53 protein-coding genes, 1 pseudogene and 1 other annotated feature (1 of these 55 running past the window's edge) are annotated in these 57,671 nt (G+C 31.3%); of the genes and pseudogenes, 9 read left to right on the forward strand and 45 right to left on the reverse strand.

The window, feature by feature from the left end; genetic code table 11:
* Positions 1 to 407: 407 nt before the first annotated feature.
* Positions 408 to 812 carry a hypothetical protein gene (locus BSD9I1_RS00015; RefSeq protein WP_186428589.1) on the reverse strand — a complete coding sequence of 135 codons (405 nt, stop codon included), beginning with the start codon at positions 810 to 812 and terminating at the stop codon, positions 408 to 410.
* Between the two features lie 85 nt (positions 813 to 897).
* Positions 898 to 1,623, reverse strand: a complete 726-nt coding sequence (locus BSD9I1_RS00020; RefSeq protein WP_035311811.1) for a hypothetical protein — start codon at positions 1,621 to 1,623, stop codon at positions 898 to 900.
* A 183-nt stretch (positions 1,624 to 1,806) separates the two neighbouring features.
* Between BSD9I1_RS00020 and BSD9I1_RS00025 the strand changes: the two genes are divergently transcribed.
* A complete protein-coding gene (locus BSD9I1_RS00025; RefSeq protein ID WP_186428590.1) occupies positions 1,807 to 2,217 on the forward strand; it encodes a hypothetical protein in 411 nt (136 codons plus the stop codon).
* Between the two features lie 174 nt (positions 2,218 to 2,391).
* On the opposite strand, the gene BSD9I1_RS00030 is transcribed toward BSD9I1_RS00025, so the two are convergent.
* The 5 genes from BSD9I1_RS00030 to BSD9I1_RS00050 all read right to left on the reverse strand — a co-directional run bounded on the left by BSD9I1_RS00030 (position 2,392) and on the right by BSD9I1_RS00050 (position 8,615).
* On the reverse strand, positions 2,392 to 3,693 hold the full coding sequence (locus BSD9I1_RS00030) for a YeeE/YedE family protein (RefSeq protein ID WP_186428591.1): 1,302 nt from the start codon (positions 3,691 to 3,693) through the stop codon (positions 2,392 to 2,394).
* A 97-nt stretch (positions 3,694 to 3,790) separates the two neighbouring features.
* Positions 3,791 to 5,491, reverse strand: a complete 1,701-nt coding sequence (locus BSD9I1_RS00035; RefSeq protein WP_186428592.1) for an FAD-dependent oxidoreductase — start codon at positions 5,489 to 5,491, stop codon at positions 3,791 to 3,793.
* A 397-nt stretch (positions 5,492 to 5,888) separates the two neighbouring features.
* On the reverse strand, positions 5,889 to 6,704 hold the full coding sequence (locus BSD9I1_RS00040; protein WP_186428593.1) for an ABC transporter ATP-binding protein: 816 nt from the start codon (positions 6,702 to 6,704) through the stop codon (positions 5,889 to 5,891).
* A 39-nt stretch (positions 6,705 to 6,743) separates the two neighbouring features.
* Positions 6,744 to 7,784, reverse strand: coding sequence for an aliphatic sulfonate ABC transporter substrate-binding protein (locus tag BSD9I1_RS00045; RefSeq protein ID WP_186428594.1), 1,041 nt, complete (start codon positions 7,782 to 7,784; stop codon positions 6,744 to 6,746).
* A gap of 54 nt (positions 7,785 to 7,838) precedes the next feature.
* Complete coding sequence (locus BSD9I1_RS00050) at positions 7,839 to 8,615, reverse strand: ABC transporter permease (RefSeq protein WP_242966371.1); 777 nt, start codon at positions 8,613 to 8,615, stop codon at positions 7,839 to 7,841.
* A 406-nt stretch (positions 8,616 to 9,021) separates the two neighbouring features.
* Here BSD9I1_RS00050 and BSD9I1_RS00055 point away from each other — a divergent pair, with 406 nt between their 5' ends.
* On the forward strand, positions 9,022 to 9,912 hold the full coding sequence (locus BSD9I1_RS00055) for a LysR family transcriptional regulator (RefSeq protein WP_186428596.1): 891 nt from the start codon (positions 9,022 to 9,024) through the stop codon (positions 9,910 to 9,912).
* Between the two features lie 23 nt (positions 9,913 to 9,935).
* Here the strand turns inward: BSD9I1_RS00055 and BSD9I1_RS00060 are convergent, their stop codons facing one another.
* The 9 genes from BSD9I1_RS00060 to BSD9I1_RS00100 form a co-directional block, all read right to left on the reverse strand.
* Entirely contained in the window at positions 9,936 to 10,463 is a 528-nt protein-coding gene (locus tag BSD9I1_RS00060; RefSeq protein ID WP_186428597.1) for a YeeE/YedE thiosulfate transporter family protein, read from the reverse strand.
* A gap of 18 nt (positions 10,464 to 10,481) precedes the next feature.
* Positions 10,482 to 10,706, reverse strand: a complete 225-nt coding sequence (locus BSD9I1_RS00065) for a sulfurtransferase TusA family protein (RefSeq protein WP_186428598.1) — start codon at positions 10,704 to 10,706, stop codon at positions 10,482 to 10,484.
* 27 nt (positions 10,707 to 10,733) lie between these two features.
* Positions 10,734 to 11,405: a YeeE/YedE thiosulfate transporter family protein gene (locus BSD9I1_RS00070; RefSeq protein ID WP_186428599.1), complete on the reverse strand. Its 672-nt coding sequence runs from the start codon at positions 11,403 to 11,405 to the stop codon at positions 10,734 to 10,736.
* 142 nt (positions 11,406 to 11,547) lie between these two features.
* On the reverse strand, positions 11,548 to 11,874 hold the full coding sequence (locus BSD9I1_RS00075; RefSeq protein ID WP_035311832.1) for a hypothetical protein: 327 nt from the start codon (positions 11,872 to 11,874) through the stop codon (positions 11,548 to 11,550).
* Positions 11,875 to 12,011: 137 nt separating this feature from the next.
* Positions 12,012 to 12,209, reverse strand: coding sequence for a cold-shock protein (locus BSD9I1_RS00080; protein WP_035311833.1), 198 nt, complete (start codon positions 12,207 to 12,209; stop codon positions 12,012 to 12,014).
* A 209-nt stretch (positions 12,210 to 12,418) separates the two neighbouring features.
* A complete protein-coding gene (locus tag BSD9I1_RS00085) occupies positions 12,419 to 14,083 on the reverse strand; it encodes a ribonuclease J (RefSeq protein WP_186428600.1) in 1,665 nt (554 codons plus the stop codon).
* A gap of 35 nt (positions 14,084 to 14,118) precedes the next feature.
* Entirely contained in the window at positions 14,119 to 14,481 is a 363-nt protein-coding gene (locus BSD9I1_RS00090) for a NifB/NifX family molybdenum-iron cluster-binding protein (protein ID WP_186428601.1), read from the reverse strand.
* Between the two features lie 124 nt (positions 14,482 to 14,605).
* Positions 14,606 to 16,114 (reverse strand): DUF1846 domain-containing protein, encoded by a 1,509-nt coding sequence (locus BSD9I1_RS00095; protein ID WP_035311837.1) that lies wholly within the window; start codon positions 16,112 to 16,114, stop codon positions 14,606 to 14,608.
* Positions 16,115 to 16,402: 288 nt separating this feature from the next.
* Positions 16,403 to 17,545 (reverse strand): acyl-CoA dehydrogenase family protein, encoded by a 1,143-nt coding sequence (locus tag BSD9I1_RS00100; RefSeq protein ID WP_186428602.1) that lies wholly within the window; start codon positions 17,543 to 17,545, stop codon positions 16,403 to 16,405.
* 237 nt (positions 17,546 to 17,782) lie between these two features.
* Between BSD9I1_RS00100 and BSD9I1_RS00105 the strand changes: the two genes are divergently transcribed.
* A complete protein-coding gene (locus BSD9I1_RS00105; RefSeq protein ID WP_186428603.1) occupies positions 17,783 to 19,039 on the forward strand; it encodes an MFS transporter in 1,257 nt (418 codons plus the stop codon).
* A 92-nt stretch (positions 19,040 to 19,131) separates the two neighbouring features.
* Positions 19,132 to 19,797, forward strand: coding sequence for an HD domain-containing protein (locus tag BSD9I1_RS00110; RefSeq protein WP_035311840.1), 666 nt, complete (start codon positions 19,132 to 19,134; stop codon positions 19,795 to 19,797).
* A gap of 80 nt (positions 19,798 to 19,877) precedes the next feature.
* On the opposite strand, the gene BSD9I1_RS00115 is transcribed toward BSD9I1_RS00110, so the two are convergent.
* On the reverse strand, positions 19,878 to 20,906 hold the full coding sequence (locus BSD9I1_RS00115) for a hypothetical protein (RefSeq protein ID WP_186428604.1): 1,029 nt from the start codon (positions 20,904 to 20,906) through the stop codon (positions 19,878 to 19,880).
* A gap of 11 nt (positions 20,907 to 20,917) precedes the next feature.
* On the reverse strand, positions 20,918 to 22,405 hold the full coding sequence (locus BSD9I1_RS00120) for an MBOAT family protein (protein WP_186428605.1): 1,488 nt from the start codon (positions 22,403 to 22,405) through the stop codon (positions 20,918 to 20,920).
* Positions 22,406 to 22,695: 290 nt separating this feature from the next.
* On the opposite strand from BSD9I1_RS00120, the gene BSD9I1_RS00125 reads away from it, so the two are divergent.
* Positions 22,696 to 23,736, forward strand: coding sequence for a M42 family metallopeptidase (locus BSD9I1_RS00125; RefSeq protein WP_186428606.1), 1,041 nt, complete (start codon positions 22,696 to 22,698; stop codon positions 23,734 to 23,736).
* 108 nt (positions 23,737 to 23,844) lie between these two features.
* On the opposite strand, the gene BSD9I1_RS00130 is transcribed toward BSD9I1_RS00125, so the two are convergent.
* The 4 genes from BSD9I1_RS00130 to BSD9I1_RS00145 all read right to left on the reverse strand — a co-directional run bounded on the left by BSD9I1_RS00130 (position 23,845) and on the right by BSD9I1_RS00145 (position 29,176).
* A complete protein-coding gene (locus tag BSD9I1_RS00130; RefSeq protein ID WP_186428607.1) occupies positions 23,845 to 25,269 on the reverse strand; it encodes a potassium/proton antiporter in 1,425 nt (474 codons plus the stop codon).
* Positions 25,270 to 25,465: 196 nt separating this feature from the next.
* The gene (locus BSD9I1_RS00135) at positions 25,466 to 26,908 is read right to left on the reverse strand and encodes a TrkH family potassium uptake protein (RefSeq protein WP_186428608.1); all 1,443 of its coding nucleotides are present in this window, start codon (positions 26,906 to 26,908) and stop codon (positions 25,466 to 25,468) included.
* Entirely contained in the window at positions 26,859 to 28,265 is a 1,407-nt protein-coding gene (gene trkA / locus BSD9I1_RS00140) for a Trk system potassium transporter TrkA (protein ID WP_186428609.1), read from the reverse strand. Before trkA ends, BSD9I1_RS00135 begins: the two co-directional genes overlap by 50 nt.
* 434 nt (positions 28,266 to 28,699) lie before the next feature.
* A complete protein-coding gene (locus BSD9I1_RS00145; protein WP_186428610.1) occupies positions 28,700 to 29,176 on the reverse strand; it encodes a hypothetical protein in 477 nt (158 codons plus the stop codon).
* Positions 29,177 to 29,488: 312 nt separating this feature from the next.
* Here BSD9I1_RS00145 and BSD9I1_RS00150 point away from each other — a divergent pair, with 312 nt between their 5' ends.
* Positions 29,489 to 31,516, forward strand: a complete 2,028-nt coding sequence (locus BSD9I1_RS00150) for a methyl-accepting chemotaxis protein (protein WP_186428611.1) — start codon at positions 29,489 to 29,491, stop codon at positions 31,514 to 31,516.
* A gap of 86 nt (positions 31,517 to 31,602) precedes the next feature.
* Here the strand turns inward: BSD9I1_RS00150 and BSD9I1_RS00155 are convergent, their stop codons facing one another.
* Genes BSD9I1_RS00155 through cooS form a run of 4 tightly spaced genes read right to left on the reverse strand, consistent with a single transcriptional unit; the run spans position 31,603 to position 36,181 of the window.
* Positions 31,603 to 32,382: an ABC transporter ATP-binding protein gene (locus BSD9I1_RS00155; RefSeq protein WP_186428612.1), complete on the reverse strand. Its 780-nt coding sequence runs from the start codon at positions 32,380 to 32,382 to the stop codon at positions 31,603 to 31,605.
* Positions 32,383 to 32,386: 4 nt separating this feature from the next.
* A complete protein-coding gene (locus BSD9I1_RS00160; RefSeq protein ID WP_186428613.1) occupies positions 32,387 to 33,160 on the reverse strand; it encodes an ABC transporter permease in 774 nt (257 codons plus the stop codon).
* A 4-nt stretch (positions 33,161 to 33,164) separates the two neighbouring features.
* A complete protein-coding gene (locus BSD9I1_RS00165) occupies positions 33,165 to 34,136 on the reverse strand; it encodes an ABC transporter substrate-binding protein (protein WP_186428614.1) in 972 nt (323 codons plus the stop codon).
* A gap of 29 nt (positions 34,137 to 34,165) precedes the next feature.
* Positions 34,166 to 36,181 (reverse strand): anaerobic carbon-monoxide dehydrogenase catalytic subunit, encoded by a 2,016-nt coding sequence (cooS, locus tag BSD9I1_RS00170; protein ID WP_186428615.1) that lies wholly within the window; start codon positions 36,179 to 36,181, stop codon positions 34,166 to 34,168.
* A 260-nt stretch (positions 36,182 to 36,441) separates the two neighbouring features.
* Between cooS and BSD9I1_RS00175 the strand changes: the two genes are divergently transcribed.
* The 3 genes and pseudogenes from BSD9I1_RS00175 (at position 36,442) to BSD9I1_RS00185 (ending at position 38,541) form a co-directional block, all read left to right on the forward strand.
* A complete protein-coding gene (locus BSD9I1_RS00175) occupies positions 36,442 to 36,720 on the forward strand; it encodes a YmaF family protein (RefSeq protein WP_186428616.1) in 279 nt (92 codons plus the stop codon).
* 171 nt (positions 36,721 to 36,891) lie between these two features.
* Positions 36,892 to 37,141, forward strand: a binding site (T-box leader).
* Between the two features lie 54 nt (positions 37,142 to 37,195).
* Positions 37,196 to 37,270, forward strand: a pseudogene (locus tag BSD9I1_RS00180) (SAM-dependent methyltransferase); the annotation flags it as partial.
* A gap of 128 nt (positions 37,271 to 37,398) precedes the next feature.
* Positions 37,399 to 38,541 (forward strand): PLP-dependent aspartate aminotransferase family protein, encoded by a 1,143-nt coding sequence (locus BSD9I1_RS00185; RefSeq protein ID WP_186428617.1) that lies wholly within the window; start codon positions 37,399 to 37,401, stop codon positions 38,539 to 38,541.
* Positions 38,542 to 38,679: 138 nt separating this feature from the next.
* Here BSD9I1_RS00185 and BSD9I1_RS00190 read toward each other — a convergent pair whose 3' ends face one another.
* The 19 genes from BSD9I1_RS00190 to pheA form a co-directional block, all read right to left on the reverse strand.
* Positions 38,680 to 39,276 (reverse strand): SdpI family protein, encoded by a 597-nt coding sequence (locus BSD9I1_RS00190; protein ID WP_186428618.1) that lies wholly within the window; start codon positions 39,274 to 39,276, stop codon positions 38,680 to 38,682.
* Between the two features lie 11 nt (positions 39,277 to 39,287).
* Positions 39,288 to 39,548, reverse strand: a complete 261-nt coding sequence (locus BSD9I1_RS00195) for an autorepressor SdpR family transcription factor (protein ID WP_035311866.1) — start codon at positions 39,546 to 39,548, stop codon at positions 39,288 to 39,290.
* A gap of 403 nt (positions 39,549 to 39,951) precedes the next feature.
* A complete protein-coding gene (locus BSD9I1_RS00200) occupies positions 39,952 to 41,169 on the reverse strand; it encodes an FAD-binding oxidoreductase (RefSeq protein WP_186428619.1) in 1,218 nt (405 codons plus the stop codon).
* Positions 41,170 to 41,400: 231 nt separating this feature from the next.
* Positions 41,401 to 42,363, reverse strand: a complete 963-nt coding sequence (locus BSD9I1_RS00205) for a C-terminal binding protein (RefSeq protein WP_186428620.1) — start codon at positions 42,361 to 42,363, stop codon at positions 41,401 to 41,403.
* 13 nt (positions 42,364 to 42,376) lie between these two features.
* Positions 42,377 to 43,705: a nickel-dependent lactate racemase gene (gene larA / locus BSD9I1_RS00210; RefSeq protein WP_207653870.1), complete on the reverse strand. Its 1,329-nt coding sequence runs from the start codon at positions 43,703 to 43,705 to the stop codon at positions 42,377 to 42,379.
* 47 nt (positions 43,706 to 43,752) lie between these two features.
* Positions 43,753 to 44,160, reverse strand: a complete 408-nt coding sequence (locus BSD9I1_RS00215; protein WP_186428621.1) for an aconitase X swivel domain-containing protein — start codon at positions 44,158 to 44,160, stop codon at positions 43,753 to 43,755.
* Positions 44,160 to 45,365 (reverse strand): aconitase X catalytic domain-containing protein, encoded by a 1,206-nt coding sequence (locus BSD9I1_RS00220; RefSeq protein ID WP_186428622.1) that lies wholly within the window; start codon positions 45,363 to 45,365, stop codon positions 44,160 to 44,162. Before BSD9I1_RS00220 ends, BSD9I1_RS00215 begins: the two co-directional genes overlap by 1 nt.
* Before the next feature lie 52 nt (positions 45,366 to 45,417).
* Positions 45,418 to 46,698 carry a TRAP transporter large permease gene (locus BSD9I1_RS00225; RefSeq protein ID WP_186428623.1) on the reverse strand — a complete coding sequence of 427 codons (1,281 nt, stop codon included), beginning with the start codon at positions 46,696 to 46,698 and terminating at the stop codon, positions 45,418 to 45,420.
* 1 nt (position 46,699) lies between these two features.
* Entirely contained in the window at positions 46,700 to 47,194 is a 495-nt protein-coding gene (locus BSD9I1_RS00230; protein ID WP_186428624.1) for a TRAP transporter small permease, read from the reverse strand.
* Positions 47,195 to 47,253: 59 nt separating this feature from the next.
* A complete protein-coding gene (locus tag BSD9I1_RS00235; protein ID WP_186428625.1) occupies positions 47,254 to 48,282 on the reverse strand; it encodes a DctP family TRAP transporter solute-binding subunit in 1,029 nt (342 codons plus the stop codon).
* A 144-nt stretch (positions 48,283 to 48,426) separates the two neighbouring features.
* Complete coding sequence (locus BSD9I1_RS00240) at positions 48,427 to 49,119, reverse strand: GntR family transcriptional regulator (RefSeq protein ID WP_186428626.1); 693 nt, start codon at positions 49,117 to 49,119, stop codon at positions 48,427 to 48,429.
* 321 nt (positions 49,120 to 49,440) lie between these two features.
* On the reverse strand, positions 49,441 to 51,507 hold the full coding sequence (locus BSD9I1_RS00245) for a GGDEF domain-containing response regulator (RefSeq protein WP_186428627.1): 2,067 nt from the start codon (positions 51,505 to 51,507) through the stop codon (positions 49,441 to 49,443).
* 47 nt (positions 51,508 to 51,554) lie between these two features.
* Positions 51,555 to 52,391, reverse strand: a complete 837-nt coding sequence (locus BSD9I1_RS00250) for a DegV family protein (RefSeq protein WP_186428628.1) — start codon at positions 52,389 to 52,391, stop codon at positions 51,555 to 51,557.
* A 228-nt stretch (positions 52,392 to 52,619) separates the two neighbouring features.
* Positions 52,620 to 53,195, reverse strand: a complete 576-nt coding sequence (locus BSD9I1_RS00255) for a DUF2284 domain-containing protein (RefSeq protein ID WP_186428629.1) — start codon at positions 53,193 to 53,195, stop codon at positions 52,620 to 52,622.
* Positions 53,196 to 53,401: 206 nt separating this feature from the next.
* The gene (locus BSD9I1_RS00260) at positions 53,402 to 54,145 is read right to left on the reverse strand and encodes a hypothetical protein (RefSeq protein WP_186428630.1); all 744 of its coding nucleotides are present in this window, start codon (positions 54,143 to 54,145) and stop codon (positions 53,402 to 53,404) included.
* Positions 54,126 to 54,680: an RNA polymerase sigma factor gene (locus BSD9I1_RS00265; protein WP_242966372.1), complete on the reverse strand. Its 555-nt coding sequence runs from the start codon at positions 54,678 to 54,680 to the stop codon at positions 54,126 to 54,128. Before BSD9I1_RS00265 ends, BSD9I1_RS00260 begins: the two co-directional genes overlap by 20 nt.
* A 318-nt stretch (positions 54,681 to 54,998) precedes the next feature.
* Positions 54,999 to 56,342 (reverse strand): VanW family protein, encoded by a 1,344-nt coding sequence (locus BSD9I1_RS00270; protein ID WP_186428632.1) that lies wholly within the window; start codon positions 56,340 to 56,342, stop codon positions 54,999 to 55,001.
* A 327-nt stretch (positions 56,343 to 56,669) separates the two neighbouring features.
* Positions 56,670 to 57,182 carry a shikimate kinase gene (locus BSD9I1_RS00275; RefSeq protein WP_186428633.1) on the reverse strand — a complete coding sequence of 171 codons (513 nt, stop codon included), beginning with the start codon at positions 57,180 to 57,182 and terminating at the stop codon, positions 56,670 to 56,672.
* A gap of 52 nt (positions 57,183 to 57,234) precedes the next feature.
* Positions 57,235 to 57,671, reverse strand: partial view of a prephenate dehydratase gene (pheA, locus tag BSD9I1_RS00280; RefSeq protein WP_186428634.1) — the 3' portion only. It continues 745 nt past the right edge of the window; 437 of the gene's 1,182 nt are visible here — the last part of the coding sequence; its start codon lies off the right edge, out of view; the stop codon is at positions 57,235 to 57,237.

The raw sequence follows: 57,671 nt of genomic DNA on the forward strand, positions 1-57,671 counted from the left end.
GCGTTCGTCCTGAGCCAGGATCAAACTCTCAATTTAAAAGTTTAATCTGTTTCGCTCATCGCGTTTCTTAACATTTAACTGTTAAGTAATTGACTGGTTTCTATTCTCTGTTCAATTTTCAAAGACCTTGTCGCTTTAAGCAACTTCTATATAATAGCATTTCTATTTATATTTGTCAACAATCTTTCAAAATGTTTTTCAAAGTATTGTTAACCACTGTGTTGCATGTCATTTATCTTATCGACGAATATTATCTTATCATGGCTTGACTCATATACTATTACTATTTAATTGCATTAACCCAAGCTAAGACACATCATCCTTTATTGCTCGACCATATACTTAATATCTCGCATAGTGATACACCCGATAAAGTTTAAAGGAAATTGCAATACAATTTCCTTTAATTATGAATGTTTTACATTCCAAGTAATTTTATAACTACCTTTATGTTTTCCTTCAACTTTTAATTTATAGGTAGAATCTTTTTCTATTTTAATTGTTTTCCTAATTAACTCCTTAGGATTTTCAATTTTAAATAATTCATTATCATTTTTGTCAACTAAAGTTATTTTTAAATCTCCTTCTTTTGTAACTATTTCAATATTTAAATTTAGTTCATCTCCTTCTTTAAGTTTAATAGAATTGAACTTGTGTCCATCAAAGCTTGAATATGACATCTCCATACTATTCTTAGTATTATTTTCAATAGAATTTGTTGATTTATAACTGCCACCAGAGCATCCTACTAAAAATAATATTATTAATTCGCTAATCAATACAATCATTTTATTTTTTAATTTATTAAACATCCCTTACATCTCCAACTATATTTTTGTAGCAACCTTACCTTGCAGTATTATACTTGCATCACATAGGTCAATTACCACCTAATATTTAACCTTCTTCTTGCTTGCAAAGAATCATAGCAAATATATGCATATAGAACCCTATAAATATAGTTATAAAACTTTTAGCTGCATATACTATGATATTAGTATCAGGTATTATCTTTAGAACACTTGCTATTAAACTCGTTATCACACCAATTATCGCTAACTTCCAAAAATATTTCTTTCCTATCTTCCTACCTTCACTAAATGCCTCTTCTGCACTTACATCATGATATATTAAGTAAGCTTCGCAAGGAATTACTGTTACTACTACATATACAAGAAGAATCATAACTGCTATTATGAAGAAAGGAATCATTATAGTAAAAATTGATAAAAGTGATATTCCTATAATTAGTGCACCGATTATAATAGTCAATGTCAAGTATCTTAGATAAAAATGAAGACTATCAATAAAAGCTTCTTTGTAATTTACTTCTTCATCTCTTACTATTATTTTTATAACTAAGTATAAAAACGAATAGACTAAAGGCACTGCAAGAATGGAAATTATAATTAAAAATAAATTACTTATCACTACAGCCTTACCATTTGCGCCTGAAATATTTCTTAGCAGTGTTTCTCCTCCTGTTATCATATCGTATTTATCCAAAGTTACACTACTACTAGTAAACTTAAAACTAGAAATTTGAAATAGTAGCTTTACCAAAATAAAGGGTAATAAAATCCTAAAACCTTCCCTGTACTTTTCCCAAGCTTCCTTATACATTTACACCCATCCCATCTATTAATGTTATACGCTGTTATTTTATCACAATATTCATACTATTACCATTTCGTAAAACTTGTTCCTATTTTTATGACGCAATACCATCTATTGTTATAATTTATGTTTATAGAATAGAAAATAGACTTCTTGTATATTTTTCGTATGATTACAGAAAATACTTTTATGGAAAAAAGATTTGTATTTTATGGTTTGTTAGGTTTTTGTATAGAGGTTCTTTGGACTGGACTTGGCTCTCTTTTTCGTGGAGATATAAAACTTACAGGCTTCACATATATATGGATGTTTCCAATATACGGTCTAGCATTGTTTTTAGAACCCATTCATGACAAGGTAAGGCACCTTCCTTTTTATATTAGAGGAGGGATTTATACAGTACTAATATTTATAGTAGAATTTTCAACTGGAATGATATTACGAAAGGTTTTAGGTGTTTGTCCTTGGAATTATACCACTCAACCTCTATCAATATACGGCTTAATCACATTAAGCTATGCTCCTGCTTGGTTTGTGGCTGGAATGTTTTTTGAAAGAATACACGATACTTTAATAAGAATTCAGCACAGCTTAATATAACTTAAATAAGTTATATTGTTGAATTTATTTTCATTAAGCTTGTTTATGAACAAGTTTAGCTCTCCTAGTAACTTTACTGTAAACCGTAAAAAAGCAAGGTACGCTAACTTATAAGTTAGCGTACCTTGCTTTTTTATCATCATCATATGACTTTTCTCTTATAGTTTAAATCATTTATTGTTGTATATTTATTGTCCTATCATTCTTTACTTCTGCTTTAAACCATCTTTTAGCAAATGTATTACCTACACTTCCTCCTAGAACCATAAAGATTAAAAATATCCAGCCAGACAGTGAAAAGTTAGCAATTGGAGTATATAATGCTCCTACATTACATCCATTGGCTAAACGAGTACCAATACCCATGGTGATACCACCTAATGCAAATAACGCTACTTCTCTTTTGGTTAAATGCATCTCTGACATGAATGTCTCCTTAAATTTGCCCGCAGTTAATAAGTAAATTGTTGTTCCAAGTAAGATACCAAAGTTCTGTACTGAAACCCCATGCTGGAAGAATGGCATAACAAAGGCTTTTGGTGACATTTTGGCAAAGGAAGCAATGGAATCAGCTGAAACTCCAAAATTCATTAAAAATTTACCAAACCAAATACCATAAGGAGTAGAAGCACCCCATCCTGCTTTCGTTACTCCCATTAGTAATGTAAATAATATACTAATAACTATTGCACCTTGTTTTAAAGTCCATGGTTTAACGAAAAAACGATTATAAGTTGCATTACTAAAAAATTTATAATCTTTACTGTCAAATGCTTCACTCTGATCTTGTATTTTTTCCATATTGTGACCGATGTAGGTATTTTTCTCCTTACGACGTCTTTCATAACGATAAGATAGAGAAATCACTACGCTGCAAAATACCCCCACCAATATAAGTGATCCCAAATATCCTTTTAGACCATCCCATTTGAAGAGATCTGGTAGATAAACTCCTCCACTCAATTTCTCACCAACTGGTGTTGAGAACCAAGAATTTTTAACCCATCCTGCAGTATTTTGCACAGGAAATCCAATAAATACTCCTAAACTGAAAAATATTAATGTAACTAAAGCTCTTGGTAAACCTGTTATTAAATCAGTAAGTACTCCAGAAGCACAACATGATGAAAATGCCATACCAAATCCAAATAGCACTCCACCTAAAATCAAGCCAAAGTTAATGGGATTTATCCAAAGATCATAGCTAGTAGGATCCCCATTAAATAAAACAGCAGCAGTTAATACACATGTTATGAAGAACATGAACATCATCGTTCTCATCAATTTCGTCGACCCAGTGTTATATGCACGATTAATACTACCTGCAAATCCTGTGTACGCTCTAGTCAAAGCATAACCTAGTCCTACTCCAATTAAAATTCTAAAAAACAGCGCATCTGTTTTTAAAAGTGTCTTACCAAAAATTAATACTAATAAAATCATTATAAATCCTAAAATATTTTCTGTCTTTTTCATTTTTACCTCCTATTATTTATTCTTAGCTTTTTATTTTTATGCAAGTTTGCTTAATTGTGAAAATCACATATAAGCTAAACTTGCATGTAATTTCATATTATAGGAAATTATAGTCTGTAACTATCTTTTCTCTATCAATTGTCTGATCATTAAAATATTCAAAGAAAGATATTCCCATAAATCCACCATATATATTATAGATATTATCAAAACCTAACTGTTGAAGGGCAACTGCTGCATTATAGCTTCTTTGTGCACTTCTGCAGTGTAAGTATACTGGCTGGTCTTTAGGTATTTCATTTATTCTATCTCTTAACTCGCTAAGCGGTATGTTTTTAGCTCCTTTTATGTGGCTTAACTCATACTCTGGTTTTTCTCTTACGTCTATTATATAAGCACCTTTTTCAACAAGTTCTCTTACTGAGCTATCTGGAACTTGCTTAAATACTCCGTTTAATAAGTTTGAACCAACGTATCCTGCAAAGTTAACTACATCTTTAGCAGTTCCAAACGGCGGAGCATAGCATAATTCTAAATCTCTTAAATCATTTATATTTGCACCAAACTTAATAGATGTTGCAATTACGTCCATTCTCTTATCAACATTTCCTCTGCCAATTGCTTGAGCACCTAATATTTTTCCAGTTGGTATTTCAAATAATAACTTGAAGTGCAGTGGTTCACATCCTGGCATTAAACCAACCTTATCTCCCGGAATCACTTTAACTACTTCATATTTAATGTTTAAGTTTAAAGCCTTTATCATTTCTTCAGTGAGTCCTGTTGCTGCTGCATTGTAATCGAAACATTTTACTACAGATGAACCAATGAATCCTGTGTTTGATACAAGCATTCCGTGAATGTGGTCAGCAACTTGTCTTGCCTGCTTTTGTGCTGGACCTGCTAATGCTAATTTAGTTTGAACCCCTGCTAATGCATGATAAACTTCTATAGCATCTCCAACAGCATATATATCTTTATCATTTGTTCTGTAGTTCTGATCTACCTTTATTGCTCCTGTTTCTCCAATTTCAAGTCCTGCTTTAACTGCAAGGTCTGTTTCTGGAGCTACACCAATTGCCATAACAACTGCTTCTGCTTCTATTTTCTTTCCAGATTCTAAAACTACAGTATCTTTTTCAAAGGAGTTTACTTTATCATTAACTATTAAATTCACACCCTTATCAAACATTTCTTTATGAAGTATCTGAGCCATATCATAATCAAATGTTTTCATTATGTGTGCTGCAGCCTCTACTAAAGTCACATTATAACCTGATTCCTTTAAGTTTTCAGCAACCTCAACTCCAATAAATCCTGCTCCAATTACTGCTACATTTTTGCTTTCAGTATTTTTTACAAATCTATTTAGCTTGTCTATATCTACAACGTTTCTTACTGTAAATAAGTTTACTTTTTCAATTCCCTTTATTGGTGGAACTACTGCCTTTGCACCTGGGGATAATATTAGTTTGTCATAATCCTCAGTATATGTTTCTCCAGTTAATACATTTTTAACTGTAACTTCTTTCTTTTCCCTATTGATATCCACCACTTCATTGTGTACTCTAGCATCTATATTGTATTGTGCTAAGAATTTATTTGGATGCATTAAAACTAAATCCTCTGATTTTTCTACTGTTCCACTTAAATGATATGGTAAGCAGCAGTTGGAAAAAGATACATGTGGATCCCTTTCAAACATTATTATTTTATCATTTTCTCCAAGTCTTCTAAGCCTTGCTGCTGCGGACGCTCCACCTGCAACTCCACCTACTATTAAGAATTTTCTACTCATATATTTACCTCCATATTTCATGTTAATTTTTATACTATTTACTTCATTTTAGTACTTTTTCTTATGAAGAATAATTAACAATTTAATTTTCTATTTTAAAGAATAATATACAAACAAATACACTGTTATCAATATATCTACACAATACTTTATAGAACCATTCATATCCCTTGTTAATTTTCTCTCAATCACAATGTTAATTATAATACAACATTATAGATTTTGATAATAAATAAGCGTTATACACCATAACAGTTTCTTATATATGAAATTCTATATAATGATTTCTTATACATTAAATATCATATAGAAACCTTTTCATTAAAAATAAAAGTGCCTTATATACAAACATTGATAGAGTTTGTATATAAGGCACTATCTAATACTATTTATATCTTTAAGAAAATTTAAGTTCTTCATTTTGATACTTGATAATATCTAATATTTCTTCTCTTATATCCATATATTTAGATGTATATCTTGTATTTTCATGATTTACACCTGATATATTACAAGTGAAATTTGTATCAAATTCCTTGACAATTTTACCTGGTCTACTTGACATTACAATAATCCTTGTGCCAAGTGATAATGCTTCATCCACATCATGAGTAATAAGAAAAACTGTATTTCCTATCGTAGCCCAAACCTTTTTTATTAAAGTTTGCATATTTTGTCTTGTTAAAGCATCTAATGCCCCAAATGGTTCATCCATTAAAATCACTCTTGGTTTATTCACTAAAACTCTTGCAAGAGAAGCTCTTTGCTTCATACCTCCTGACAGTTCATAGGGCTTATGCTTTTCAAAACCTTTTAGTTCAACAAGTTCTAAGTATTTATCAGTACATTGTTCAAGTTCGCTTTTGGGAATTTTTCTCATTTTTAGTCCAAAAGCAACATTATCATGGACATTTAACCACGGATATAAGGTAGGGCTTTGAAAAACCACACCTCTATGCCAATCAGGCCCACTAATAATCTCATTATCCATTTTAGCTTCGCCATCCGATGGTTTAAGAAAGCCTGCAATAATCTTTAACAGTGTACTTTTACCACAACCTGATGGACCGAGCACACATATGAACTCCCCTTCTTTAATATCTAAATTTATATTTTGAAGAGCAATAACTTCGCCTTTTTCACCAGAGTATCTAAAATTTACATCTTTTAAGGTTATAACCTGCTCTGTTTTACCCTTTACTATCTCATCCATTGGAAACTCTCCATTTCTATTATACTGCTTAAAACCTTATTATTTTAAAGCATTTTCTATATATGATGGATTTACAGCTTTTTCAAAAACATCTAGTTTCGGTTCATTCATAAGGCTCTTTTGTTTATATAAGAAATCAGCTGTATCCTTTAATGAATTTACTAAATTACCTTTTTTCTCACTCGTTCCAAAGTATGCAGGATCCAATTGTTGCTCTGCAGCAAGCCAAATAGACCCTTTTGTTTGCTTTAGTGCTTCTTCTTCCGTAATATTTAATTCTTTGGCAATTGTTTTAACTGCCTCTCGTTGATTTTCATTATATAGCTTAACAGCTTTATTTACCGCTTTTATGTACTTTGATACTATATCTGGATACTTCTGTGAAAATTCTCTTCTAACAACCTCTACATTAGATGTAACCACGCCTTTTGCCGCCATGTCCTTGCTCGAAAGCAGCATTTTGCCATCCTTTAAAAGGTTAGAAAGTGTAGGTTCCCAAGCATAAGCTGCATCTATATCTCCTCTTTGCCACGCTGCGTATATTTCAGGCATCTGCATGTCGTATAAAGTTACGTCTTTTTGAGAAATACCATTTAGCTCTAAAGCCTTTAATAAGCTGTAATGTGTTGTAGTAGTAAATGGTGTAGCAATCTTTTTGCCTACAAGATCCTTCACTGAATTAATATTGGAATCTTTTTTAACTACTAATTTTTCTGCTTCTCCAAGTACTTCATGTATCCAAATCGTTTCTACATCAATACCACTGGCAATGCCCTGCGTTGCAGAAGCTGACCCAAGCAAGGCAAAGTCAATATCCTTTGAAACAAGAGCATTTCTTATATCCCCTGCTTCAAATTGAATAATATTAACTTTAACTCCAAGCTCTTCTTCAAAATACTTCTTTGATATAGCAATTTTTTCATCATTAGGCATTACTTGAGTACCTATATTTACAACCTTAGGCGCCCCTGTTGAAGTTGTATTATTTTCTGTAGTTTTTTTCGAAGTTCCACATGCTGCACATAATGCTGTTACTATAGTAAGCATTATAATATTTGCTAGTATCTTTTTTAGTTTCATAATTATCACTCCTATGCAAATTACTTTTTCTATATCTTTTGCTTTTTACAACTTTTATTCTTTCCCCTTCCAAGGGACAACTTTGTGCTCAATAAGTTGTATACTTTTATCCAATAAAATACCTGTTATTCCCATTATAATGATTCCTAAGAAAATGATGTCACTTCTCAAGTAACGACTTGCATCTAATACCATCCACCCGATCCCAGAGTTCGCTGCAACCATTTCAGCAGATACTAAGGTGGTGTAAGCAACACCTAATGCTGTTCTAAGTCCTGTAAATATATCAGGCAAACATGCTGGAACTATTACATAAATAAATATTTGCAATTTATTAGCGCCTACTATGTAAGCACTGTTTATATAATCTTCCTTTATCTTTATAACCGCTGCTACGCAAGAAATATAAATAGGTGCAAAGCAAGCTAAGAATAAAAGTGCAATCTTAGACTCGTTTTCAATTCCTAACCATAAAACTAATAGTGTATAATAAGCTAATGGCGGAAGTGGACGGTAAAACTCTATAACAGGTTCTAAAATAGCCCTAATCTTTGAATTATAGCCACTTGCAAGGCCTAAGGGAACTGCAAGAATAACTGCACATACAAAAGCAATAATAAGTCTTTCCATACTTGCTCCTAAATGCTCTAGCAATGTGTAATTCTTATATCCATTTTCCATAATACCAATAAAAGCAATCCATACGGATTGTGGAGATGGCACTAATTTAGGATCAACCAATCCTTGCATTGCTGTTATAAACCATATAGCTAAAATAATGAACACTGTTCCAAAAGCTAGCACTTTTTCATATGTATTTTTTTTACCCACCATTATTCCTCATTTCTTTTAGGTTGTACTATAATAAATAGTATTAAAGTACTACGAATTTTATAAAAAATTGTAATTATACTTCAAATCTTCATGCTCCTCAGGTGCCCAAGGGATTACTATTATAGCATAAAAAAAGTTAGATATTTCTCTAACTCCCTTGTCATATAAAGGTTATATAGTTTAACCAGCCTTGTTAAGCTTATCTCAATCTCACTATTAAATTATAATATAGTGTTGTATATTTTTATAATAATTATTCTTTATGCTACATAAGAAATCTTTATACACTAACTTTATCTCCTAAAATACTTCTATGTTTTATTTATTTTTATATAAAGTAGTGATACAATATAATGTACTATAATATATAAGAATTATTTTTAACTTTGAACGAGGTGAGATTATGAATCTTGAACATCTCCAAGCATTTTATGAAACTGTAAAATATAACAGTATCTCAAAGGCAGCCGAGTCCCTTCACCTTACTCAACCAGGACTTAGTATGCAACTTAAAAATCTAGAAAAAGAGTTTGGAGCAAGACTTTTAACCCGAAGCAATAAAGGCGTGGAACTAACTGAAGAGGGCAAAGTTGTATTTAACTATGCTGATACTATTTTATCTATTAAAGGGAATATTGAAAGAGACCTGAAAAATTTACAAAAAGATACTCCTAAACTTATGGTTACCTCTTGCAAAAGCGTAGGTGAGTACGCTCTTCCTTGCAGCATTTATACATTTAAAAAACTTCATAAAGAAGTAGATATAGATATGAAAGTTGTAAATTCTACTGAAGTGATACAAAATTTACATGATCACACTATTAATATTGGCATTATTCAAGATGAGCCACTATCAGATGATATAGACATAAAAAAGATAATTTCAGATGAGTTGATCTTAGTTGGAAAAAGCTACAATGCTAAAAAAACAATTTCCATAGAAGAGCTAAAAAAGCTACCCTTAATTCTAAGAGAAAAAACTTCAAATACTAGATATCTTGTTGATGCAGCATTAAAGAAAAAAGGAGTTAGCATCAAGGATTTAAATGTTATATACGATTTAAATTCTCCCGAAGCTATTAAATCTTCTATTTCTGCAGGAAATGGATTTTCTTTTTTACCAAGATTAATCCTTCGAAAAGAATTAAAGCAAGGTATAATTCAGTCAATTGAGGTAGAAGGGATTAAAATCAACTTTAATTATAATATTGCTTATAGGAAAAACTATACATTTACTGAGTACGAACAAAAATTTGTAGATTTTATCACTTCTAACAAAAAAGGATTTTGCTAATATAGGAAGAATATATATTCTTCCTATATTAAAAATCTAGTTATAATTTTAGTTCCTACCCAAGCTCCTAAGGTCACAAAAATCCAAAAAAACCAGGCGTGTAGTGAAAAGGATGGAATCCCACTAAAGAAACTTCCTATATTGCATCCACCTGCAATTCTAGCACCATATCCCATAACAATACCTCCAATAAGAGCAAATATGACTTGCTTCTTATCCTTAACCTTTTTCCACTTAAATTGAGATGCTAATAATGTAGCAATTAAAGAGCCTACAACTACTGCAACATCCAAAATCACATGCTTATTAATGAATATACTATGACTTGCAATTATATCTTCATAGTCACTTCTAAAATAACTAAAATAGTCCCATTTAAAAGGTTCCAATCCAACCCATTCTAAAATCCCAGCACTCCACAGTAAAAATCCACTAGTTACATGCCAAGTCATACCACTTACAGCTAATAAGATTACATTTATTAATCCAAGTAAGATTCCCCCAACCCAATATGGCCAAGGTTTTCTTAACCACTTCACAACAGAATCCATTTTTCCCCTCCTATGTTTTCATGGCTTTTGAATATATACTTCAAAATCTCCATATTCCAATTCAACAACTTTTACTGGGTAATTATTTTGCTCCCCCCATTCTTCTACAATAGCTCCAACACAACTTTGATCAGATTTTAAGACTAAAATATCTCCAGACTTCATTGTTTTTAATTCTCTTATTGCCTTAATCAAAGGAACAGGACATGCTTCATACAAACAATCAAGTTCTTTCACTTCCATATTAATTCCTCCAAAACCTATCTTTTACTATTTGTTTTCATATTTACACGCAATCTTATACAGCATTGTTAAAATAGTCATTTGTATTATAACCACAACTTTTAAATCCACATATTCTGGAAAATAAATTACCTTTGTATTTTTAATAATGCGTTCATACCAGAACGGATAATCGCGAATTCCAAGAGCACTTCCAATGAAGAATCCTAATAAAACAATCCATTGCAGCGCATGACCTTCCCCAATCCTCATAAGTACTCCTGATCCACATCCTCCCGCAATAGTCATGCCAATTCCAAATAAAAAAGCTCCAATCATAATATGAATTCCTACCGAGCTTACAAAACCAGGGATATATGTATAATCAATAACATCACCTTTTAAATATAAATATTGAATTATGGCAAATCCTAAAGTACTTATCATCATTCCAAGAAGCATTGCTTTCAACAATTTTACATTACCAATTAATAAAGGATCTCTAATGGCTGCGGAAAAACAAAATCTAGAATATCTTAAAACAATTCCAATTGAAATACCTAAAATCCAATATGCAATATATTCATGATTAAGTTTCCAAAGAATTATACAAATAATTATTGCAATTATAAATATTATAATTGCATAAGGAATTTGATTTTTTTTCTTACTACCTTCTTTTGTACGTTTTTGTATTAATATATCCATTTCATTTGCCAAAGTATCACCCTCCTTTAACATTGTAATTTCACCGAAATTCTACATCACATATTATATCAAAAAAATAATGCAAATAATGACAGTTACCTATAAAGTTAAAGAATCAACTTCATATAGACAACTGTCATCATTTATAAAAACATTATTTAATACCCTTCATGTTTCCTTTAAGTGCCTTTACACGACCGTTTACATAATTCATCAATTCGCGCTTATCATCCTTCACACTGTTAGGAGCATTGGACACTATATTAATAAGATCTAATCTATTCATCTTCACGTCTTCAGCAATTTTATAAGCTAAACACCTATTTTTTACTTTCCAGTAGGTATTATTAAACTCTACCGCTTGTCTTTTGTTATAGTATCCTTTTTCTACGCCAAATTCAAATAAATCAGCAGCTACTTCTAATTCCTCTAAATCTTGAACTTCTAGAGTTTCATTAATAAGATCTTGAAAGTTCTTCATTATAGCACCCTTTCTTTCATTATGTAATAATATTTTGCGCTTTTGCTCCTCATAATATACTTAGTATATTATTTTTCCATAGTATAAACTTGAAAAAACCTGAAGACTTATCTTCAGGTTTTTATTATTTTAACAAATTAAAGTATTGTTATATCTTCAGCTTGAGGACCTTTTGCTCCATCAACAACATTAAAAGATACTTTCTGTCCTTCTTCTAAAGTCTTGAATCCTTCTTTGTTGATTTGTGAAAAGTGAGCAAATACGTCATTTCCCTCTTCTGTAGTAATAAATCCAAATCCTTTTTCTCCATTAAACCATTTTACTGTACCAGTCATTATTTCTTACCTCCGAAACTTCTATTCCTTTAATTCTTTATAAAAAGTAAATTACAAACAATTTTTTTCATAAAAATGTTTATTTAGTAAATCATTACTTCTGAATTAAGGTTCTATATTAGTATATACCATATTAAAAATTTTTCAAGTGTTTTTTGATAAATATATTTATCAAATTACATATTTATTTTTAAAACCACCACATTAATCTAAATTTCCATTATGATAGGCAAAATAATTGGTCTTCGTTTTGTTTTTTCATATAAAAATCTTTCTGTTGCACTTTTCATGTTACCTTTTAATACATACCATTCAATAACTTTATTTTCTAAGCAGCCACTAAGCTCTTTTTTGACAATTTCTTTTACTTCATTTATCAAAGCTTCTGATTCCTTTGCATACACAAATCCCCTAGTTATTACATCAGGACCTGCTATTATACTATAAGTTTCTCTTTCTAAAGTTACAACAATTGTAAGCATTCCATCTTCGGCTAAGTGCTTTCTATCTCTAAGAACTATATTGCCAACGTCTCCTACTCCAAGTCCATCCACGAATACAGATCCTGTGTGAACCCTTCCGGATATTTTGGTTTCCTTATCTGATAGCTCTAAAACTTGACCTGTTTCTAAAGTAAATATTTGTTTTGCATCCATACCTAGTTTTTGGGCTAACTTTGCGTGATGTTTTAAATGCCTATATTCGCCATGAACTGGCATAAAGTACTTAGGATGAACCAAAGTATGAACAAGCTTTAATTCTTCTTGGTATGCATGCCCTGATACATGTACTTCTTCTAAATCATCATAAATTACCTCTGCGCCCTTTCTAAACAACTCATTAATTACTCTAGATATAAACTTTTCGTTGCCTGGAATTGGAGATGCAGAGATGATAAATAAATCCTTTGGTTCAATTTTAATTTTTCTATGATTTGAAAAAGCTATTCTAGCTAGCGCTGCCATAGATTCTCCTTGGCTTCCTGTGGTTATTATAGTTATTTTTTCATTAGTATAATTTTTAACTTCATCTAGAGTTATCATAGATCCTTCTGGAATATGTAAGTATCCAAGTTCCATAGCTACCTTTGATACATTTTCCATACTTCTCCCACTAAAGGTTACTTTTCTCCCATATTCAACGGATGCATCCACTATTTGCTGCATTCTATGAATATTAGAGGCAAATGTTGCCACTATTACTCTTCCTTCTGCATTTACAAAAACTCTATTAAAGGTTTCTCCTATAGACTTTTCTGAAATTGTATGTCCAATACGCTCTACATTTGTACTATCAGCCATTAAAAGAAGTACTCCCTCTTTTCCTAAAGTTGAAATACGCTCTAAATCCATTACTTTGCCATCAATAGGCGTGTAATCTATTTTAAAATCACCAGTGTGCAATATAACCCCAATAGGTGTATGAATAGCAAGAGCACAGGAATCTGCTATACTATGAGTTACTCTAATAAATTCAATGCTTAAATTTTCTAGCTTTATTATGTCAGAAGTATTTACTACGTTAAGCTGACAATCTGAAATCAATGCATGTTCTTCTAATTTAGTTCTAATCATACCTAATGTTAAATTTGTACCATAAATAGGCGCATTTAACTGTTTTAAAATATAAGGAAGTGAACCTATATGATCCTCATGACCATGAGTTATAAAAAAACCCTTTACCTTTTCCTTATTATTTAGTAAATAAGTTATATCTGGAATCACTAAATCTACACCATACATATCTTCGTCTGGGAACGCTATACCACAGTCTATAACAATAATTTCATCTTTATATTCAATTGCTGTTATATTTTTGCCTATTTCCCCAAGCCCTCCCAAGGGAATAACCCTTACACTATCTTCATTTTTCACTTAATCACCTCATTCACTTAAAAACTTATTTAATTTTAATGGCTATGCTCACCATGGCAAGCACAAGTAGTTTCCTTATTAACTAGATCACCTTGTAAATATTTCTGCATGATATCCTCAATCTTTCCTGATGCACCTTTTACAACTCCTAATCCCTTTTCTTCTAAAGCATTGTATGCATTTTCTCCCATACCACCTGCAATAACTACTGAAACTCCCTCATTTTCAAGAAGATCTGCTAACCCCTCATGGTTATGCTGCAAGCCTTCTGTAGAAACTTCTTTAGTATGAATAACTTTATTTTCTCTACCCTGATCAATATCTACAATAGCAAAGCATGTGCTTCTTCCGAAGTGCTGATTTAACATTTCTCCATCTTTAGGTAATGCTATTTTCATTTAAATTCACCTCATATTTAAAATTTATTTTCTAAATATAATTATTCTCATTTTTAAATATAATATTACATTAATAAAAATAAAAAAATAAACCTTAAGATTTCTCTAAAGGTTTATTTTTTTATTACATATTATAATAAAGACTTTCTGAAGCATATACAGGGTCACAAGTTATATCTATCCCAAGCTTTCTAAAGGTTTGTTCATCATTTCCGCTTATGATAGCAGTTGAATGAGCCTGACATCCTTTAAGCATTGATAATTTCTCCATAGCTACTTGTGCTGTTGGATTTGTAACAGCACATATGCTAAGTGCCATTAGGATTTCTTCAGCATCTAAAGATGTACTTCTATTACCTAGTGTTTTTGATTTTAAATTTGTAATTGGTTCTAATACAACTGGTGAAATAAGATGTATTTCATCAGATATATTCCCAAGATATTTTATAGCATTTAAAACTACAGCAGCAGTTGCATCCATAAGTTCTGAGCCTTTACCTGTAATTATTGTACCATCATTAAGCTCTAAAGCTACCACTGGACAAACATCATTTTTATCAGCAGTTTCTTTTAGCTTAGAAGAATATTCTCTTGATGGTATAACTACTTTTCTATCCTCAGGTTTTAAATTAACCTCTTCCATAATAAGCTTTATTCTTTCAAAAGTTTCCTTATCTAAGTAACCCTTTTTGTATTCACAACTTGTTTTAAAGTATCTTCTAATTATTTCTTGTTTAGAAGCTTCCTTAACAACTTCATCATTAACTATTCCAAAACCTACTCGATTAACTCCCATATCAGTTGGGGATTTGTACATAGACTCCTTGCCAGTTATTTTTTCTATTATCTTCTTAAGAACTGGAAATAATTCTAGGTCACGATTATAATTTACAGACATCTCATTGTAAGCTTCAAGATGGAAAGAGTCTATCATATTCACATCTTTTAAATCTACTGTTGCTGCTTCATAAGCTATATTTAAAGGATGCTTTAAAGGAACGTTCCATACTGGGAATGTTTCAAATTTTGAATATCCTGCAACTCTACCTCTTTTGTTTTCATGATAAAGCTGGCTTAAACAAGTTCCAAGTTTTCCGCTTCCTGGTCCTGGTGCTGTTACAACAACTATAGGCTTCGAAGTTTCAATATATGGGTTTGCTCCATATCCTTCGTCACTTACAATTGTATTAACATCTGTAGGATATCCCTTAGTTGGAGCATGTTTATATACTTTTATTCCTCTACGTTCAAGCTTGTTTATGAATACAGTTGCAGCTGGTTGGTTTTCATATCTTGTTATTACAACACTATTTACATCTAGCTCATAGCCCCTAAGCTCATCGATAAGTCTTAAAACATCCATATCATAAGTGATGCCAAAATCTCCCCTTATCTTGTTTCTTTCAATATCTCCTGCATATACGCAAATAACTATTTCCGCTTTTTCTCTTAATTTATGTAGTAATTTAATTTTTACATTTTCATCATATCCTGGTAAAACTCTTTTTGCATGAAAATCTTGTAAAAGCTTTCCACCAAACTCTAAATATAATTTATCATAATTATTAACTCTTTCTAAAATATATTTAGATTGTTCTTCTAAATACTTCCTATTATCAAATCCAATATTCATTTTTAACGCCTCACTATCTATAATAATTATTTAACTATTTGGTGATTGATATAATTTAGTAAATAGCAACAATTAATTCGTATTTACGACATTTTATTATGACATAAAACTTAATTAAAGTAAATAGAATGAGGAAAATTACTGTGTATTTTTTTATTAATTAAATATAAAAATAATCAATTATAGATGTTTTTATGCCAAAACCATATTTTAATAGATACTGATTAATAAATAACCTCTAGCACTAAAAAAGTTGAGGATAGCAATTTATGCTATCCTCAACTTTTTTTACTTAAATATGTCTCCACTTATAATTAATTTTTGAATTTCATTTGTTCCTTCATATATTTGAGTTATCTTTGCGTCTCTCATCATTCTTTCAACATGATACTCTCTCATAAAACCATTTCCGCCCATCATTTGAACAGCTTCAACAGTTACATGCATAGCTGCATCGGTGCATGCAAGTTTTGCCTTTGCAGCTGAAACTGAATAAGGTTTTCCTTCATACTTATCTATTGCTGCTTTATAAAGTAAATATTTTGCTTGTTCTATTTCTAAAGCTAAGTCAGCCATCTTAAAAGCTAATGCTTGATTTTTGCATATTGGTTTTCCAAATTGAACTCTTTGTTTCATATATTCTTTTGCCATATCAAAAGCACCTTCAGCTATTCCAAGTCCCTGCGCAGCTACTCCAATTCTTCCTCCGTCAAGAGTTTTCATAGCAACCTTAAATCCTTGTCCTTCTGCTCCACCAAGTAGATTTTCCACTGGAACTTTTACATTGTCAAATATAAGCTCTGCAACTTGTGCTGCTCTTATTCCGCACTTATTTTCAAGTTTTCCTATTGTAAATCCTTCATATCCCTTTTCTAATATAAATGCTGACAGTCCCTTTACGCCCTTAGTTCTATCAGTCATAGCATATACTACAAAAACATCTGCTAAAGGAGCATTTGTTATGAAGCATTTTGAGCCATTTAATATATAATAATCTCCTTCTCTCACTGCAGTTGTAATAGCATTTGCAGCATCTGAACCTGCATTAGGTTCAGTAAGTCCAAAGGAGCCTAATTTTTTACCTGAAAGCAAATCTGGAAGATATTTTTTCTTTTGCTCTTCACTGCCACCATTCATTATTGAGCCGCAACATAAAGATGTAGTAACAGAATAACTAATACCTAATGATCCATCTATCTTAGAAATTTCTTCAACAGCTAGTGCATAGGATAAATAATCTCCGCCAACTCCACCATATTCTTCTGCATAAGGTAGTCCCAAGAATCCCATCTGCCCTATCTTTTTATAAGCTTCTAATGGAAATCTACTATTTTCATCATTTTCTATTACCTGTGGTAATAATTCTTTCTGCGCAAAATCTCTAGCCGTCTTTTGAATCATTAATTGATTTTCATTTAGTTCAAAATTCATACACATATCCCCCTAGTTTTCTATAATTTAAAAATTAGTTGTGTTAATATATATGTCATTTAATTGTTAATAATTACTATTTTATACCAAAATATGTAAACTGTCTATATGAACTTATTGATAAAATTTTTTTAACTAATAAACAAATTATCCATAAAACTCAATGCCATTCAGTGTCATTGCCTAGACAACCTTAAGAAAATAAGAGTATACTTATATATGAATTAGGAGGATATCATGTTATTAAAGAATAGATTTAAAGACATTTCTAACAACGCTTTATTATATTTATGCAGTATAACATTTTTTTATATTTCTTCAGGAGCTTTTAATATGCTCCAAGGAATATATATAAAAGAATTAAATTATGGGGAAAGTTATCTCGGCACCTTGCTGAGTTTAAAAATACTAGCTACAGCAGTATGTTCAATTCCATGTGCTGTATTTGTAAATAAGCTGGGTAAGAAATATGCCTTGCTTTTTGCCTTTATTTTTGTACCTTTAATGAATATTTTCCAGGTATATTTTAACACTAAAGGCCTTATGCTTATGTTTGCAATTATACAAGGTGGATTCACTGCTTTATTACTGGTTTCAGAAGGCCCCTTTCTTATGGAGAATAGTATAGAAAGAAGCAGATTGAAATTATTTAGCATCTCTTTTGTTACAAATGTATTTTCTAATATGATAGGTTATCTTGCCTTTGGAGAAGTGTCTCATAAATTAGAGCTTAAAATTAGTTCTATAGAAGCTTTAAAATCCTCCATAATTATTTCAGGAATAATCGGATTTATAGCTTGTTTGTTTATAATAAGAATAAAAACTTCACTTAATACTACTAAAGGTGCTAATGACTCAGATATAAAAACTAAGGAAAGCTTAATTAAAACTTATTTATATATATTAAAGCAAAAACATCCCTCTCAATATGTTTTATACAATTTTATAATAGGTTTTGGTGCTGGTCTCGTAGTGCCTTACTTTAATGTTTACTTAAAATATAAGATAAATATCTCTACTGAAACTATAGGATTTATAATGGCTTTGGCTCAAGGTGCTATGGGAATAGGAGGACTTATCACTCCAATTATGGCTAAAAAATATGGAAAAATAAACACTATAATCATCTGCCAAACTCTTTCAGTACCCTTTCTGATGCTTATAGCCTTACCGCCTTCAGTAGTAATTGTATCCACAGCATTATTTATGAGAAATGCACTTATGAATATGGCAGGCCCTATCATCTCTAATCTAGCCATGGAAATGGTTGATAGCAATCATGGACCTATGTTTTCTAGTATAATAAATATTTCTGGAAACCTAAGCAGGGCTTTAAGTGCTATGATATCAGGATTTATAATGAATCACCTAGTTAATGGTTATGAAATCCCCTATTTTATAACTGCCATTGTTTATATAGGAGGAACAATTTATTTTTATAAATGTTTTAAAAATGTAGATAAACAAAATAAAGGTGTTATTAGGGAAATTTAATTCATTAGTCTTCAGCTCTTGTTCATAGCATTTAAGTGAAATTATTTGATAATACTATGTAAAGATAATAAATTGTGAAAGAAGGTATTTTGTTGGAAAAACTTACTTATGAAGATATAAAAAACAATGCAGAAATACAATCATACATACAATGGGCAGATCGCCTTTTAGAGGTCTTAGGAATAACAAAACATGACACAGGTCATGTTACAAAAGTTGCAGATACAGCTTCTAAGATACTAGCAGAATTAGATTATGATAAACGAACAATAGAACTTGCTAAAATTGCAGGATATATTCATGATATAGGCAATATGATAAACAGAGAAGAACACGCTCAAACAGGAGCTGTTTTATGTTTTAATATTTTAACAAGACTTAATATGCCTCCTGATGAGATTGCACTAGTAGTATCTGCCGTTGGAAATCATGATGAAGGTACTGGCTGTGCTGTTAACCCCATATCTGCTGCATTAATTTTAGCTGATAAATGTGATGTGCGCCGAAGCAGAGTTAGAAATATAGATTTTGCAACCTTTGATATACATGACAGAGTAAACTACGCAGTAGAACATTCTGAAGTTTGTGTTAATAAAGAAAATGGTTCCATACTATTAGATTTAAAAATTGATACTACCATTGTTTCATTAATGGATTATTTTGAGATATTCTTAACTAGAATGACTATGTGTAGAAAAGCAGCAAATTTTTTAAATTTAAAATTTGAGCTTGTAATGAATGGAACAAAAATAATCTAAACAAGAGACTGTTTCCAAATAATCGAAATGATTATTTAGAAACAGTCTCTTTATTAAAGTTTAGTTGCTGTAACTTTCTACTATTTAGCAGAGGCTTCTACTTGCAGATACTTATCATAGTCTTCTTTCCAATCAGCATATTTCTCATCATTTCTATGATCTTCTAAATCATAATTTTCTTTTAAAAACCTTCCAAAGTGAGTTGAAACCTTATTAGAGCCCCAAATATTCATATGTCCTTCGTTATACATATCATCTTTAAAGTCAAATCCTATTTCGTCAAATAAGTTATTATAATTTATAAATGGAATATTATTTTCTTTTGCAATTTCCGCTACTTTATTAAACATCTGGGCAGGTTCTTTATGCCAAGTGTCCATATTAGCTGTACTGGTATAATCGTGTGGTGCATTTGTAAATATTAACTTAAAACCTTCTGTTTTGGATAGTTCTATAATTTTATATAAATATTCTTGTGTTTTAGGAGGAAGCTCTGAAGTTTTTGTTTCTTTAATATCTGACAAAGTGTCTTTCCCATATATCTCACGACCAGCACCAAAACCTTTTTGATAATAGGTAGTTGAAGTATTATATTTAAAATCCTGCTCCTCTAACTCTTTCCATCTATCATGGTATTTGATAATTGGGAACAAATAGCTTAACCACTGTTCTTTTGGCGTACTGTTTATAACAGCTTCTACCTTATTTATTGAAAATTTCATATTGTCTAAAACATATCTGATGTACCCCTCTTGACCAAATTGATACGTTAGGCCTAAATAATACAAATCTACTACCACAATTGGATTTTTATGTTTTTTTAAAACTTCTTTAAGCAAATAATATGTGACATCTATAGGCTGTCCTCCAGTTCCATAATTGAAGCTAGTTATTCCATACTCATTCCATAGTACATTAGGATTAATGGACGAATCCATATGACTTGAGCCCATTAAAACCACATCGTATGTATCCCTATCTTCGTATACTCCTTGAAATATTTTACTACGATGACTTACTTTTAACACAAAGATAGAGTTAAGTATAGAAATAATCATGGTTAATATTATTACAAAAATAAATCCTTTTAAAACTATCTTTTTAGCCATGGGTATTCCTCCTAAAATTGAAAATAAATAAACTGCTGCTTACTATATCCTGGTCCATATACGCCAAGTATTAAAATAAATATAATAGCCGTAAAATATACTGCCCATCTAAATCCTATATTTTGTTTTGAAAGATCTATACGAACACTTTCAGTTGCTTGAATGTAATTTATAATTAAAACTATAATTATACCTAGCACTGCTACTTTAAAATCTTTTGAATCCAATCCTAAATTATAAATATCTCCTGAATAAAATATCCATGGATTGAAATAAACCATATTCTTAATTAACATTTTTGCTCCAGTAAAGGAATTGGCTCTAAAAAATATCCATGCAAAATCAACTAATATAAAATTTATTAATACTTGAAGAAACTTAAAACTAAATATATCAGTTTTTATTTTAAGAGTATCTATGATTTTTTCTTTAACTGGTTTTAAAATATTTCCTATAATTTGATAAATGCCATGTAATCCTCCCCAAATTAAAAAATTCATAGATGCTCCATGCCATAGTCCACTAACTAAAAATACAATCATTATATTAGCATAATTTCTAAGCTTACTACACCTATTTCCTCCAAGGGGTATATAGAGATAATCTTTAAACCAGCTGCTGAGACTTATGTGCCAACGCTTCCAAAACTCCTTTATTGATCTTGAAAAATAGGGTTGTTTAAAGTTTACAGTTAACTTAAATCCCATAATTTCTGCAGCACCTCTTGCTATATCCGAATAAGATGAAAAATCACAGTATATTTGAAATGCATAAAATATAGTAGCTATAATTATTTCTAATCCTCTATATTCACTAGGATTATTGTATACAGTATTAACTAATATAGCTAATCTATCTGCAATAACTATCTTCTGAAAGAAGCCCCATAGCATTAAAACCAAGCCATTCCTTACTCTATAGTAATCAAATGAATGCTTTTCATCAAATTGATGTAATAAGTTTTTTGATTTTTCTATAGGTCCTGCAAGCACCTGGGGAAAAAATGATACAAACAAGGCATATTTAACCATACTTTTTTCTGCCTTAACATCTTTTCTATAAATATCTATGATATAACTAAGAGCTTGAAATGTATAAAAAGATATTCCTACTGGCAACAAGTAATCAAATGATGGAATTACAACTGTAATATTAAATAAAGAAAGTACCCTCTTTATACTTGATATAAAAAAGTTGTAATACTTAAATAAAAATAAAATACCTAAATTACTTATAAGACTCATTAAAACCCAAAACTTTTTTAACTTAATTGATTTGTCTCCATTGCTTATTGCATTTGCGTTTTCTATTAATAGTCCACTAAAATATGTTATTATAGTGGTCGTTCCGATTAAAATTGCATATTTAGGATTCCAACTCATATAGAAATAATAACTACTTATAAGCATCCACACTTTACGAAATTTAAATGGCATTAAAAAATATATAAGAACTACACTAGGGAAAAATACCAAAAAATGAATTGAATTAAATAGCAAAACTATTTTACCTCCTCTAACTATTTATCAGATTTCTTTTTAACTCTATACTTATTTTTATGCGATTATCCAATATAGTTAACTTACCTAAATGCTTGGTAACATCGTAATGTATTTTACTCTTCTATTGTTACAGGCTTGTTACAACTTTGTATTATTTTACTTATCATTCATATCTAGATATTTTTCTGCATAATTATACTAAAACCTACTATTCCAAATGAATCTATGTAATGCACTGTAAAGTTGTGGTAAAATACAATTAAGAATTAAACAAAGGAGTGCTTTACATGAATTATAACCAAGAACAAATTAAATATTACTTAAATAACATTTTAACTACCCCAAGCCCTAGTGGATATACAAAAAAAGTATTAGATTATATAAAAAAAGAACTAGATATTATAGGCGTATCTTATGAGCTTACTAATAAAGGATGCATTTTGGTTACATTACCTGGCAAAGATAAACAAAATGGAAGAGTACTATCTGCTCATATAGATACTTTAGGCGCTATGGTTAAAGGTATAAAATCTAATGGAACTTTGTCCCTTGCTGCTATTGGAGGTTATATGATGAACTCCATCGAAGGTGAAAATTGTATAATAGAAACTTTAGATGGCAAAGAATTTACTGGAACGATTCAAAGTATTAAGCCTTCTGTACATATAAGTGGCGATGAAGCTAGAGAACTTAAAAGAACTTCAGAAAACATGGAAATTGTATTAGATGAGAAAGTGTTTTGTAGAGAAGATACCTTAAAACTCGGAATTGAGGTTGGTGACTTTGTATCCTTTGACTCAAGAACTGTTTTTACTCCAAGCGGTTTTATAAAAAGTAGACACCTAGATGATAAGGCAAGTGCTGCAATACTTTTATATGCTATAAAATACTTGGTAGAAAACAAGATAGAACTTCCTTATGCCACAAGTTTTTTCATAACAAACTACGAAGAAGTTGGTCATGGCGCTGCTGCTGCAATTCCTCATAATACTAAAGAATTTATAGCTGTAGACATGGGTGCACCAGGACTTGATCAAAACTCCTCTGAGTATGCAGTATGTGTTTGTGCTAAAGATTCTTCTGGCCCATATGATTTAGAAACTCGTAAAAAACTTATAGATTTATGTAAAAAAAATGATATTCCTTATAAAATAGACATTTATCCTTACTATGGCTCAGATGCTTCCTCTGCCCTTCGTGCTGGATGGGATATTAAAACAGGACTTATTGGAACAGGAGTATTTGCATCCCATGGATATGAGAGAACTCATATGGATGGAATTTTAGCCACTTTAGACTTAGTAATTAATTATTGCAAAGAAGATTGATTGCTCTATACCTTGATGAAATTTATATAAAAGCACATAACTCTATATTATAAATATATTAGTCATTAATATCAGAAAGCTCCCATAATTTTCAGGGAGCTTTTCATCTTAATTTAATAAATGTGTAAACTTTTCTAAGTTGTTAGCAGTAAAAACTAAAATATCCCCTAACTTTATAATGGACGATCCATTGGGGATAATTATTTCATCCTTTCTTTTTATCATAACAATCAATATTTCATTAGGTATCTTTGATTCTGAGATAGTTTTATTTATTAAGGGGTTGCCTTCTTTTACAGCATACTCTACTAACTGTGTGTGTATTTCATCTTGATAGTCATTGAAGGTTTTAAATACTGAAGCTTCATCTTCTACTAAATCCAGCCCTTTTGCCATTGTTGGAATCATTGTTCCTTGAACGACAACTGAAAGTAAAGCTATAATGAACACAGTATTAAATATTTCATTTGCTATAGGAAGATTATTGGTAAGCGCATAAGTTGCAAACACAATAGACGCCGCTCCTCTAAGTCCGACCCAAGATACTAATGCTTGCTGCTTTATCGGAGTTTTAAAAAAGCTTAGTATACTCATAACTGCAATAGGTCTTGCTACTAAGAGCAAAAATACAGCCACAAGCATTCCGGACACTAAAGCTGATGGTAATTGGGATGGAAAAACCAATAATCCCAAGGTAAAGAATAAAACGATTTGCATAAGCCATGATACCGCATCAAAGAAATGCACCAAATTTCTCTTATTTGGAATTTTGCTATTCCCCATAATAATTCCAGTTATATAAACTGCCAAAAATCCATTTCCACCAAGCCATTCAGTTACTGAATATCCAAGTATAGCTATGGATATGGAAAAAATCGGGTATAATCCATCTATTTCAAAGTTAATATTCTTTAAAATAAATACAGAAATTATGGCAATAATAAAGCCAATGGCTAAGCCGAAAATAATTTGACGTGATAGCAAACTAATTATTGATTGCTGCTGATTATTTGTTATCAAAGATACCATAATAACAGTCAACATATAAGACATAGGGTCATTACTTCCGCTCTCCATTTCAAGCATGGAAGCTAACCCACCTTTTAAATTTAATTTTTTTGATCTTAAAATAGAAAACACTGAAGCTGCATCTGTAGAAGAAATCACTGATCCTAGAAGCATTCCTTCCAGTAAAGTGACCTTTAAAATAAAATGAGCAAATAAACCAACTAAAAACGCTGTCGTTACAACTCCCAGTGTTGCTAAAAGTATTGCTTGAGAAGCTACAGATTTTGCCGTCTTCCAGTTAACACCAAATCCTCCATAAAACATAATAAAGACAAGCCCTATATTACATATTTGTTGTGCCAACATTGAATTATCAAAATATATTCCACCTATCCCTTCTGAACCTAAAAGCATTCCTAAAGTTAAGAAAATCATTAGGGTAGGTATTCCAAATCGATATAATAATTTGCTAGAAAGTACACAAATAAGCAATATTATCCCTGATAATAACATTATTTGAACCATAAAATCATCCTCTCATAAAAACATTTATTGTAAATAAATGATATAATTTATTATAATCTATTATTACATTATAATTATACACTAATTATGTATAAATTAATTTACATAGTAAATATATTTACTAAACATTCATATTTTCTTCAAAATTCCATAAAAAACACCTCCTAAAGATTAGGAGGTGCCTCAATGGTCATTACTATTTTTTCCAAAACTCTGGTAGAAAAAGCAATAATATAGGATAAATTTCAAGTCTACCTATAATCATGCACATAGATAATACTATTTTACTTAGATCAGAAAAACTTTCAAAACTTCCCATAGGGCCAACCATTTCAAACCCTGGGCCAACATTTCCTATAGATGTTGCAACAGCTGATATAGTTGTCATTGTATCAACTCCTTCTAAGGAAACAATCAAAATTGCTCCAAGAAATATGGCCATATATACAAAGAAAAATGATGTTATACCCTTAAGAGTTTCTTCATCTACAGACTTACCCCCAAATTTCACAGTATACACTGCTTTGGGATGAATTATCTTTAATAGCTCTCTTCGTATAATTTTAAAAAGTAGTAAAAATCTAATATTCTTCATTCCTCCTGCTGTTGATCCAGCACATCCACCAAAAAACATTAAGCCTAATAAAATCATTTTGCTAAAAAGCGGCCATAGATTAAAGTCCGTGGTAGCATACCCTGTAGTTGTAATAATAGAAGCTACCTGAAAGAAGGAATACCTTAAAGATTCTCCAATGGTTTTAAAAACATTTCCATGAATATTTAGTGTTATTAGTACAATAGAAGTTAAAATCAAACTAATATAAAATTTAAATTCTTCGTCTTTAAAAATCCCTTTAATATTTCCTTTTAGTGCCTGATAGTATAAAGAAAAGTTTGCACCACATACAAGCATAAAAAATGTAATTATAATCTCTATCCATACATTGTTATATGCTCCGATACTCAAAGACTTATTAGAAAACCCTCCAGTTCCCACCGTTCCAAAAGTATGTATAAGCGAATCATACCATGTCATTCCAGCTATCTTAAGTGATACACATAAAATAATAGTCACCACTATATATATGCCATATAAAATCTTTGCAGTTTGTCCAATCTTAGGTACTAGTTTACCTGGATTGGGCCCTGGACTTTCAGCTTTCATAATTTGAAGAGTGCCCGCTCCTGCAGAAGGAAGTATTGCTAGCGTCATAACAAGCACCCCCATGCCTCCAACCCAATGAGTAAAACTTCTCCAAAATAAAATTCCATGAGGCAATGCTTCAATATTAGTGATTATGGTTGCACCAGTAGTTGTAAATCCAGAACTTGACTCAAAAAAACTATCAACAATGGAGGGTATTGCTCCACTAATTACAAAAGGGAGCGCCCCGAAAAATGAAGTAAGCAGCCATCCAATTGCTACAATTGCAAAGCCATCTCTTGTATAAATATTTTTATTCTTAGGCTGATTAATTAGGCCTAGTACACCTAGTGATAACAAAATTTCAATTGTAATAGCAAATGCCTTGGCATCATATCCCCCATGTATCATTGCTACCAAAAGCGATGGAATCATTACAATTCCTTCACAGGTTAATAATATTGCCAAGCTTCTTAATACCATTCCAAAATTCACTATTTATACCTCCATTTAAGCTATTAATCAAGTCATGTAAATCATTTATATTTTTATCTTTAGCTATAACAATAACACGGTCTCCATGTTGTATGCTATCATTGCCATTAGGTATGATAATTTTGTCCTTTCTAACTATTGTTGCAATAATAACATCTTGCTTAAACTTTATTTGCTTTAATGGAGTGTTTAAAAGCTTGTTTTCTTTATTTGCTATAAACTCAAGTATTTCAACTTTTCCTTGAACTATTCTATATAAAGATTCTATATTATTTCCTCTTACATATTTCAAAATTTGATTTGTAATAATCTCTTTAGGACTTATTATATTATCAATTCCAAGACTACTTACAATATTGTTATATCTTGTTCTACTTACCTTTGTAATAACCTTTTTAACTCCATTTTGCTTGGCCATTAAAGAAGATAAAAGGTTCTCTTCATCCATTCCTGTAGCTGCAATAAATCCATCTATATCCTTTATATTTTCAGATAACAAAAATTCTTCATCTGTGCCATCTGCATTTATAACAAGCACCTTGGGTAGAAGTTCTGAAAGTTCTATACATCTTTCTTTATTGATTTCAATAATCTTCACGTTCATGCCCATGTCGCATAGATTATTTGAAAGATAATAAGCAATTCTTCCTCCACCAAGTATCATAATATTTTTTAATCTCTGTGGTAAAATCCCGGCTATTTTGCAGAAATTATAAATACTAGAGGATTTTCCTATTACATGAATTTTATCATCTTCATTAATTATAAATTTTCCATTTGGAACAATTATTTTATCCCCTCTTACTACAACTCCAACTAATACAGAAAGATTAGCTTTCCCTACAACCTTTTCTAGACTTTTACCTACAATAGGCATGTCCTTTGTAATCTTAAGTTGAACAAGCTTTACTCTCCCCTTAGCGAAATGCTCCACATTTATTGCTGGAGAAAAATTAATCATTTGTGCAATTTCGTCTGCTGCAGCAAGCTCTGGATTAATAATCATTTCAAGTTCTAATTCTTCCTTTAATAAGGAAAGCTCTCTTGCATATTCAGGATCCCTAATTCTTGCTACAGTATGAGCTGCCTTTAACTTCTTTGCAGTAAGACAACAAACCATGTTTACTTCGTCACTATTTGTAACTGCAATTAGTAAATCTGCTGCGCTCACCCCTGCTTCTAGAAGTGTACTAGTACTGACTCCACTTCCTTTAATGCACATAACATCTAAGTTTTCTTCTGCTTTTCTTAAGATTTCAGGATTTTTATCAATAATTGTTACATCATGCCCTTCTTTTTCTAGGTTATCTGCCAAATTATAACCTACCTTACCTGCTCCAATAATTATAATTTTCATCATAGCCTCCAAAGTTTTTCTGTACATTAAATGCTTAGTTAAAATATGTACTTTTTGTTAATTGCTCATAATTAATATCATTATAAGACTTTGTACGTTTTACTTCAACATCCTAATATCTAAATCACCTATAGTTTTCTTAAGAAATAGCTGTTTCTTTCTCTTTATTATCACTTCTCTTATTTGAGGTACTTAAAATATATGTATTTGTGGAAATAAATATGCTTTTAGATAAGTTCCTAATTAACAATATATAAAAAAGGGCTATCTCACAATTTATATCTTTACATTGTGAGATAGCCCTTTTTAATCACGCACATCAAATTCATTGTAAATCTAATTTTCTGCAATACTATTAGAGTTACTATCATAGGTTTTAATGAATTCACTTGTCTTTAGAAGTTTGTGTTTCCTTTCGAACTTGTTTTATATACCTATACCTCTATAGCTTCTTCTTCGTTTTCCTGCATAACTTCCTGGGTGGTTTCATTATATTCAGCTGTTTCAATATCTTGTATATTATTAATATCGTCTTGTAATTTACTTTCCTCTAGTAAAATACTTTCTTCAGCAGCATCATTACAATCATCAACTTTAGTCAACAGCATTAAGCATTTTGAAGTCTTTTCATTGATTGCACCAATACCTAATAAAGCAAATGCTATACCTCCATATACCGCAACTGATTCGCATACTCCAGGTAATAATTGCGATGGAATTATCTGACTAGTAACTAAGGCATAGTCATACCCTTGGGCTACATATTGATTAACAGTATTTCTAAACAGAATAATGTTATTAACTAATAATGTAACTCCAGCTATAGCTACAATTAAAGCAATAATATACAGAGTAATTGTAACAGTAGATTTTTTTGATTTTTTAGACACCTTTTCATCTTTAACTTTCATAATAGTTTATCTCCATTTCTGCCATAAAGGCCTGTACTATAAATATAATTTTATTATTTTTACATGTGCTTTATCCATTAATTAATATTACTGAGTTATTGTTACAATTGAGTATCAATATTATCAACATTTTATAAAGAGACATCTTACTTTGATTTTATATACCTAAGCTTCTAACCTTACTATTACAGAATGATTTCTATTTCCATATATTTATTAACAATTGAACTATCATAATATATTTACCCTATGTTATAATGCAAAAGAAATATATTCTTTCATAATAAGACAATATTTTTAAGAGGTGAAATGATGGGTCTAAAGAAGATGCAGCAAGGATGGTCTATTAGGGTAAAAATAATAGGTATATTTTTAATTTTACAACTAATTACATTGTCAATTTTAACAAGTATATCAATTAGCACATTTGTACAAAAGCAAAAAAAACAGTTGGCAAATGATGGTCTAGACTTAGTAAGCCAAGTTACTAGGGAGCTGGAAATTAATAATTCTGCATTACATACTATAGAATATCAGTTTGAAGATAAGGTTATCAGTATTGCTAAAATAATTTCTGAGACTGAAAACATAACTAATGAATCCCTTATTGAAATTTCAACAAAAGCTGATGTTTCAGAAATAAATATAGCCAGCAAAGATAGAAAAATACTATATTCTAATTTAAAAGCTAATATTGGGTGGGTTTATCCCACAAATCATTCCACATACCCAGTTTTTACAGGAAAAAGCTCTGAGTTAATTGAAGAAATACGACAAAGTGAAGTAGATAAAAAATATTATAAATATGCAGCATTACCCCTTAAAAATGGTGGAATAGTTCAAGTAGGAATTATAGCTGATAAAATTAAGAACGTTGAAGCTGATTTTGACAAACAAAAGTTAGTTGAATCTTTAGCCAAAAGCGAAAATATCGTATATGCTCTTATAATAGATAAAAACTTAAAAGCTGTAGCCCATAGTAATCTTGATAGTATTGGAAAGCAGCTCTCAGATACTGGCAGCAAATCTGCAGCTTTAGACGAAAAAGTGTATACAGGTAGTTATTTTTATGATACGGAAAATGTTGAAGTCATGGATGTACTAATACCTTTATACGATAATGGAAAACATATAGGTGCTGTAAATATAGGTATATCTATGAAAAATCTAAAAGCAGGTATTACCGATATGATGAAGAAATCAATACTTATGGCTATTATTTCCTTTATCGTGATGGGAATATTAATCACTCTAGTTATTAATGCCATAATAAAGCCTTTAAATCTTTTAAAAGAATCTGCCGAGGAAGTTTCTGATGGGGATTTAACTAAAGAAATACCTATTAAAAGTAAAGATGAAATTGGACTGCTTACTAATGCTTTTAATAAAATGACAAAATCATTAAAAGATATAATTAGAGCAACTACTATAAGTGCTAATGGTTTAAATGATTCAAGCCAGCATCTTTCAGCCACAACACACCAAGTACTCGCTCAAGCTGAAAATGTACATGTCACAGCTAAGAAAATAGCTACTGGTATGGAAGAAAGTAGTGCTTCCGTTGAAAATATAGATTCTTCTATTAATGAAGTAACCTCTGCTACTAGGGCGCTTGCTAAAAAAGCTGAGGATGGTAATATAATATCAAAAGAAATAGAATCTAGGGCTAGAAACTTAAAAGATAACGCCAAAGAATCACGCAAAGCAACTAACACTATGTATTTACAAAGACAAGATGCCATCTTAAAAGCTGTAGAAAAAAGTAGTGTTGTACAAGAAATCGTACAAATATCTAAAGTTATTTCTGATATAGCCGCAAAAATAAACCTTTTATCTCTAAATGCCGCTATAGAAGCTGCAAGGGCTGGCGAGCAAGGTAAGGGCTTTGCTGTGGTAGCTGCAGAAGTAGGTAAACTAGCTGAACAATCAACTAGAACTGTTTCTGGAATAGCTCCAATTATTAAAGATGTGCAAGCTTCAGTAACAGACTTATCGGAAAATGCAAAAGGTATATTAACCTTTATAGATGAGGAAGTATCTTTAAATAATGAACTATTAGAAAAAACCGGAGAACAGTATATGAAGGATTCAGAAATTATAAATAATCTAGTACAGGATTTTGCAGCAAGTACAGAAGAAATATTATCTTCAATGGAAGAGATAACTACTGCTATAGAAATTATGTCTAGTTCCATAGAACAATCCAATATAGGTTCTCAAGATATAGCATCAAGTATTTTAGAGATTTCCACTGCAATACAGGAGGTTTCAAAAATAACTCAAAATCAAGCAAAATCAGCACATGAACTTAATAATCTGGTTGAAAAATTTAAAATTTAATATACAAAATAAACTGTATAAAAACAAAAAATCACCAGAATTTCACACTGGTGATTTTTTATTATTTAGTATCTGTATTTTAAATTTTATACATAGTATTCTATATCAAATTGATTTTTCATTTTAAACTCTATAAATACTTTATCTCTTATTTTTAAAAATTCTTCACTAGTTCTATCTCTTTTCCTTCCCATAGGTACATTGATTATACTTTTTATCTTTCCAGGCCCTGGCGTCATAATAACAATTCTATCTGCAAGAAATACTGCTTCTTCAATATCATGAGTAACAAATATTATTGTTTTTTTCTTTTCATCCCATATATTGGATATTTCATCTTGCATATTCATTCTTGTCATTGCATCTAATGCTCCAAAGGGCTCATCCATAAATATTATTTCTGGATCTACTGCTAAAGCCCTCGCAATGGCTACTCTTTGCTGCATACCTCCTGAAAGCTGGCTTGGATGATGTTTACTAAACTTTGAAAGTCCTACCAGCTCTATATATTCATCAGCAATTTTGCTTCTTTCTTCCTTGCTGATTTTTTTAGCTTCAAGCCCAAGTTCCACATTTTTCTTAACACTTCTCCAAGGTAATAATCCATAGTTCTGAAATATTGTTACATAATTGGGCGATGGTTCTTTTACTTCATTACCATTAATAAATATCTCTCCAGCAGATGGCTTATCAAAACCAGCAATTAAATTTAATAGTGTAGACTTTCCACATCCACTAGGACCTAAGAGACATATAAATTCTCCCTTTTCAATAGTCAAATTTACATTATCAAGAGACTTGAATTCAGATTTTTTATCATTATTATTTTTATAGATTTTTGATACATTATTTATTTTTATAAACATTATATTACCTCCCAGGCTCTGAAGAAATCCCCCAGGTTTTTCCTACCCATTTTTCAAAAAGTGTTATTAATTTATCTAATAATAAGCCTAAAACTCCTATCATTATTATTGCTAAAAGCAGCAAATCTGTTCTCAGTGAGTTTCTTGCATCCATAATTAGATACCCTAATCCAGATTGTGCACCCACCATTTCTCCTGATACAAGAAATATCCAAGCTGAACCAAGCGCAAGATGAAGTCCTGTAACTATATTAGGAAAGGCAGCTGGCAATATAATTTTAGTTAGTACAAATGGCTGCTTAATTCCAAAATTTCTAGCAACTTTTAAATAAGTTTTGTCTGTCTTTTTTACTGCAGACACAGTAGAAAGTAACACCGGGAAAAATGCTGCAATAAATATAATAGCTATTGCTGGAATATCCCCAATTCCAAGCCATAATACGATAAATGGAAACCAAGCTACTGGAGATATAGGTCTCAACACCTGAACTATTGGATCAATAACATCCCAAATTTTCTGGAACCATCCTAAAATAATTCCTAGAATTATAGCTAGTATTACTGCAGCAGAGTATCCTATAAAGAATCTGAATAAACTTAGCTTAATATGGGTAAAAAAAGTACCATTTTCAATAAGCTCTTTTATTCCCTTTAAAACCATCAAAGGAGATGGAAGAAGAGATGGCTCATACTTACCAGTAAGAACCACAGCTTCCCATCCAATTAAAAGAAGTCCAAGTCCTATAACTATATTTATTAATTTTCTAAACTTAGTCATATTATCACTCTGCCTTATTAATTAATGAGTTATCAACAAAGTCGCTATATTTAGGAGGATTCTCTAATAATTTCATAGTTCTAAGGTAGCTTGTTAATTTTTCATAGTCTTTTTCATTAATTTTTAAATCTGTATATACTGTAGATTTTAAAGATAAATCTAGTACTTCTTTTTTCACGGACATATACTTTGATGCTATCTTTTGTATATTTTCATCTTTAGCCTCTGCTTTTTCTCCTGCTTTAACATATCCATTTACAACTTCCTCTGCAGCTTCTTTATTATTGTTTATAAATTCATCTCTCAATACAAAAGCACAGCAAATTGAATTTTCCCATATATCTTCTGATTTGATTAGTGTCTTACCCTTGCCATTTATTACAGATGTAGCTCCAAATGGCTCAGCAACTATATAAGCTGATATACGTCCTTCTGACAGTGCTGCCGGCATTTCTGCTGGGGCAAGTTCAATTGTCTTTACATCTGAATAACTCATACCTTCATCTTCAAGCATTTGATAAAGTAAAATATTCATAGTTGAAAATCTTTGAGGTATTGCAATAGTTTTACCTTTTAAATCAGAAATACTATTGATATCTTTTGCAACTGTAATATTAGTTCCGTCCCTATGCCCAAGAGCAACAGCTTTTAAGCCAATTCCTTGTGCTTTTGCCTTCATAGCAAACTGAACTAGTACAGATGCTCCATCCACCTTACCTGTACTTAAAGCATCCATTAATTCTGGCCAGCTGCCGTACTTTACAAGTTCAATATTAACATTTTTAAGATCTTCTTTATTAATAATTGGATCTTCATGTTCTACATACAAAGGTACAGCATGGGTTAAAGGTAAATATGCTATTTTAACTGTCTTCTTTCCATCCGTTGTTTCGGCAGTTTTATTTCCACAAGCCGTAAAGCCCAAAAGTGAACTTACTATAATTGTGCCAATAATAAATTTGTTAAATATCTTCATATTAAGATACCCTCTCTTTTCTGTAAACTTTATTTCCAGCCAAGTGCTTTTCTCTTTTCTCTTAGATCTTCTATTATTTTATCTGCCAATTTTATTGGATTTACATCTACATTCATAGTTGAACCTAATGTTTCCTTTGTTCCCTTGTACAAGAAGTTCATAACATTATCAGAGCCTTGTACTGGGGCATGAACACAGTGATATGAATTGATACCATTAAGTCTAAATCCAAGTGCTGCCCCTATTCCCTTTTCATTTGACCATTCTGGGCTCGCAAAAGCAAATGGCATGTCTTTAATTGCTTGTCCAGCTTCGTTTGCTATGGCTCCAAAGGCTCCTGATGCTCTTGCATTATCTATACATTCTCCCATATGCCATACTGGTGGAAGGTCTGGCTGTAAGAAACTTCTTAACCCTTCTCCTGTCTTTTGCAGCGCATCAGTATTACAGAAACCTAGTTTTAATAATGGAAATGATGCACAGCCATTAGTAAATACAAGAACGTTATTCTTAAGTAGCGTTTCTGCTACATCTACAGTTGCCTTTTCGTAAATTACCCTTGGATTATTACATCCTACAATGTTAACAATACCTAAGATTTCCCCACTCTTTAGCGCTTCAACAATTGGTTTCATTCCTCCAAATCTGCTTTGAATGTATTCAACTGTAAAACCAACTTCGGCATCAACTTCATATGGTGGAATAAATACCGGTATTTCTCTTCTATCTGTAAAGCTTTCAATTGCTCTTGTAACTATCTTTCTAGCAATAGCACTAGTTTCATTTATATTAGAATGATCATGTTTATAAGCATAATGTTCTGCTCCTGGAAGTCTTGCAGAATCGCTTGTCGTAACAATTGTTGTCTTATGACATCTTGCAACATCCATAATTCCAGGATATACATCTTCAACATCAGCAACCCAAAGATCTAGCGCCCCTGTTCCAAGAACCAATTCTGCTCCAATGGCATTTGATAATGGAATTACCCCATCATATCTATACATTGCTGAAAGACCAGAACAACATATTCCATAAAATTGTATTCCTTTGGCTCCATGTTCTTTAGCTAATTTAATAAACTCTTCACTTTGTCCTACCTTTACTATTTCACTTACAAGAACAGGTAAATGTCCATGAACTGCTATGTTTACATATCCTTTTTTTAATGATCCAACATTAACTTTTGAAGTTCTTCTGCCACCTGTCCCAAATAGGCTATCTGTTGCAATAGAGGAACCAACTACACCTGAAAATACAAAAGCAAGTCCACATCTTAAGAATTGCTGCATTACATTTTTCCAATCTCCATCAGTTCCTGTACCAGTTCTATGAAGTGCCTCAAAAACTTCATGGTAAGCACTTATAGGTAGTATGTCCATGTCCTTCCATACTTTCTTTCTTTCAGGAGATGCGCTTACTTCTATTGTTTTAAATTTACCTGGAACAGTTCTAGATAAATCCTCTAATAAAACATCTGCAAGCTTTGATGCAAGTTCATTTATTGTCTTTCCTTCTATATCTATTCCAAATTGCTTTGCAGTTTTTATTACTTTTTCTTCTCCTAAAATAGGTATATCAAGCTTACCTTCTGCTGCATTTTTCATAGCAAGAAGTACTTCTCTTGCATGAGATCCATGTGCTGCTACCCCAGCAGCAAGTCCCCTTAATAGATTTCTAGCAACTATAAGATCTGCATCTGCTCCACATACTCCTCTTGGGCTTTTAGGAGTAATTTTACAAGGTCCCATATAACAAATACGACAGCATACTCCTGCAAGACCAAAACTACATTGTGGCTGCTGCTGATCAAATCTATCAAAAGCTGTGTCACAACCTATTTGCTCCATACGTAATAACATTTCTTTTACTGCTGGATCTGGAGTTTTCTCAAGAACATCCTGCTTTGACGCAAAAGTTTTTCTATATTCAGATACTGCCTGCAAATAATCATTAACTCCTCCATTATGCTGATGATGGCTATGTCCATGTTCATCATTATGAGAATGAGTGTGATGATATCGATAAATTTCATTAAAATTCATATTTAAAAACCTCCTATATCCCTTACAATATCCATTTTAAATTCATACTATTCCTATATGTTTATTATATATTATCATCGCTTATATACCTTGTCAATAAAATATTATCTCCTTATTTTAGAAATAAAAAAGCTTATTCAATTTCTTTAATAAGATTAGCTCCTTATTATAATTTCTCTTGCTACCTACCCGTAGTGAGCACTAAATTTCTAAAATAATCATATACTGCTAGTATCTATAAACATTTAGGAGGCATTGTAATGAAACATTCACACAGTTATGAAGGTACAACATCCTTTGATGATTGCCATGTCCATCATTATGGTGCTATTACTTCTAAGGCACCAAGTGGAGTACCTCATACTCATTGTCTGAAAGGTGAAACAACCTATCTTGATGATCATGACCATGATTATGAAACTAAAACAGGTCCAGCAATAGTACTACCTGACGGACTTCACTATCACTATTATGAAACCAGAGTAAGATGTGCAGATGGTCACATTCATTATATATGTGGTTGTACTAGCGCTGATTAACTTATAGAATTTTGTATATTGTTTATTTCTTTTAAGATAGTTGCCATCTTATATGGCAACTATTTATTGTTTTTAATTTTTTTTATAATTCTGCGGTACTAGGTTGACAAAATCATTTTGATATTATAACACGTTATCAATCTAGTATTCCAATCAAAATAATAAGATTTAGTAAATGCTGTGATAAGAAATAGTAGCATAAAGTAAGCTAACAGAGAAAAATCCTCCTAGCTGAAAGGGATTTTTAGTATAACTTGTGTGAATGCATCTTTGAGCACTGTCTTGAAATATAGTAGACGACAGCGTGTACGCCCGTTAAAGCGTTGAGGTATGTATGTACCAAAATGAGATATCATTGTATGTTTTTATTATACATATGATAATTAGAGTGGAACCGCGGAAGTTAACTCCTGCCTCTAAGTTTTTAGAGGCAGGAGTTTTTTATTTTTAAAAATTTATAAACAGGAGGGCTATTATGAATTCTTTACAATACTTTGATTCCATAGCTAAAAGCTGGAACGTTATACGAAGTGAATATTTCCAAGAAAGATGAAACGGCTTTAGAAATATACAAGTAGAAAATACAAATTTAAGCTGCAAAGGTCTCTCAAATAAGAGAATTCAGTGAAGCAGCTATCTTAGCTAAAGCAACAAAATTATAATTTGGAGGAAAAACAGATGAAATTTGAATCAATTTTAATACACGGTGGAATAGATGGAGATCAACATACAGGGGCGGTAAATGTACCAATTTATCAAACCTCAACTTACAAACAGCCTAAGTTTGGAGTAACTACAGGCTATGAATATTCAAGAACAGGCAATCCAACACGAGAAGCTCTAGAGAAGCTTGTTGCAGACCTTGAAGAGGGATATGCAGGCTTTGCTTTTGCATCAGGGATGGCTGCTATAACTGCAGTACTTTCACTATTTAAGTCAGGAGACAAGGTAGTTATTTCAAATAACATATATGGTGGAACATTTAGAGTTCTGGATAAGATATTTACAAACTTTGGCATTCACTATGCCATAATTGACACCTCAAATTTAGATGAAATAAAAAACAGTATTGATGAAACTGTAAAAGCTATTTATATAGAAACTCCAACAAATCCTCTTATGGATGTAACTGATATTGAAGCTGTGGCAAATATAGCTAAGGAAAAAAGTATATATACTATCGTTGATAACACCTTCATGACTCCTTATTTACAAAAACCAATAACTCTTGGAGCTGATATAGTTATTCACAGTGCTACAAAATATCTTGGTGGCCACAGTGATGTAATTTCAGGTATTGTTGTTGTAAATAACAAAGATTTAGCTGAAAAACTTCATTTTGTTCAAAATGCTACTGGAGGAGTTTTAGCTCCCTTTGATTCCTTCCTTTTAATTAGAGGAATTAAAACCTTGGCATTAAGAATGGATAGACATAACTCAAATGCAAAGCTTGTTGCTGAATTCTTAAAAAATAGAGAAGAAATAGAAAAGATATATTATCCCGGTTTTGAGAATCATCCCGGTTATAAAGTTCAAACAAATCAAGCCAAGGGTTATGGTGGAATGATTGCCTTTGTTCTTAAGGAAGTCTATGATTATAAGAAATTTCTTGAAAATCTTAATTTAATAACCTTCGGAGAAAGCTTAGGTGGAGTTGAATCCTTAATTTGCCACCCTGCTTCTATGACTCATGGCTCCATACCTTATGAATTAAGACAAAAGGTTGGTATTGTAGATAATTTAATAAGACTATCTGTAGGCATAGAAAATGTTGAAGATTTAATTCAAGATATCAAAAATGGATTAAAGGAGAGTATTTAATATAGTTACTATTCTTCCCGATAGAGGCGATAGGTATTTTAGCAAAAATATTTATTAATTAAAAAAGAAGCGTATGTCTATTTAAACTAGACATACGCTATAATTATTAATCACTCTTTTTATGCTACTCTTATTATTTTAAACATTATTTTTCATTTTTTTATAATAAAATCCTAGTGAATATAATCCTGGTATTGCAATCCATATAAGTATAGACGCAGTAACTACCCTATCTATACTAAAGAAAAATACTAATATAAATTGTATTATAGCTAGAGGAAATGATACATATCCAAGTACTTTATGAGCAATCTTCCAAGTTTCTTCATCTCTTATAGTCCAAGGAAGTCTTAACCCCAAATACCTATTAAAAGGTATTTTAGGCGAAACATTACCGAACCCCATGATGAAAACTGAAATTAAACCAACTATTATTAATTCATTATTCTTATTATAAAGTGCACTTTTATTTGGTGTTAATGCTGTAAATAAAGAACAAATAATGATAATTCCTATAATCATTCTATTTATATTTCTCACAGTTTTAACTTTAGGATTACCCTCTGAGAGTTTTGTTATCCTTGCTGCTTGAATATCAAATACAATTAATGAAATAATAATTAAAGCAAAAATAACACTTGCAACTAAGTTACTTTCAGGAACAAAAAAAACTAAAACTAGCATTATTATTGATGTAAGTAAAAATATCATCCTTGTAAAGTCAAACTTCTTCATTTCAACCCCTCCTATTTCTTTGTAAATATATCTAAGAAGCTTCCAAGAACCTCTTGAAGTATTGTAGTATTTATAGAATATATTACAAATTGGCCCTTTTTCTCTGATGTAATAAGTTCTGCTTCCCTTAAAATATCTAAATGCTTAGATATTGAAGGCTTAGACATATTAAAGTGTTCCGATATTTCGCCTGCACTCATATCCCCTTTATTTAAAAGTTTTAGTATTTCCCTTCGAGTTTCATCACTTAATGCTTTAAATGCCTTACTCATATAATGACTCCTTTCTAGCTAATATAGATATTTAACTAATTAGCTAAATATCTATATTTATATTATACATGTATTTTATATAAATGCAATCATTTAGAATAAAAATGACCTCCTGAAAAATAGGAATTCATGCTTTTAATAACCCTACTTAACCAATATATTTTACATTTATTACAAAAATGATTTTTATATAAATGTAAAAGGCTGTTGACAAAATATGTTTATCAACAGCCTGAGAAGATACCCTTGAAGTTATCTTCTTTTTTACACTTATACTTCCCTAACTTCTACTACTACAGTTTCTCTTATAACTCCTTCCTTTATACTTTCTTATTGATGTTTTATTTCTACATTTTCTCCATCAATAATATTCTTTTCTTATATATAATAAGCTTTTTATTTTCTAACAATTTCTATAGGGATTGAATAATTCTAAATCTTCATCTTCCTTCCCTGTAAATAAATTAACTAACATTTTTCCACCTAATACTGCAAATAATATTCCATTAGCTCCATACCCTAGGCAATAGTATAAAGATCTTCTATCCTTATCCCTTCCTATGTATCCAAGATTGTCATTAGTAGATGCAAAAACACCACAATACTTATATTCTATTTCAATATCAGGTATATCCTTAAACATATTTTTTAAACGCTGCTCAAGGATATTGTATTTGTCTTGGTATATATTACCACAGAACCTTCCCTCTAGAAAAGGAGTATCTTCTCCTCCAATTATAATTCTATTATCTGGAGTAGTTCTAACATAATTATAAGGGTCACAATTATCACGGATAACTATATTTTTATATATATCATCAATTTTTTTCAAAGGCTTAGTAACTATATTATAAGCAATAGTCTTTGTTCCAAAGGCTTTATCTGTAAATAACTTTGTATTATAACCCGTTGCACAAATTATTTTTTTACCTTTTACTTTAAACCCATAGGATGCTACAACCTCAACATAATCTTCATAATAATTTATTTCTTGTACTTCTGTATTCTCAAAAACCTTTAAACCTAGTGTCATAGCTACTTCTAAAAGGTGATGAGCAAATTTATACGGATTAAAAACTGCTCCCCCATTTTTAGAAAACACCCCTGCCTTTAAATCAAAACTATAGGGATTATTATTATCATCTATAAAGGAAACCTCAATATCATTATCTTTTCTATATTTATACTCATCTTTTAGTTCTTGTACTTCTATATTTTTAGCTGTATATAAAAGTGCATCCTTCTTTTCATAATCACAATAATTCCCATAAGTATTTATAAATTCATCAATTTCATCTAAGGCATTTAAGCCTAACTTATAGGATTTAATTATCTTTTCATAATTTGTATATTCCTTAAGATTACTTAAATTATCATCTAATTCATACTGAAGTAAAGCAGTTGTAATACTAGTGCTACCATACCCAATTCTTGCTTTTTCAAGAATACAGCAATCTATTCCTGCCTTAGTGAGATAATATCCTAAAATGGCACCAGTAACTCCACCTCCAACAATAATTATATCCGTTTCAATATATTCATTTAAATAATCATATTGCTTTTTTATATTTGTTACTTCTGTAAAATAAGGTTTACCGTATACTACTTCAAAGTTATTCATTTAACTTCATCCTCTCTAACATATTCCAGGCTATAATACTAATGTTTTTTCATTTTTTATATGTATATATTATTGTTTAAAGCAAAGATTTTTATCATATATTTTATCTTTAAACTAATTACACTATTTTTATCTAACCTTTTATTAGAATATAATTTGCTATAAAATAAAAAAGAGCATTAACTCCATTAAAAGTTTAATACTCTTTTATCCAATTAATAATATTATTTTTTAAACGCTGTTTTTAACTTCCATATTATTTAATGCTTTAATAACATTTAAAGCAACTGTTTCTCTTAGCTCAATCATGGATTCTTTGCTTGCATAGGAAACATGAGGTGTTACAATAATGTTATCTACATTTAATATTTCGCTTTCTGGGTTTGGTGGTTCATTACAAACCACATCTAAACCAGCCCCTCTTATGATGCCACTTTTAACTGCATCAATCAGTTCATCTTCGATAATAATTTCTCCTCTTGAAGCATTTATGAGTACAGCGCTTTTTTTCATAAGTTTTAATTCCTTCATACCAATCATACCTCTTGTATTTTCATTAAGAGGTATCGCTATACTTACATAATCTGAAAGCTTAAGCCCTTCCTCAAAGGTCACGCCCTTTACTCCATGGTCCTTAAGTTCAGTATCATTAACATATGGGTCATAAGCTAACACATTCATTCCAAGGGCCTTTGCCTTTTTTGCTTCTAGTTTAGCAATTTTACCAAATCCAATGAGAAATAGCACTGATTCCTTAATTCGTTTAGGAATATAATCCATTGCATCTACTCCCCAAAGCCCCTGCTTAATTTTATCCTTATAGGAACTAAGACTTTTGTAGAACTCAAAAATGAATGATATTATATGATCTGAAACCTCTTCAATGCAATAACTTGGAGCATTTGCAACTATTATTCCCTTACTTTTAGCATACTTTACATCAATATTATTGTATCCAATCCCATATACAGATATTATTTTGCAATTTCCCAGCTTATCAATAACCTCTGGGGAAATTTCAATATCTATTTGAGCAATAATGGCTTCAGCATATTTCCCAAAGTTCTCTAAATCCTTATAAAAATCTTTACCAGAATATTTTATTTCATACCCAGGTAAGTTTTCTTTTATCATTCTTTCTTCAATATTATATTCTTTCCAATCTCCATCAATAATCCATATAGTCTTTAACATCTTGCACCTCATCTTACTTGCAACTTGCCATGTGGGTGGCACTTATTATCATTGGTAAACAATCTCCTCCACGAGGTAAAACTCCAACTTTTCCTCCTGGAATTTCCTTTAAGGCATAGTCAACTGCTTCCTGTAGAGTTTCATTTTTTTTATAACCTAGAATTGAGATTTCTTTATCATCTAAACCTTCTGTGACAATAAGTATTTTTGCTCTTTCCCTCACTCTGGCATTGCCCATTGCAATATCTGCAGCCACTAAATCAGCTTCATCATCATCTAAAGAAATTTTTCCTACGATATTTTTAGATTCTTCATAAGAAGCCTTTGCCCACTCTATTAATTTTGGATGATTATGCACTAATCCTTCGTAGCATGGAGCCACAAATATAATATATCCATCTTTTTTCACACTAAAATATGCAGATATAAGCCCCTTTTCAGCTTGCCAATAATCAATATCGCAAGGGCTAGAACTTACCACAACTATATCAGCAAGTTCAGGTATCTCTACTCCATAAACCTTTGCCGCAAGTTTTGCTCCTTCTCTATGAGCTTTTATAAAATCTCCTGCAAAGATTCCAGTAACCTCTCCATCTGGTGTCATAACCACATTTATAATAAACTTAAGTCCCACTATTCTCGCTACCTCTTCTATTCCCTTTCTACAAGGATTATCTTCAATATTTCCTAAGGGAATCCTTTCCATAAGGGCTCCTGCAACATGTGTAGCTGATGTAGTAGCAGAGCCACATATTCCAGGCTGAACAATTTTGCCACCACCTGAATAACCTGCATCTGAGTGTGGTATTATATTCCCAAGTCCTATTATATAATGAACTTCCTGAACCTTTTTGTTAACATGAATAGGAAACTTCATTCCATCTGCTTCAATAGTTCCCATATCAATAAGTGCATCTTTATCTGTAAAATCATGCTGACTAATTTTAACTGTTTTAAAGATTTCTTCTCCAACCTTTTCGATGATTTCATCCTTTGTCATCACTCGATGAGTTCCAGGTGCAGTTAATATTTCAATATTTTCAAGAGGTATCCCCACATCATTAGTAAGGTATTTTATTAACACAGGAAGTATTTTATTTACTGGAGTCACTCTCGTATTATCATCAATTAATATTAAGATTTTATCATCTTTCTTAACTTGATTTTTTAATGCTTCACACCCAATTGGATTTTCTAGCTTATCTAGTAATGTCTTTTCAAAATCCTCTATAGGTGAAAACTTTGTCATCTCTCCTGCAAAAAGTAAGGATGAAGCAGGAATTGACGCCTGCATCTCCTTATCACCATAGGGAACCTTAATTATTTTCAAACTTTCGTTCACAATTAATACACCCTCTTATATTACTTTATTAATTTTTACCAATAATTTTATAATAGTGTAATTTCCCCAGTATTAGTATCTACTCTAACCATATCCCCATCTTTAACAATCTCATAAAACTTTTTATCAACTTTGTCTACCATTGGTGTTCCAATAATTATAGCACTTGCTACAATAACTGTTTCTGGGTTTTGAATAATCATAGCCTTAGGTGCATTATTATTTAAAGTAAGTTGATAAAGTCCATCAGCTTGAACCACAGAACTTCCCTTTGATCCAGGAAATACTAATATTTTATTCGATACGTTTTTTCCCTCTAAAGAATGTCCCTTTTCAATGCAAACACCTGTCTTTGGCTCAATTAAGTAAAACATTATATCATCTGTTGAAATTAGGACTTCTCCCTCTACAACGCCTTCAGAAATTTTATGGCAGGAAAATACTTCTTTACTCATTATTTTACTTCTCCTTTCAATGCTGCTTTAACGCATGTTTTTAAATCCCTGATGATTAGATTAATTCCTCTACGTTTTGGGTAATAAGCAAGCTTTGGAGAATCTGTAACTCCTACTTTTCCGCTTAAGAAGTGCCAGCATGGCTGATCAGAACAAGTATCTTCAACAATATCTCCACCGGCTTCTCTAATAATTTGAAGTAATCCCATTCTATCAGCCATCTCTTTAGTATGACTAGAAGTCATTACCCAAAGATCCACGGAAAGTTTCTTTCCCTTTACGATATTTGCTATTTCCTGAACTTGATCTAATGTAAAATGCGGACATCCAAATAGTGCAAAGTCAATTTTTCTATTTCCAGGCTCTGATATTTGTTCAAGTATATTTTCTAAATCCTCATTTGTTATAACTACTTTCCTTTTAGGTTCTTTTCCGCCAAAAGCCGCTTCAAGGGTTGGTGCTTCAGGAGTTACTCCTAGTATATGGTACATTCCATATGCCCCAGAAGTATTTAACTGTGCTCCAAGATTCATAAGAGCTTCTTGGGAAATTATTTTTGGTAGCCCTGTAAATACTGGTATTCCATTGCCTATCTTTTTACCCATATATCCTAAAAGATGATATTCAAAGTCAGACTTCATATCTGCTTGAACTTCAACAAGTATATCTCCCTTACGGTTTTCATCAAAGAGAAGACCATATTCTGGTACAAATCCAGTTATAGCAGCACAAAGTGCACTTTGAGCAGCTTCACGATTACTTCTTGCTCCCCAAACCGAGTTAACATATGGCGTTGCACTGGATTCAGAAAATGCTATAACTTCTCCATAATGAGGAATATTTGTTCCAAGGTATGGTGTGCAATTATATGATAAGATCGCACCTAAATTTTTATATGCATTATGAGTTCTTTCCATTAATGAGGCATACTCATCTGTAACTGTTCCAAGCTTTTTAAAATATGCCAAGCAAAAACCTGGATTAACTGTAGGAGCAATTTTGCAATGTGCTCCAGCCTTTAAAAGCCTTTCTGCAAACCATAAATCTGCCTCTTGGTTACTTAATGCAACATGGGCTCTAGTAATTGGCACCATACGCTTAGCATCAAAGGATTCGCCAATTGCTACTTGAATTTTCATAGCAAGGGCAGTACCCTCACCATATTTTCCATCTAACATATCCTGTTGATCTCTTGTCAATTCCATAACTTAACCCCCCATAATTTTAATGAAATAAAATTCCTTATTTCACTTATATTCACTTCAATAAGTTTACTAAAAACATTGTAGTTGCTGGTATATAAGTCGTTACTGCCAGTGCAATAAATAACGCACCTAAAAACCACTTGATATATCTCATCATTCCTCCTATAGAAATATTTCCTACCGCTGACGCTACAAACAGGTTAATTCCATAGGGTGGAGTTACAAATCCAATTGCTAAATTCATTGTAAGCATAACACCAAAAGTTATTGGTGACATTCCAAGTTTTACAACAACTGGAAGTAGGATTGGAGATAATATAATTGTTGCAGGTATATTATCAATCAAACATCCAACTCCAAGTAAGAATAAATTTATTAGTAGTAATAGTAAAAACTTATTAGTGGTAATTCCAAGAAGTGTACCTGCTATAGCTGCAGGGATTTGTTGTAAGCTAAGATAACTTGCAAATGCCATGGAAAGACCAACCATGAAAGTTGTTATCCCATTGATTACAATAGTGTCATATAAAGCTTTATAAGCTCCTCTTAAATCTAATTCTTTATAAACAAAGGCACCAATGATTAATGAATATACAACTGATACTACTGCAGCTTCAGTAGGAGTGAACATTCCTGAGTATATCCCACCTAGTACTACCACAGGAGCCATGAGTGCCCAAAATGCCTCCTTAAAAGAAATCCATATTTCTCTTGGTTTTGGCCAGTATCCAGTACCTTTATAACCATGTTTCTTTGATAAAATATAGCAAGCTAGTATAAGTACTACTCCCATAAGTATTCCTGGAATGAGACCCGCGATAAAAAGATCGCTAATTGAGGTTCCGGTAACAACTCCATAAATTACAAAAGGAATACTTGGTGGAATAATAACCCCTATGGTTCCAGCCGCTGCTGCTAAGGATGCACTAAATCCAACATCGTATTTTTTTTCTTTCATAGCTGGTATCATAAATGCTCCAATTGCTGATGTTGTAGCAACTGCCGAACCAGATATAGCTGCAAAAAACATACATGTAACTGTAGTTACCATTCCAAGTCCTCCAGTAATAGCGCCAAAGCAAAGACTTGCAAAATTTAATAGTCTCTTTGCAACACCACCTGTGCTCATTAGGTTGCCTGCTAATATAAAAAATGGTATTGCCATTAAAGGAAAAGAGTTAATTCCTGTTATTGAATTTTGTGTAATAAGTACTAAAGGTATATCTGAAAATAACGCTAGTGACACAAGTGTTGCTATACCAATTGCAAATCCTACAGGAACACTGAGCAATATAAGCAAAGCAAATGAGCCAAATAATACGATAGCTTCCATGTTAAACATCACCCTCCTTTGCCTTAGGTCCCTTTATAATCATTTCATATATTTGACCTAATAATCTTAGTGCCATAATACATGCACTAAAAGGTAATGCAGCATAAACAAAATACATAGGAATCCTCATTCCAGATGATACAGAACCTTTATTAACTAAATCCATTACGAGTTCGTTTCCATTAAAAACCAAGAAAATACAGAAACCAAGCAAAATAATAAGTGCAATTGTGTTTATAACGTTTTGTCCTCTTTCTTTAAGAACTCCATTTAAAAGCTCTATATTAATATGCTTACGCTCTCTAAGCCCTACACTTGCACCTAGCCATGTCTGCCATATAAAAATATAACGTGTTAATTCTTCACTCCAGGATAATGAAGAATTAAATAAATATCTCATTATTACTTGTATAAAAACAATAATTACAGTAAAAATCAAACTAGCAACTAGCAAATATTCTTCTAACTTATTGTAGTAGCGTGATAATTTACCCAATTGCAACCATCCCCCATATTATATTTATTTGAGGAAGGGAAGAATTTCCCCTTCCCTTTTTACTTGTTAGCCTTAGACGCTAAATCAAACATATCTTGTCCGATTTCCTTTTTATACTTTTCATACATAGGTTTAACTGCTTCTACGAACTTAGCATGATTTTCAGGCGTTACTTCATTTACCTTCATGCCCTCTGATTTAAGCTTTTCAATGTATTTATCATTATCTTCAAGTTCTAACTTTCTTTGATAATCAATTAAGTACTTTTTAGCACCATCAGCAACGATCTTCTGAATATCTTCTGGTAAACCCTTGTAGAACTTGTCATTTATAATTACAGCTAAAAATCCATAGGTATGATTTGTTAGACTAAGGTATTTTTGTACTTCCTGGAACTTTGTTGCGTAAATCAATGAAGCAGCATTTTCTTGTCCATCTACAGTTCCCTGTTGTAGTGCAGTAAATAATTCTCCGAAGCCCATAGGAGTGGCATTTGATCCTAGGCACTTAAACATATCGATAAATACTGGGCTTTCCATAACTCTCATTTTTACGCCTTCAAGGTCTTTAGGTTCATTTATTGGACGTTTGCTATTAGTTATATTTCTTACACCATTATAATTGTAACCAAAATTGTGAATACCCACCTTGTCTAGATTTTTACTAAGCTCAGTACCAAGCTCAGAATCTACAGCTTTAAATGCAGATTCTGCATTGTTAAATATAAAAGGCATATCAAGTATTCCAAATTTAGGACTGTAAGTAGTAAGTACTGATGTTGATGGCATGGTCATTTGTATAGTTCCAAGTGCTACAGCCTCTGTCATTTCTCTATCACCGCCAAGCTGTGCATTTGCATATATTTCTACAGTAACTGCACCCTTGGATTGTTCTTCAACATACTTTTTAAACTCTAAAGATGCCTTATGGGTTGATCTGTCTTCTGCCTCAACATGCCCCAGTTTAATTACAGTTTTTTTAGTACCGCTTGTCTCCTTCGAATCCCCACCTTTATTTGAACAACCAATCATAAGAGAACAAGCCAAAGAAACAGTTAATAAAATTGATAATAACTTTTTCATTTTCATACTAATTTCCCCCTTCTTATTAAACCAACTATAAATAAATTAACTTTTTATAACTAAATTAATCTTATTTGTTTAACACCTCCTGATTTTCTAAATATAATTGTTTCAGGATTTTATGTTAATTTAATGAGTTAACCTTATGAGTTAATAATTCCAATCAGGGTTATTTGCAATATTTTCGCCTGCTTTTTTAATATGAATTCTTAATAGCTGTGACAATTTATCAATATCTCTTTCCTTCAGCAACTTTAAGATCTCCAGGTGTTGATTAATGGTATCCTTTTCATTACCTAGTGATTTAGCAGACATACGTTGAAATCTTAAAACTTTCAACTTTATACTGCTCATAATATCAATTAAATAATTATTATTACACTTTCTAACAATAAGTGAGTGTAGTTCATTATCCCAGTGTGCAATTTCATCTAAATCAATTTCTTCACCTAAATCTGCTCTGTTTTTCAAGTCAATCCACTTTTCTTCCATGTGGTTTATTTCACCTTCTGTAATATTTTCCATAGCAGATCGTAATGCAGTGCATTCGAGTGCTGCTCTTACCTCAAATAATTCGTAAATATCTTTTATAGTAACATGCTTAACAAAAATTCCAACGCCATTGTGCACCTCTACTAGGTCTTCACTTTGCAGGATTTTTATTGCTTCTCGTATAGGGGTTCTACTCATACCTAATGTTTGTGCAATTATAGTTTCACTTAGATGGTCTCCAGGTTTAATTTCGTTATTTATAATTGAATTTTTTATCGTTTCATAAGCAATGCTAGTAAGATTTTTAATTTCATTCTTTTTCATACCTTTTAAACTTGCGTATTCTGCCATTAACAAGCCCTCCTTAATGTAATTATATGCAACTATATTCCACTAATATACCACCTGTATACAGGTTACTATACTTTGGAATATTTTTCAAGTATCATTCTGAATTATCACTATATTTTTTGTATTATCAATATGAACATTTAATTTTTCATATCTTAATATTTTGCCTCCCATAATAATTACAAAAGTGGTTGGTTTATGGATATGTTATAATTTCCCCGATATAAAAGAGCCTCCTATTATTTAGAAAGCTCTTCTTAGTATTATAATTTACTTGTCATTTGACATTTGTGTTCACTTTTTTATTTGTATATAGTCAACCTAATACCTCTTACCCTCTTTTAGTTTTCCATTATAAAATTCAATAAAATCTTCACTGCACATAGGTCTTCCAAAAAAATAGCCCTGCATTTCATCACAAGTATTTTCTTTCAGAAAATCAACTTGCTCTTGAGTCTCTACCCCTTCAGCAACTACCTCTAATTCAAGACTTTTTCCTAGTGACATAATTATTGAAGCAATTATAGAATCATTTTTTTCTCCACCTATTTCACTTACAAAAGACTTATCTATTTTTAATTTATCTACGGATAAACTGTTTAACTTACTTAAAGAGGAGTACCCCGTTCCAAAGTCATCTATAGAAAACTTTACTCCCATTTCTTTTATTTCGTTAATAGTTTTAATAGTATATTCTACATTTTGCATAGCTATACTTTCCGTTATTTCTAGTTCCAAGTATTGAGGCTCTAATCCTGTTTCCTTTAATACTTCTTGCACAACCTTTTTCAAATCTTGCAAATGAAATTGAAGTGTAGAAAGGTTAACAGATATAGTTAAAGGAGGAAATCCTGAATCTTGCAGCGCCTTGTTTTGAGCACAAGCAGTACGCAATACCCATTCTCCAATAGGAATAATTAATCCCGTTTCTTCAGCTAAAGGTATAAATTTATCAGGTGAAATTAATCCTAAGCTAGAGTGATTCCAGCGTATCAAAGCTTCTGCTCCAATCAACTTCTCTGTTTTAGCATGAACCTTAGGCTGATAATACACTATAAATTCATTTTTTTCTAAGGCATGACGTAAACTGTTTTCTAAATTTAATCGCTCTAGAGCTTTTACATTTAAAGACTCTGTATAAATTTGAAAGTTATTTTTTCCTCTTCTTTTAGCCTCATACATAGCAACATCTGCATTAGACATTAAAGTCCTATTATCTTCACCATGCTCTGGATAAATAGCAACTCCAATACTTGCAGAAATATAAATCTCATGAGCATCTATTATTAGTGGCTCTTTAACTACCTTGAGAAGCTTGCTTGAGAATTCCATTATATCTTTCTTACAGGTCACTTTAGATGATAAAATTACAAACTCATCGCCCCCTATTCTGGCAATAGTGTCAGTTGAATGTATATGTTTTTTTAGCCTTTCAGCAATTTGTTGTAGCAATTTATCTCCGCTATCATGACCAAGAGTATCATTGACAAACTTAAATCTATCTAAATCAAGATATAGCACAGCAAACCTTCTATTAACAACCTTGCTTTTATCAATTTCACGCTCTACACGTTCTTTTAATAAAAATCTATTAGGAAGTTCGGTTAGATAGTCATAAAATGCATGATGTCTTATTATTTCCTCATAGTTTTTTCTTTCGGTAATATCTCTAAGAATAAGGGTATAAAATTTCTCTTCACCTACTCCAAATTTACTTATCGTAAGTTCAAGAGGCAAAACTGACTTATCTTTTCTATAACCACTTAACTCTATGTTGATATTTACTAGTCTACTATATGTATAATTAAATTCTGAAATAAGCATATTAATATTTTTGCCAATTAGCTCTCTAGAATTATATTGGAACATTTTCTCAACTGCATTGTTAGTATATTTAATACTTCCATTGTTGTCTATAGTTATAATTCCTTCAGCTGCATTATCAATTATAGAACTTGCAAACGCCTCTTCTTTATTAAGATTTTTTTCAGTATATCTTGTATATAGTAATCGACTTATACGTTTCCGTAAGACAGCCCAATTTATGGGCTTGCTGATATAATCAGTAGCTCCAGCTTCAAAAGCTAAATTTATGGAGTTTTCATCTTCAATAGAAGTAATTATAATAACAGGAGTGTTGCTCCCACCAGGCAATTTCTGTAACTGGTCACAAGCATTAATGCCGTTTAAGTCTGGCATTAAATAATCCATTAAAATAATGTCTGGTTTCTGATCTAAAAACAATTCCAGTGCTTGTTTACCATTTTCAGCTTCAATAACATTATATCCTTCTTCTTCTAAAAGATTTCTCATTGTATATCTCATAAATCTAGAATCATCTGCTACTAGGATCGAAAAGTTTCTTTTTTCAAATATTTCTGCAATCATGTTATCTTAATGCTCCTATTATTCTATAATTTTTTCTCTAGCAATATCTAAAAAGCTATAACTATTCCGCCATCATCTGCATATGTTGAACTTAATCCACCCATTTCAACAATAACTATATCCTTAAAATTATATTTCTTTAATACCTCGTCCTTAAAATTCAATGCTCTATCTAGGGCATTACAATGCGCTATTCCAAGTACTTTTTCTTCTAAATTACTGCCCTGTTCTCCAATAATTTCTACAAATCTTTTAAAAGCTTTTTTATATCCTCTTGTTTTTTCAACCAACTTTACAGTACCTTCTTCTGTAGCTCCCATAATAGGCTTAATGGATAACATGTTTGCAAGTTTAGCAACAATAGGATTTAGTCTTCCTGCCTTTGCTAAATGATCTAAGCTTTCTAATAAGAAAAACGTCTTCATTTCTTTTATATAGCCTGTAACCTTTTCTAGAATTTCTATATCACTAAAGTTTTTCTTAGCTAGTTCATTAATTTTAAGTGCAATTAAAGTTTCTCCAGCTGAAGCACTAAAAGAATCAAACACATGGATGAACTTTTGACCTATTTCCTCTAGAAATATGTTTTTAGCTAAGATAGCACTATTATAACTTCCGCTTAACTTATTAGATAAGGTCACAACAAAAATACTTTCATCCCCTTGGTATCTTTTTATATAGTCTTCTGGAGATGGACATGATGTTTTAGGTGAATTTTCACTCTCACCCATAGCCTTAACATAATCTCTTATATCAAGGCTTTCATCATCTAAATAATTTTTATCTCCTAATTGCAAAATTAAAGGAGCAATATTAATATTCATATTTTCCTTCATTTCCCTTGATAAATCGCAACTACTATCTGCAACAATTTTTACTGCCATGTCTACTCGTCCCCCTTGTTTGTTTGATAGTTAACTATTTCCATTATATGTAAATGTCATTGTTTTTTGTATGCATTAAATACATATTTCTCCACTATATAGTATATTATATCATATGAAACACTTAATATTTCCATGAAATTAATTAATCTTTATATTATATTTATACTTAAATTTCATACAAAAAAAGAACTACCTTTTAGCAGTTCTTTTTGATTGTCTATTAGCTTAAATTTCTATTGCAACATCGCCTTTATTTGTCAACAACCCACTAACAAGTGTATAGTATTCTGGTAGTTTTCCATCCTTTGCCCACTGAAGTTCTACACCTAGCAATTGGCTTAATGTCTTTCCAACATCCCCTCCAATAGACTCTATGGAATATCTCATCTTATCAGGATGAATGCAAGGGTTATTCATTTGCCTTTGGCAAGTTTTACAAAGCTTACAACTTCCTGCGGATAAACTGATAGCACCTGGATATTCCTCTTCTAGCTTCCAAAGCTTCTCCATTAAAACTTTCTTTTCCTCCCAAAGAGCTTCTTGCATTTGCTCTTTTGCTACTGCCATATCCCCTAAACCACTAATTACATCTTTATCAAATATAATCTTTGTTCCTATTATGTAAACATATTTATACTTTTCCCAAAACTCTTTAGCATCAAAGTTGAATTCCGGACAAGACCAATTTTTCCCATAACTATCACACTTTTTACAGTAACCTAAAAATTTAGGTACATCCACATAATTTTCAATGTAATCCTCTGTTGTTGTCATAACTACATGAGATTCTATTTTATACATTCATAACCCTCCTAATTTAAAGACCTATTTAATAGTATTCTACATAAAACAAAAGTACCCTTCACGAATCTTCTAAAATTATTTGGCTTATTAACAGATTTAATTGCATAAAAAGCAGCCCATATGGACTGCTTTTATTTTTATCAATGAATTATTATATTATTTTGGAAAATACCATTAACTTGCCACTTGCCACGTGAGTGGCACTATTCTATTATCTTAAACTCTTTAAGCATGTTATCCATTCTTGCTCCATGCCCCTCTTCAGCTTCAACAAATAACTGCTGTTTAATTACAAATGTTCCTCCCTTTGTATTATCAACTAAATAATATCTTATAACTGTGCTATTGAAATTCATCCCACTATTTGCATATATTAATGTAGCCTTTAGTGGATAATTAACCTTGCCTCTATTTTCAACCTTTTGATATTTTTCCTTAAGTTCCTCTTCAATTTCAGAAGCTATTACATCTGGCTTTTTCCCTTCTACTTGGCTGATCTCCATAAACACTTCTGGTGTATTTTCTCCCTTTATCTTTGCAGCTATTTTATCCTTTCCATCCATTTTTGTCATAGTATATCTTTCTTCATCAATATAAATTATATATTTCGCTGAGCCCTCCTTTAAAGCTACATTGCTATCTTCATCCATGCCTTCTACTTGCTGCTTAACAACTTTATTTGGAACAAATATCTCTTTAATCTTATCTACTGCAGCCTGACCATATTCTGTATTCAAGCCTATAACAAGTGTAATTGCTGCTGCCATGCTTCCATATTTCATGAGACTTGCCATTTTATTTGTCTTCCTTTTAACAACTTCCTTTTTCTTCATATCTAAATTCAATTCTCTTTCAATATTACTCCATACCATATTTTTAAATTCAGCAACCTCTTCTGTTCCTTGAAGAAGAGCATCTTTTATTTTTTTATCTTCCATTTGATTCATAATTATCACTGCCTCTCTCGAGTTTTTCTATTAACGTTTTAAGTTTTTGTCTACCTTTAAAGAGCCTAGATTTTATTGTGTTTACATTAATACCTAATATCTCTGCAATTTCATTTTCCTTAAATCCCTTTAAATATTTTAAAATTATAGGAATTTTATTATTATCATCGAGACTTTCAATAGCCTTATAAAGACTTTCGTATTCCTCAAATTTACGCTGATCTTCTATAGCCCCTTGTAAATTGTTTTGGATAAAATCATCTATAAGTATAGTATTTGAGTTCTTACTAAGTATTCTGTTACATTCATTGACTAAGATTCTATACAGCCAAGGCTCAAAAGGTTTATCAATATCAAAACTTTCAATATTTTTGTAAATTCTTATAAAAGTTTCTTGAACAGCATCCGCAGCATTCATTTTATTTCTTGTGATAGCCGCTGCAGTTCTTAACGCATATTCTGCATACTTGTTATACAATTCTTGAAAAGCTTCTTTGTCCCCCTCCCTGATTTGATGTAACAATTCTCTATCCAAATTTGCCACTCCTATCTCAAACATAATTTATCCGGATTAATTAATGTTCTTACTATATATACCCTACTAAGATTAAATAAGTTTTTTGTTCCACATTTGGAAGTTTTAAAAAATTTTCAATTTCTTGCTTATAATCTCTTCTCCCTAATGTCTAATATCTCTATAACAATATAATTTATAAAAAATTTCATAAACCCGAAATTCCTCCAATAATTATTAAATGTTAACTTAAACTAAATTATCAACTATTTTATACAATAATTTTTTCTAGTTTTTAATAACTAGCTTCTAAAAATAAGAAGTAAATTGCTTTGCAATTTACTTCTTGGTGCCTCTTATTATCTCCCCATTCACTGGTGTATAATAATCATTTGAAACTAATTCTGTATTAATTAGTTTTCCATTTTCATAGGTTTTTCTATACACCTTTACTTTATATCCATTAGAACCATATTTAGTCACTAAATTATCACCTTCTAATCGATTAGCATCATCAATGTATTTAATAGTTGACTGTACTACTGAAACCTCTGTAGCCATTTCATAGGATCTTTTTTTCAACTCTTTATCGGCATATATATTAAAGTACACATTTTTATTTTGTGTATATCCTTCAATATATATAGGCGTATTTAAGGTATTTTTGAATTTGTAATCTATATTTCCCCAATCAACTGTTGCATCTAATCCCTTAGGAACATAGGATAATGGTAAAGTATGATTTCTTCTCTCAGAAGATTTTATACCTGACTTTAACATAGCATTATATAAGGTGCTTGACACCTGACAGATACCTCCTCCAAGACCTGATTCTACTTTATCTCCTATAATAACTCCTGCTGACTTATATCCCCTCTCAGCTGTGCGCTCCCCTACTATTTCATTAAAGCTAAAGCTTTCTCCTGGCATAAGAACAGTTCCATTGATGGCATTAGTTGCTAGTTGAATATTATTAATTCTATTTGCTACTGAAGTAAAGAAGCTTGTACTATAAGAAGCAATAGGGCTGTTAATAGTAGACAGCTTTTCCTGAGTAACCTCTGGCCTAACAGTTTCAATTGGTGCATTAATTTTAATATTTTCTTTTGAAAGTTCTCCATTAATCTGTGCTACAATAGCTTGCTTTAGCTTATCTTTTTCAAGTTTTACTCCATTAATTTCAGGAGTAATCATTATATTTCCGTTGGTTATAGCTATTTTTGCATTTTCAGGATTTCTATTTATCTCTTGTTCTATTTTATCAACTAATTCATCTACAGGCTTTGAATTATAAGCAAAACTTAATTTATATTCTTTCTTTTGGTCTCCTTTAATAAGCTTATACTTTTCTATTACATTCCCTTGTTTTCCATAACTAAAGGCTTCTTTTACAATATTATTGATATTATATTTAGCTTCAATCTTTTTATAATCTAATACATATATCTTATCATTCACATGAATTTCAACTTTTTTTGAAAGTAATATCTTGCCATACTTTTCGTTTATAAGTTTTTCTGCCTCTGCAAAGTGTTTTCCACTTACATCTGTGTTCTCTATGTAAACTCCTGGGTAAATAACATCATTCCAATTGTTCCCTGTAGCATATACATAGCGTACTGGAACTATACCCATTGTTAATAATGCCAATATAGTAGTTGTAATAATCATCTTTTTCTTCATTTGTGTGTTCCCCCTTGTTTAATTCTTATATAATATATACCCAAGAGAACCTACAAAAGTTTTTTGTTCTAAATAAAAATATAAAATGCGACTGATTTTCATCAATCGCTTTTCCGCTAACCATTTTAGCTTTATATATAAGTATTATTTACGGCACTATTTGTATTCATACTGTTTAACATATTTGATAACTGATTTAACTGGCTGCTAGCTCTAGCTTCTGCATCTGCTTATTATTTCTTTCATATTGTTCAAGCTTGTGGATAAAATACCATCCATATAGTAAGTAGAGTTATCCTATCACTTACTATACAGATGGCATTTTATCTATTGTATAAAGTTTAAAATCTTTTCTATAGATTCTTCTATGTTAATGTTTTCTATTATATAGTCGCAATGTTTATTATATAATTCATACCTGTCTTTGAAAAGATCATATAGTTTTTCAGATCCATCCTTTAACAAAGGTCTGCTTTTTATATCCACATCCTGTGCTATGTGTTCTATGGGCCTATTAAGAAATATAATGATTCCATTTTGTCTTAAAACTTTTATATTTTCTTCTCTTTTTATAACCCCTCCGCCTGTAGCTATGACCTGAGGAAATTTAGATGATACCTCTTTCACTGCTATGCTTTCAATATTTCTAAACTCCTCCTCTCCTTTTTGAAAAATTTCTGGAATACTTTTACTCTCTTTTTTAACTATATATTCATCTATATCACAAAACTTCATATTTAGTCTTTTAGCTAATTCTTTCCCTATAGTACTTTTACCCGAACCAGGCATCCCAATTATCACTATATTCTTAGTTAGCCTATTATCACATAATTTCTTCATATACATTATCCACCGTTTCACTATTAATCTTTATATAAAGTATACTATTTAATTATTTATTAATACTATGTGCTTTATAGTTCCCAAGCAATTTAAAATCATAGCTATTGTTTCTAAGTTCACCTATAGCCTCTTTTACGAACTGATTATCTAAATTCCCCTCAAAATCAATGTAAAAAAAGTATTCAAAGGACTTATCTACAATAGGCCTTGACTCAATTTTTAACAAGCTTAAATTATATTCGGCAAAAATGCTTAAAATGTTATATAGAGAACCTGCCTTATGTGGCAAAGTAAGTATTGTACTAATTTTATCATAATGACTTTGTAACTCTAAGTTCTTTCCAATAACTATAAATCTTGTATAGTTATTTTTATTATAATTTATATTTTCCTTTATTATATCTAAATTATAAATTTGTCCAGCTCTTTTACTGCCAATAGCAGCTTTTCCTTTGCTGTTTTCATTTTTTATTAGCTCTGCACTAG

The organism is Clostridium sp. BSD9I1 (assembly GCF_900185645.1).
Taxonomy (GTDB): domain Bacteria; phylum Bacillota; class Clostridia; order Clostridiales; family Clostridiaceae; genus Clostridium_AK.

Coding starts and splice junctions, on each gene's coding strand:
- BSD9I1_RS00015 (WP_186428589.1), bottom strand. CDS start 812: ATGTTTAATAAATTAAAAAATAAAATGATTGTATTGATTAGCGAATTA.
- BSD9I1_RS00020 (WP_035311811.1), bottom strand. CDS start 1,623: ATGTATAAGGAAGCTTGGGAAAAGTACAGGGAAGGTTTTAGGATTTTA.
- BSD9I1_RS00025 (WP_186428590.1), top strand. CDS start 1,807: ATGGAAAAAAGATTTGTATTTTATGGTTTGTTAGGTTTTTGTATAGAG.
- BSD9I1_RS00030 (WP_186428591.1), bottom strand. CDS start 3,693: ATGAAAAAGACAGAAAATATTTTAGGATTTATAATGATTTTATTAGTA.
- BSD9I1_RS00035 (WP_186428592.1), bottom strand. CDS start 5,491: ATGAGTAGAAAATTCTTAATAGTAGGTGGAGTTGCAGGTGGAGCGTCC.
- BSD9I1_RS00040 (WP_186428593.1), bottom strand. CDS start 6,704: ATGGATGAGATAGTAAAGGGTAAAACAGAGCAGGTTATAACCTTAAAA.
- BSD9I1_RS00045 (WP_186428594.1), bottom strand. CDS start 7,784: ATGAAACTAAAAAAGATACTAGCAAATATTATAATGCTTACTATAGTA.
- BSD9I1_RS00055 (WP_186428596.1), top strand. CDS start 9,022: ATGAATCTTGAACATCTCCAAGCATTTTATGAAACTGTAAAATATAAC.
- BSD9I1_RS00060 (WP_186428597.1), bottom strand. CDS start 10,463: ATGGATTCTGTTGTGAAGTGGTTAAGAAAACCTTGGCCATATTGGGTT.
- BSD9I1_RS00065 (WP_186428598.1), bottom strand. CDS start 10,706: ATGGAAGTGAAAGAACTTGATTGTTTGTATGAAGCATGTCCTGTTCCT.
- BSD9I1_RS00075 (WP_035311832.1), bottom strand. CDS start 11,874: ATGAAGAACTTTCAAGATCTTATTAATGAAACTCTAGAAGTTCAAGAT.
- BSD9I1_RS00080 (WP_035311833.1), bottom strand. CDS start 12,209: ATGACTGGTACAGTAAAATGGTTTAATGGAGAAAAAGGATTTGGATTT.
- BSD9I1_RS00090 (WP_186428601.1), bottom strand. CDS start 14,481: ATGAAAATAGCATTACCTAAAGATGGAGAAATGTTAAATCAGCACTTC.
- BSD9I1_RS00095 (WP_035311837.1), bottom strand. CDS start 16,114: ATGAATATTGGATTTGATAATAGGAAGTATTTAGAAGAACAATCTAAA.
- BSD9I1_RS00100 (WP_186428602.1), bottom strand. CDS start 17,545: ATGAATTTTGAACTAAATGAAAATCAATTAATGATTCAAAAGACGGCT.
- BSD9I1_RS00105 (WP_186428603.1), top strand. CDS start 17,783: ATGTTATTAAAGAATAGATTTAAAGACATTTCTAACAACGCTTTATTA.
- BSD9I1_RS00115 (WP_186428604.1), bottom strand. CDS start 20,906: ATGGCTAAAAAGATAGTTTTAAAAGGATTTATTTTTGTAATAATATTA.
- BSD9I1_RS00125 (WP_186428606.1), top strand. CDS start 22,696: ATGAATTATAACCAAGAACAAATTAAATATTACTTAAATAACATTTTA.
- BSD9I1_RS00130 (WP_186428607.1), bottom strand. CDS start 25,269: ATGGTTCAAATAATGTTATTATCAGGGATAATATTGCTTATTTGTGTA.
- trkA (WP_186428609.1), bottom strand. CDS start 28,265: ATGAAAATTATAATTATTGGAGCAGGTAAGGTAGGTTATAATTTGGCA.
- BSD9I1_RS00145 (WP_186428610.1), bottom strand. CDS start 29,176: ATGAAAGTTAAAGATGAAAAGGTGTCTAAAAAATCAAAAAAATCTACT.
- BSD9I1_RS00150 (WP_186428611.1), top strand. CDS start 29,489: ATGGGTCTAAAGAAGATGCAGCAAGGATGGTCTATTAGGGTAAAAATA.
- BSD9I1_RS00155 (WP_186428612.1), bottom strand. CDS start 32,382: ATGTTTATAAAAATAAATAATGTATCAAAAATCTATAAAAATAATAAT.
- BSD9I1_RS00160 (WP_186428613.1), bottom strand. CDS start 33,160: ATGACTAAGTTTAGAAAATTAATAAATATAGTTATAGGACTTGGACTT.
- BSD9I1_RS00165 (WP_186428614.1), bottom strand. CDS start 34,136: ATGAAGATATTTAACAAATTTATTATTGGCACAATTATAGTAAGTTCA.
- cooS (WP_186428615.1), bottom strand. CDS start 36,181: ATGAATTTTAATGAAATTTATCGATATCATCACACTCATTCTCATAAT.
- BSD9I1_RS00175 (WP_186428616.1), top strand. CDS start 36,442: ATGAAACATTCACACAGTTATGAAGGTACAACATCCTTTGATGATTGC.
- BSD9I1_RS00185 (WP_186428617.1), top strand. CDS start 37,399: ATGAAATTTGAATCAATTTTAATACACGGTGGAATAGATGGAGATCAA.
- BSD9I1_RS00190 (WP_186428618.1), bottom strand. CDS start 39,276: ATGAAGAAGTTTGACTTTACAAGGATGATATTTTTACTTACATCAATA.
- BSD9I1_RS00195 (WP_035311866.1), bottom strand. CDS start 39,548: ATGAGTAAGGCATTTAAAGCATTAAGTGATGAAACTCGAAGGGAAATA.
- BSD9I1_RS00200 (WP_186428619.1), bottom strand. CDS start 41,169: ATGAATAACTTTGAAGTAGTATACGGTAAACCTTATTTTACAGAAGTA.
- BSD9I1_RS00205 (WP_186428620.1), bottom strand. CDS start 42,363: ATGTTAAAGACTATATGGATTATTGATGGAGATTGGAAAGAATATAAT.
- BSD9I1_RS00215 (WP_186428621.1), bottom strand. CDS start 44,160: ATGAGTAAAGAAGTATTTTCCTGCCATAAAATTTCTGAAGGCGTTGTA.
- BSD9I1_RS00220 (WP_186428622.1), bottom strand. CDS start 45,365: ATGGAATTGACAAGAGATCAACAGGATATGTTAGATGGAAAATATGGT.
- BSD9I1_RS00225 (WP_186428623.1), bottom strand. CDS start 46,698: ATGGAAGCTATCGTATTATTTGGCTCATTTGCTTTGCTTATATTGCTC.
- BSD9I1_RS00235 (WP_186428625.1), bottom strand. CDS start 48,282: ATGAAAATGAAAAAGTTATTATCAATTTTATTAACTGTTTCTTTGGCT.
- BSD9I1_RS00240 (WP_186428626.1), bottom strand. CDS start 49,119: ATGGCAGAATACGCAAGTTTAAAAGGTATGAAAAAGAATGAAATTAAA.
- BSD9I1_RS00245 (WP_186428627.1), bottom strand. CDS start 51,507: ATGATTGCAGAAATATTTGAAAAAAGAAACTTTTCGATCCTAGTAGCA.
- BSD9I1_RS00250 (WP_186428628.1), bottom strand. CDS start 52,391: ATGGCAGTAAAAATTGTTGCAGATAGTAGTTGCGATTTATCAAGGGAA.
- BSD9I1_RS00255 (WP_186428629.1), bottom strand. CDS start 53,195: ATGTATAAAATAGAATCTCATGTAGTTATGACAACAACAGAGGATTAC.
- BSD9I1_RS00260 (WP_186428630.1), bottom strand. CDS start 54,145: ATGAATCAAATGGAAGATAAAAAAATAAAAGATGCTCTTCTTCAAGGA.
- BSD9I1_RS00270 (WP_186428632.1), bottom strand. CDS start 56,342: ATGAAGAAAAAGATGATTATTACAACTACTATATTGGCATTATTAACA.
- BSD9I1_RS00275 (WP_186428633.1), bottom strand. CDS start 57,182: ATGAAGAAATTATGTGATAATAGGCTAACTAAGAATATAGTGATAATT.